The organism is Streptomyces sp. NPDC127119, from assembly GCF_042677425.1.
Taxonomy (GTDB): domain Bacteria; phylum Actinomycetota; class Actinomycetes; order Streptomycetales; family Streptomycetaceae; genus Streptomyces.
Genome location: NZ_JBHXTO010000019.1, coordinates 56,941 through 103,274, shown reverse-complemented (window position 1 = coordinate 103,274; position 46,334 = coordinate 56,941). Strand labels below are relative to the sequence as shown.

Genomic DNA, 46,334 nt, shown 5'->3' with positions numbered 1-46,334 from the left:
GGGCCTGGCCGCGCTGTTCCCAGCGCCCCTGAACAGCGGGGCTGCGCCCCTGCTGTTCTCAGCCCGTCCGGCGTTTGAGGACCGGGGGTTCGGGGGCGGAGCCCCTGAGTTCGTGACGGGACGGGTAGGGGCGGCGGGGGCGAGAAAAGCCCGATCGGCGGCAACTGTGACGGTTGCCACCCGGCCCCCGTTCCGGCGCGTCGCCGGACACAGGGCGCAGGCCCGCCTCTAGGGTGGCGGCCATGACTCGGTCCCTGCGGGCCCGCCAGGGCCTCACCGGGCCTGCGGTCCGCTGCCGGGAGCGGACGGAGCGTCACCATTTCGAGGCCGTGGCGCTTTTCGTGTGACTCCCAGGGGTGCCGGATTGGCTTTCCCGCCGCAGGTGGGGGCAGGATGCGTCTTCGGGCGCGAGGGTCCGGCCACGGACCCGGGTCCGGGGACCGCCGAGGACCCTGGCAGCATCGGCTTCGACGTGCCCGATATGCGGCTCCGCCGCGTGGCACGCCTCAACGGCAAGAAGAACACGGGAGTAACAACATGAACCGCAGTGAGCTGGTGGCCGCGCTGGCCGACCGTGCCGAGGTGACCCGCAAGGACGCCGACGCCGTTCTGGCCGCCTTTGCCGAGACCGTCGGTGAGATCGTCGCCAAGGGCGACGAGAAGGTCACCATCCCCGGCTTCCTGACCTTCGAGCGCACCCACCGTGCCGCTCGTACCGCTCGCAACCCGCAGACCGGTGACCCGATCCAGATCCCGGCCGGCTACAGCGTCAAGGTCTCCGCGGGCAGCAAGCTCAAGGAAGCCGCCAAGGGCAAGTAAGCGCTTAGCGCTTAGCGCTTAGCGCTTCGCTGAGAACGCTGATGGGGCGGCACCCGGACTCCGGGTGCCGCCCCATCGTGGTGCGCTGAAAGACGGCCTCGAACGCCGGCCGGGCTGATCGTCAGCCGAGTGCCTTGCCCGGCAGTTCCACCTTCGCGCCCAGCTCGATCAGCTTCTCCATGAAGTTCTCGTAGCCGCGGTTGATCAGGTCGATGCCGTGCACCCGGGACGTGCCCTGGGCCGCCAGCGCCGCGATGAGGTACGAGAAGCCGCCGCGCAGGTCGGGGATGACCAGGTCGGCGCCCTGGAGCTTCGTGGGGCCGGACACGACCGCCGAGTGCAGGAAGTTGCGCTGGCCGAAGCGGCAGCGCGAGCCGCCCAGGCATTCGCGGTAGAGCTGGATGTGCGCGCCCATCTGGTTCAGCGCGGACGTGAAGCCGAGGCGGGACTCGTACACCGTCTCGTGGACGATCGAGAGGCCGGTGGCCTGTGTGAGGGCGACCACGAGGGGCTGCTGCCAGTCGGTCTGGAAGCCCGGGTGGACGTCCGTCTCCAGCGCGATCGACTTGAGCTGGCCGCCGGGGTGCCAGAAGCGGATGCCCTCGTCGTCGATCTCGAAGGCGCCGCCGACCTTCCGGTACGTGTTGAGGAACGTCATCATCGAGCGCTGCTGGGCGCCGCGGACGTAGATGTTGCCTTCGGTCGCCAGAGCCGCGGAAGCCCACGAGGCGGCCTCCAGGCGGTCCGGCAGGGCCGCGTGGGTGTAACCGCCGAGCTTGTCGACGCCCGTGACGCGGATGGTGCGGTCGGTGTCCATCGCGATGATGGCGCCCATTTTCTGCAGGACGCAGATCAGGTCCTCGATCTCCGGCTCGACCGCCGCGTTCGAGAGTTCCGTGACGCCCTCCGCGAGGACGGCCGTCAGGAGCACCTGCTCGGTCGCGCCGACGGACGGGTACGGCAGCTCGATCTTCGTGCCGCGCAGGCGCTGCGGAGCCTCCAGGTACTGGCCGTCCGCGCGCTTCTCGATCGTCGCGCCGAACTGCCGCAGCACCTCGAAGTGGAAGTCGATCGGCCGGCCGCCGATGTCGCAGCCGCCGAGGCCCGGGATGAACGCGTGGCCGAGGCGGTGCAGCAGCGGGCCGCACAGGAGGATCGGGATGCGCGACGAACCCGCGTGGGCGTCGATGTCCGCGACGTTGGCGCTCTCCACGTGCGACGGGTCCATGATGAGCTCGCCCGGCTCCTCACCCGGACGGACCGTCACCCCGTGCAGCTGCAGCAGTCCGCGTACGACCCGCACGTCGCGGATGTCCGGGACATTGCGCAGCCGGCTCGGAGCACTGCCGAGCAGTGCGGCAACCATGGCCTTCGGTACGAGGTTCTTCGCACCGCGGACACGGATCTCACCCTCCAGCGGGGTTCCGCCGTGGACAAGGAGTACGTCGTCTGAGCCGTTGACGGTCATGTATCTCGCGTTCCGATTGGTGGGACAGAGGCGAAGAAGCAAGGGTAATGGCCCCCCACCCCCCTTCAGTAAGCCCGAGGGGCTCTCAGGCACGTCATAGCTTTGCCACAACACGAACCGTGCCTAATCGGACACGTGGGGTCACCGGCGCCCCTGTGCGCTCCACCTGCACCAGTACGCCCTGAGCTGCATTCACGTGGTTACGGGTATTGCCTCCCCGTCCGCGGGGAAGATGCGGGATCATGTCACGCATGACGGAGGTGTCCTCGCTCACAGGGCGGCTGCTCGTGGCCACACCCGCCCTTGCGGACCCCAACTTCGACCGCGCGGTGGTGCTGCTCCTCGACCACGACGAGGAGGGCTCGCTGGGTGTCGTCCTCAACCGCCCGACCCCCGTGGACGTGGGTGACATCCTCGCGGGCTGGGCGGAACTCGCGGGGGAGCCCGGGGTCGTGTTCCAGGGCGGCCCGGTCTCCCTGGACTCGGCGCTCGGGGTGGCGGTGATCCCGGGGGGCGCCTCCGGGGAGCGCGCGCCGCTCGGCTGGCGCCGGGTGCACGGGGCGATCGGACTCGTGGACCTGGAGGCCCCGCCGGAGCTGCTCGCCTCGGCGCTCGGCTCCCTGCGGATCTTCGCGGGGTACGCGGGCTGGGGGCCGGGGCAACTGGAGGGCGAACTGGGCGAGGGTGCCTGGTACGTCGTCGAGTCCGAGCCCGGTGACGTCTCCTCGCCCGCTCCGGAACGGCTGTGGCGCGAGGTGCTGCGCCGTCAGCGCAACGAACTGGCGATGGTGGCCACGTACCCGGACGACCCTTCGCTCAACTGATGTCCCCCGCCTTCAGTACTCTTGCGTTTATGAGCACTCTTGAGCCTGAGACCCAGCCCCAGCGAGGCACTGGGACGGGAACCCTCGTAGAGCCGACGCCGCAGACGTCGCACGGCGACGGGGACCACGAGCGCTTCGCCCACTACGTCCAGAAGGACAAGATCATGGCGAGCGCGCTCGACGGTACGCCCGTCGTCGCACTCTGCGGCAAGGTGTGGGTCCCGGGCCGGGACCCGAAGAAGTACCCCGTGTGTCCCATGTGCAAGGAGATCTACGAGTCCATGGGTGCCGGCGGCGACGACGGCAAGGGCGGCGGCGGTAAGGGCAAGGACGGCGGCAAGTAGCGCACCCGTGGCCTTAGCGGTCTCCCGCGCACCCCTGTACCCCCGTCACCCACGACGCCGTGGGGCCGCGGGGTGCTCTCCCGTGGCGCGCGGTGCGCCGCGTGGCTCGAATGCGACGGAGTACGGCCGCGGCGCCCCGGTGCGGGGTGCCGCGGCTCTGTCGTGTCCGGCTGACCGTCGTGTCCGGCTGATCGGCGGGGCTCGCGGCGCGGTCGGCGTATGCGGCGTATCCGGGGCCTTTGTCCGGGGAGCCCGTTGCACGGAGTGCTTCTGCCGGTCACAGAGTGGTTGAGACCTCTTGTGGGCATGTTCATGTACTCCATAGCCTCCCGGGTGTTGTGCAGCGCAAAACCACCATTGCAGATGCTGCAACGCGCCCCCGGAGGACGCCCCCATGAAGCTCGCACCCCTCTCCGCCCGTATGGCCGCCCCGATCGCCGCCCTCGTCGTCGCCGGGCTCACGGCGACCGCCTGCGCCCCTGAGTCGTCCGACAACTCCGGTGGCAAGGACGAGAAGAGCGGCACCCTGCGGGTGTGGCTCTTCCAGGAGGTCACCAACACGCCGAAGGAGAAGGTGGTCGACGGGGTCGTCACCGCCTTCGAGAAGGCCCACAAGGGCACGAAGGTCGACGTCCAGTACATCCCCGTCGAGACCCGCGCCGAGAAGATCAAGGCCGCCTTCAACGACCCCAAGAGCGCGCCCGACCTCATCGAGTACGGCAACACGGACACCGCCGGGTACGTCAAGGACGGCGGACTCGCGGACGTCAGCGAGGAGTTCACGGACTGGAGCGAGTCCAAGGACACCGACCCGACCGCCAAGCAGTCCGTCACGGTCGACGGCAAGATCTACGGAGCCCCGTACTTCGTCGGGGTGCGCGCCCTTTACTACCGCACCGACATCTTCGAGGACCTGGACCTCGAAGTCCCCAGGACGCAGGCCGAGATGATCAGCACGGCCAAGAAGATCCGGCAGGCGAAGCCGGACCTGTACGGTCTCGCGGTCGGCGGCGCCTACACGTACGGCGCGATGCCGTTCATCTGGTCCAACGGCGGTGAGCTGGCCGAGGGCAAGGGCGGCTCGTACGCCTCGACCATCGACAGCGCCGAGGCCCAGAAGGGCATCAAGGCGTACACCTCGCTCTTCGGCGACGACAACTGTCCGGCCGCCAAGTGCGCGGGCATGGGCGGCAACGACACCGTCACGGCGTTCGCCTCCGGCAAGGCCGGCATGGCCATCGGCGGCGACTTCAGCCACGCGGCGATCGAGGCGGGCAAGGTCAAGGGCAAGTACAAGGTCGTCCCGCTGCCCGGGGTGAAGTCCGGTGAGGTCGCCCCCGCCTTCGCGGGCGGCAACAACCTCGGCGTGCTCAACAGCACCAGCCACCGCACCCTCGCCGTCGACCTGATGGAACAGCTCGCGTCGAAGAAGACGCAGGGCGCGCTCTTCGACGCGATGGGCTTCCTGCCGACGTTCACGGACGTGCGCCAGGACGTCGCGAAGCGCGAGCCGTTCGTCGAGCCCTTCGTGAAGACCCTCGGCTCCGGCGCCAAGTTCGTCCCGGCCTCGCCCGCCTGGTCGCAGATCGACGCGTCCCTGGTCCTGCCGACGATGTTCCAGGAGGTCGTCAGCGGACGTAAGGGCGTGGAGGCCGCCTCCAAGGACGCGGCGAAGAAGATGAACGACGCGTTCAGCTCCGCCGGATGAGCCGGATGACCGACCGGCCGCTCGCGGTGTCCGCCCCGGGGCCGGCCCCGGCGGCCGGACCCGTCGCGCGGGGCTCGTCGGCCGGGACCGCCGTGAAGGCGCCCCGGCCGGGCCGCGGCCCCGCGACGGGCCGCAGATCCCCGCTCGCCCGCGGCGGCTGGACGCCCTGGCTCTACCTCGCCCCCGCGCTCGTCGTCATCGGCGGCCTGCTCGTCTACCCCGTCTACCAGCTCGGCCTGATCTCGTTCCTGGAGTACACCCAGGCCCAGGTCAGCGGCGGGGAACCGACGTCCTTCCAGGGCTTCGGGAACTACGCGACGCTCTTCCGCGACGAGCAGTTCTGGCAGGTCCTGCTCGCCACCGTGGTGTTCGCGTCGGCGTGCGTCGTGTCGACCCTGGCGGTCGGCTGCGCGCTCGCCGTCCTCCTGACACGTGTCCGTGCCGTCCCCCGGCTCGCCCTGATGCTCGCCGCCCTCGGCGCCTGGGCGACCCCCGCGGTCACCGGGTCCACGGTATGGCTGCTCCTGTTCGACCCCGACTTCGGCCCGGTCAACCGGGTCCTGGGACTCGGCGACCACTCCTGGACGTACGGCCGGTACAGCGCCTTCGCCCTCGTCCTGCTCGAAGTCGTCTGGTGCTCCTTCCCGTTCGTGATGGTCACCGTGTACGCCGGAATCCGCGCCGTGCCCTCCGAGGTCCTGGAGGCCGCCTCCCTGGACGGCGCCTCCCAGTGGCGGATCTGGCGCTCGGTGCTCGCGCCGATGCTCCGCCCGATCCTCGTGGTCGTCACCATCCAGTCCGTCATCTGGGACTTCAAGGTCTTCACCCAGATCTACGTCATGACGAACGGCGGCGGCATCGCGGGCCAGAACCTCGTCCTGAACGTGTACGCGTATCAAAAGGCCTTCGCGTCCTCCCAGTACGGCCTCGGGTCGGCGATCGGAGTGGTGATGCTGCTGATTCTGCTGGCGGTCACGCTCGTCTATCTGAGGCTGCTGCGAAGGCAGGGGGAAGAGCTGTGAGTTCCGTGACGTCCGGCGATTCCGTGCGGACCGGATTCGTGCGAAACCTCGTACGCCGTTCCGTGCGACGGCCGTGGCGGCTGGCCGCCGAGGTCTCGGCGCTGCTGATCGCGGCGGTGGTCGCATTCCCCCTCTACTGGATGGTGCTCAGTGCCTTCAAACCGGCCGGGGAGATCGAGTCGAGCGAGCCCCGGCCCTGGACGCTCTCCCCGTCGCTGGATTCCTTCCGGCGGGTCTTCGGGCAGCAGGAATTCGGCCGTTACTTCCTCAACAGTCTTGTCGTGGCGGTCACCGTCGTCGCCGTCTCGGCACTCATCGCGTTTCTCGCCGCGACCGCCGTGACACGATTCCGCTTCCGCTTCCGGACCACCCTGCTGATCATGTTCCTGGTCGCCCAGATGGTGCCCGTCGAGGCACTGACGATCCCCCTCTTCTTCCAGATGCGGGACTTCGGTCAGCTCAACACCCTGGGCGCGCTGATCCTGCCGCACATCGCCTTCTCCCTGCCCTTCGCGATCTGGATGCTGCGAGGCTTCGTGAAGGCCGTCCCCGAGGCGCTGGAGGAGGCCGCACACATCGACGGGGCGAGCCGGACGCGGTTCCTGTGGCAGATCCTTTTCCCGCTGGTCTTTCCGGGTCTCGTCGCCACCAGCGTGTTCTCGTTCATCTCCGCCTGGAACGACTTCCTGTTCGCCAAATCCTTCATCATCAGCGACACCTCGCAGTCCACGCTGCCGATGGCCCTCCTCGTCTTCTACAAGCCCGACGACCCGGACTGGGGCGGCGTGATGGCCGGTTCCACGGTGATGACGATTCCCGTGCTGATCTTCTTCGTACTCGTACAGCGGCGCCTGGTCTCCGGACTCGGCGGCGCGGTGAAGGACTGACGTGAACGACACGACACCCGTGGCCCCGACCCCCGACGCCCCGGCCGGGGTGATCCCGGCGCCCCGCTCCGTGCGGGAGTCCGCCCGCCCGGGGGTGCCGCTCGACGCGGCCACCACCCTGTCGGCGGGCCCCGGCACGGGCACCACCGAACGCTGGCTGCGCCTCACCCTCGGCGCCGCCCTCGGGCTTTCGCTGCCGCCCGCCCCCGAAAGCGCAGGCGGCCCCGAAAACACGTCCGGCACCGAAAGCGCGACCGGTGCGGAAAACGCCCCGAACACCGTGCGGTTGCGTATCGACGAGTCCCTCCCGCCGGAGGCCTACGTACTCGACGCCGATTCCGGACGGGGCATCGAGATCCGCGGCGGAAGCGGCGCCGGAGTGTTCTGGGGAGCCCAGACACTGCGTCAGCTCATCGGCCCCGAAGCCTTCCGGCGGGCACCAGTCCGGCCGGGCGTCACCCACGTCGTCCCGAACCGGACCATCGAGGACGCACCGCGATTCGGCTGGCGCGGTCTGATGCTCGACGTCTCGCGGCACTTCATGCCGAAGGACGGCGTCCTGCGCCAACTCGACCTGATGGCCGCGCACAAGCTCAACGTCTTCCACTTCCACCTCACGGACGACCAGGGCTGGCGTATCGAGATCAAGCGGTATCCGAAGCTCACGGAGACCGGATCATGGAGGGCACGCACCAAATTCGGTCATCGCGCCTCGCCCGACTGGGAGGAGAAGCCGCACGGGGGCTTCTACACCCAGGACGACATCCGCGAGATCGTCGCGTACGCCGCCGAACGGCATATCGCCGTCGTCCCCGAAATCGACATCCCGGGGCACTCGCAGGCCGCCATCGCCGCATATCCGGAACTCGGCAACACCGATGTCATCGACACGCACTCCCTCTCCGTCTGGGACACCTGGGGCGTCTCCAAAAACGTACTCGCACCCACTGACAACGCCCTTCGCTTCTACGAGGGCGTCTTCGAGGAACTCCTCGGCCTGTTCCCCTCGGAGTTCATCCACGTCGGCGGCGACGAGTGCGCCAAGGACCAGTGGAAGGCGTCCCCCGCCGCACAGGCGCGGATCACCGAACTGGGCCTCGCGGACGAGGACGAACTGCAGTCCTGGTTCATCCGCCACTTCGACGACTGGCTGAGCGCGCGAGGACGCCGGCTGATCGGCTGGGACGAGATCCTGGAGGGCGGACTCGCCCCGGGCGCCGCCGTCTCCTCGTGGCGCGGATACCGGGGCGGCATCACGGCCGCACGGGCCGGGCACGACGTCGTCATGTGCCCCGAGCAGCAGGTGTACCTCGACCACCGGCAGGCCGAAGGACCCGACGAGCCCGTGCCCATCGGCTTCGTGCGCACCCTGGAGGACGTCTACCGCTTCGAGCCCGTTCCGCCGGAGCTGACCCCCGCTCAGGCGCGGCACGTGCTGGGCACTCAGGCCAACCTGTGGACCGAGGTGATGGAGGACCGGGCCCGCGTGGACTACCAGGCGTTCCCGCGGCTCGTGGCCTTCGCGGAGGTCGCCTGGAGCGCCCTGCCCCCGCCCGCGGAACGCGACTTCGCGGATTTCGAGGAGCGAATGACCGCGCACTACGCGCGACTTGACGCCCTGGGAGTCGCCTACCGGCCGCCCGCCGGGCCGTTGCCCTGGCAGCGGCGCCCCGGGGTCCTCGGACGCCCGATCGAGGGGCCGCCCCCGAACGTGTGAGGCGGCTCCCGGAGGGTGTCGTCCGGCGCGGCACCCCGGGACGGCGGCCCCCGCGGAGAAAGGCACCCAAGAGGCTACGAAAACCGCCAATTGGCTCCGGTGGGCGATGTGGTGCGAAAACGGACCATCCGCTGGTGGCGGGTAGGAATGCCTCCTAGCGGACCCCCGCGTCGGGGAACCGGGAAGATGTGCCAGAGTTGCCACGTCCGCCCTGTCAGCACGTACCGTACGGCAACACAGGTGGGACCAGGTGGGGCAGCGGGAAGGGGCAGCCGGTTTGACCACGCACGCACCGCAGGCGGCGCACGCCGTGACGCTGCCCGCCTCACTCGACGAGGCCGTGGCGGCGCTCGCAGCCATGCCCGCCGCCGTTCCCGTGGCCGGCGGCACCGACCTCATGGCCGCCGTCAACTCCGGCCAGCTGAGGCCCGCCGCACTCGTCGGCCTCGGCCGCATCAGCGAGATCCGCGGCTGGCAGTACCAGGACGGCCACGCGCTCCTCGGCGCGGGCCTCACCCACGCCCGTATGGGGCGCCCCGACTTCGCCGCCCTCATCCCGGCCCTCGCGGCCGCCGCGCGGGCCGCCGGACCCCCGCAGATCCGCAACGCGGGCACCCTGGGCGGCAACATCGCCTCGGCGTCGCCCACCGGGGACGCGCTCCCGGTGCTGGCCGCGCTGGAAGCGACCCTCATCATCGCCTGCCCGGGCGGCGCCCGCCGTGAGATCCCCGTGTCGCACCTGCTCGCGGGCATGGAGATGCTCCGCGGCGGCGAACTCATCGGGTACGTGCGCGTGCCGCTGCTGCACGCGCCCCAGGTCTTCCTGAAGGCGACCGGACGCACCGGCCCGGGGCGCGCCATCGCCTCCGTGTCGCTCGTCCTCGACCCCGCCAGGCGCGGAGTGCGGTGCGCCGTCGGTGCCATAGCGCCGATGCCGCTGCGCCCCCTGGACGCCGAACAGTGGGTCGCCTCGCTGATCGACTGGGACAACAACCGCGCGATCGTGCCCGAGGCGCTGGCCGCCTTCGGCGAGTACGTCGCCGCGGCCTGCATCCCCGACGCGGCCCCCGAGGAGGACGGTTCCGTCCCGCCGCTGCCGCCCGCCGTACTGCACCTGCGGCGCACCGTCGCCGCGCTGGCCCGACGAGCACTGGGGAGGGCACTGTCGTGACCGACGACCAGCACGGAGATCAGCACGGTGAGGGCGGGCCCCGCGCGGGCAGCCGCTGGGACCCGCTGCCCCAGGGCGACTACGACGACGGCGCCACCGCCTTCGTCAAGCTCCCCGAAGGGGGCATCGACGCCCTCCTCGCGGACTCGCCGCTCGCCGCGCCCGGCCACGGCTACGTACCGCCGCCGATAACGGTCGCGCCCGGCACGGGTGCCGAGAACGACCCCGGGTCCGCCGGCTCCTGGGGCGCACCGCCCGAGGCGGCCGGCCACGGCCAGCGGCAGGACGTACGGTGGCCCGACCCGAACGCCCTCCCCGAAGAGCACCTGCAGCCCCCCCAGGACCAGTTCGCGTACAACCCCGGGGCCACCGGCCAGTGGGACTTCGACCAGCCCGCACAGGGCGGCCAGGGCCCGCAGGGACACGACGGGACGGGACACGACGGGACGGGACACGACGGGACGGGGCACGACCCCTCGGGTCAGGACGTCACCGGACAGTGGTCCATCCCGCTCGCCGACGGTGATCTGACGGACGAGTCCGGCGAGTTCACCACGTCCTCGCTCGTCGAGCAGTGGGGCGGCAGTCCGCCCGCCACGCTGCCGGGCGGAGCGGCCGCTCCCTGGGCCAACGAGCCCTGGGCCCAGCAGCCGCCCGAGCAGCAGCAGCCCGCCGACGGGACCGGTCCGCACGCCCCCGCCGAGCACGGCGCCGCCGAGATCATCGACGTCTCCGGAGCGCACGCCGACGAGATCGCCGTCTCCGTGGAGCGCGACCAGGGCCGCGACGACGGACGCGACGAACCCTCCGGGGCCGCGTCCCGGCACGACCACCAGGAGTTCGCGGACGACCCCGCGGGCGACCCGGAGGCGGCCTCCACGGAGGAGCCGGGCGAAGAGACTCCCGACGCCCCGTCCGACGCGTCGGACGCGTCCTTCACGGACACCGGGGCCGCCGAGGAGTCCGGGTCCGACGACCCCCAGGGCATCGCCCCGCACAACGACCACCCCCTCGCCTCGTACGTCCTGCGGGTGAACGGCGTCGAGCGGCCCGTGACGGACGCCTGGATCGGCGAATCGCTGCTGTACGTACTGCGTGAGCGCCTCGGCCTCGCGGGCGCCAAGGACGGCTGCTCGCAGGGCGAGTGCGGCGCCTGCAACGTCCAGGTGGACGGCCGGCTCGTCGCGTCCTGCCTGGTGCCCGCCGTGACCGCCGCCGGGAGCGAGGTGCGCACCGTCGAGGGCCTCGCCGCCGACGGGCAGCCCTCGGACGTCCAGCGGGCCCTCGCCAGGTGCGGTGCCGTGCAGTGCGGATTCTGCATCCCGGGCATGGCGATGACCGTGCACGACCTCCTTGAGGGCAACCCGGCGCCGACCGACCTGGAGACCCGCCAGGCCCTGTGCGGCAACCTGTGCCGCTGCTCCGGCTACCGGGGCGTCCTGGACGCCGTACGCGACGTCGTGGCCGAGCGAGAGGCCCACACGGCCGCCGAGCACGCCGGGGACGGCGACGAGGCCCGTATCCCGCACCAGGCGGGCCCCGGCGGCGGAGGCGTCAACCCGTCCGCGTTCGAGCCCCACCAGTCCAACCAGCCCCACGAGCAGCCCTACGGTCAGGACGGAGGCCAGGCGTGAGCAACGACACCGCCACCGCGACCACCGCGCAGCCCGGCACCGCACCGGAACCGCCGCCGCACGGTCTCGGCGTGTCCCTGCCGTCCGCGGAGGCCCGCGCCAAGACGGAGGGCACCTTCCCGTACGCGGCGGACCTGTGGGCCGAGGGCCTCCTGTGGGCCGCCGTCCTGAGATCACCGCACCCGCACGCGCGCATCCTGTCCGTCGACACCACCCACGCGCGCGAGATGCCCGGCGTCCAGGCCGTCATCACCCACGAGGACGTGCCCGGCACCGCGCTGCTCGGCCGCGGCAGGGCCGACCGCCCGGTCTTCGCCTCCGACGTCGTGCGCCACCACGGAGAGGCCATCGCGGCCGTCGCCGCCGACCACCCCGACACCGCGCGCATGGCCGCCGCGGCCGTCATCGTCGAGTACGAGATCCTCGACCCGGTGACCGACCCGGAGCAGGCCTTCGAAGCCGAGCCCCTGCACCCCGACGGCAACCTCATCCGCCACATCCCGCTGCGCCACGGCGACCCGGACGCGGCCGGAGACGTCGTCGTCGAGGGCCTCTACCGCATCGGCCGCCAGGACCCCGCCCCGATCGGCGCGGAGGCCGGCCTCGCCGTGCCCCGCCCCGACGGCGGGGTCGAGCTCTACGTGGCCTCCACCGACCCGCACACCGACCGCGACACGGCCGCCGCCTGCTACGGCCTGGAGCCGGAGCGCGTGAAGGTCGTCGTCACCGGCGTGCCCGGCGCCACCGCGGACCGCGAGGACCAGGGTTTCCAGCTCCCCCTGGGGCTGCTCGCGCTCAAGACCGGATGCCCGGTCAAGCTGACCGCGACCCGCGAAGAATCCTTCCTCGGGCACGTCCACCGGCACCCCACCCTGCTGCGCTACCGCCACCACGCGGACGCCGAGGGCAGGCTGATCAAGGTCGAGGCGCAGATCCTCCTCGACGCGGGCGCGTACGCGGACACCTCCTCGGAGGCCCTGGCCGCCGCCGTCTCCTTCGCCTGCGGCCCCTACGTCGTCCCGAACGCCTTCATCGAGGGCTGGGCCGTACGCACCAACAACCCGCCCTCCGGACACGTACGCGGCGAGGGCGCCATGCAGGTGTGCGCCGCCTACGAGGCCCAGATGGACAAGCTGGCCAAGAAGCTCGGCGTCGACCCCGCCGAGCTGCGCCTGCGCAACGTACTGGCCACCGGGGACGTCCTGCCGACCGGCCAGACGGTCACCTGCCCGGCCCCCGTGGCCGAACTGCTCCAGGCCGTCCAGGACCACCCGCTGCCCGCCCTCCCCAAGGACACCCCCGAGGACGAGTGGCTGCTCCCCGGCGGCCCCGAGGGCGCCGGGGAACCCGGCGCCGTACGGCGGGGCGTCGGCTACGCCCTGGGGATGGTCCACATGCTCGGCGCCGAGGGCACCGACGAGGTCTCGACGGCCACCGTGAAGGTCCACGACGGCATCGCCACCGTGCTCTGCGCGGCCGTGGAGACCGGCCAGGGCTTCACCACGCTGGCCCGGCAGATCGTCCAGGAGACGCTCGGCATCGAAGAGGTCCATGTGGCCTCCGTGGACACCGACCAGCCCCCGGCGGGCCCCAGCGCCCGCGGCCGGCACACCTGGGTGTCCGGCGGCGCCGTCGAACGGGCCGCCAAGATGGTCCGTACGCAGCTGCTGCAGCCCCTGGCCCACAAGTTCGGCATGTCCACCGAACTGCTCCAGATCACCGACGGCAAGATCACCTCGTACGACGGCGTGCTGTCGACGACCGTCGCCGAGGCGATGGACGGCAAGGAGCTGTGGGCGACCGCGCAGTGCCGCCCGCACCCCACCGAGCCGCTGGACGGCGCGGGCCAGGGCGACGCCTTCGTGGGCCTCGCCTTCTGCGCGATCCGCGCGGTGGTGGACGTGGACATCGAGCTGGGCTCGGTGCGCGTGGTCGAACTGGCGCTCGCCCAGGACGTGGGCCGCATCCTGAACCCCGCGCAGCTCACCGCCCGTATCGAGGCCGGCGTCACCCAGGGCATCGGCGCCGCCCTCACGGAGAACCTGCGCACCGCGCGCGGGCTCGTCCGCCATCCCGACCTCACCGGGTACTCGCTGCCGACCGCCCTCGACGCCCCCGACATCCGCATCGTCAAGCTCGTCGAGGAGCGTGACGTGGTCGCGCCCTTCGGAGCGAAGGCCGTCAGCGCGGTACCGGTCGTCACGTCCCCCGCGGCGGTCGCGTCCGCGGTCCGGGCGGCCACGGGACGCCCCGTGAACCGGCTGCCGATAAGGCCCCAGGCGGCCGTGGTGACGGCGACGCAGTGAGGTACGTGCCGGACGCCGGATGAGCGGTGGACGGCGGTGCGGTCCTACACGCGCGTCTGTCTGACGGGGACGCGATCCCGGCGGGCCCGGAGCGGGCCCGGAGTCGGCCCGCGTCCGCTGAGTCGGCTCGCGGGACTTGGCGGGACTTGGCGGGACTCGGGCGGAACTGACGGTGAGTCAGCGGGAGATCGGTGAGAAGCCGCTGGTCAGCGCGATCCAGGGGCGTTGTCAGTGGTGCCGGGTAGTGTTCTGGTCTGTGGGGGAGGACCGCTGGGCGGCGGGCCGTTTCCGGGTGTTTCGAGGCGCATCCGGATGCCTCGGCGTGCGTGGCGGCGCGCCTGGGCGCATGGCTGCGTGCCGCCCGGCCCGGTCCTGCCGGGGGGACTGCGAACAACGATCCGCGGGGGAACGATGGGCACGACGGACACCGGCATCGGCACCAACAGCGGCACCGACATCAACACCGACACCGACATCGGCATCGGCACCGAGAAGATCACTCTGCACGAGGACGCACTGGACCCGTACGTCACGCACCCACCGACGCGCCGCTGGCTGACGGGACCCGGACTGCCGGGCGACAGCGGCCTGTTGACCTTCGAGGCCCTGCGCGGGGACGGACTGCGCACGGTGGGGGACTCGACGGGAGACCCGGCCGCCCTTCCGCCCGAGCTGCGCGAGCAGTTGGTGATCGGCGCGCTGCGGGACCCCGCCGGCCCGGAGACGGAGTCGGTGCTGCTCGACGGAGCGACGGGCGAGGTGTCCACCACGTTCTTCCTCCACGACCGCCCCGACCTGATGGACCGCGTCCCGCTCGCCCCCTCCCTCCGGACGCTCACGGACTTCGTGACGGCGACGGACGAGATGTCCGCGAGGAGAGGCCAGTTCGCGTCCTACGAGGGCCGGTTCGGCCCGAAGGCCGTCACCGCGATGTCGCGGCAGCTGCTGGCGCTGTTCGAGGAGGGCGTCGACGGCGAGGTCCCGCCGTTCTGGAAGATGGCCGCGCTGATCCGCCCGATGGCCCTGGTCGCGGGCGCACCGGCCGACTCCGCACTGACCCTCGACCTCCCGGCCCGCCTGCTGGACCAGGAGTTCGGGCACGGCCGGGTGGTGCGCTTCGAGGACGTCGACTTCCCCGCGGCCCTCGCGCACGAGCCGACGCGGCACTTCCTGCGCGAGACGGGCCTGCCCGAGGACGGCTTCCTGTTCCAGCTGGACACGGACGTACCGCTGCCGACGCTCGCCGAGTACTACGAGGACGAGCGCCCGGACGTGTTCACCCCCGACCAACTCCCGCGCGACGCGCACCAGTTGATCCGCCTGGGTCACCTGATCGAGGACAACAGCCTGATCGTGGACGGCGAGACGGGCGCGATCCTCGACTGGAGCGAGCCCGACGCCACGCTGTACGCCCTGAACACGGACGTCTCGACCCTGGCCTTCACCCTGTGGCTGCTCCACCGCGAGCGGACGATCGACGAGTCCCTCTCCCACGAACTGACGGAGGAGGCCTACGACCAGCTCGCCACGACGATGACGCAGACCCTGTCGACGGTCGACCCCACAGGCGCCGCCCCGGGGTCGGAGTGGCACTACTGGACGGAGATGTTCCAGGACGAGGCGGGAGGGGTCCTCTGAGGCGCCCAGGGCCGCGCTGACCGCCCGCACACGACGCAGGGCCGACCACCCGAAGGCAGCCGGCCCCGACACCGGACCAGAGGCCGTGGCGGGAATTGAACCCACGTGCCTCGCTTTGCAGGCGAGTCCCTAAGCCACTCGGGCACACGGCCAAGCTCGAGTCCGTCGTTCCGGACTCGTTGTGTCGACCGTACGGGCCGGGGTGGGCGTGGCCAAGGGTGTCGTGGGCGCTGCAACGGGACTGCCATGCCGCGTTCACAAAGGGCGGGGCGGGGTCGTACGACCAAGGTCTCAGGTCGGGGCCGTCTTCCGACAGGGGTCAAGGTCGGTCTTGCCCCTTACCCTGGCGAACATGACCTCCCTGGAACCGGGCGACACCGGCGTCGCCGCCACCCCGAGCGCACCGATCGAAGACGTCTCCCCGGACGGCGTGCTCAGCCGTCCGTACCGGGCGCTGAGCATCGGGATCGTGTCCGTCGTGCTGCTGATCGCCTTCGAGGCGACGGCCGTCGGGACGGCCATGCCGGTGGCGGCGCGGGAGCTGGACGGGATCTCGCTGTACGCGTTCGCGTTCTCCGGGTACTTCACGACGAGCCTGTTCGGCATGGTGCTCGCCGGGCAGTGGTCCGACCGGGCCGGCCCGCTGGGGTCCCTCACCGCGGGGATAGGCGCCTTCGCGGCGGGGCTGCTGCTGTCCGGGACGGCCGGGGCCATGTGGCTGTTCATCCTCGGCCGGGCCGTACAGGGCTTGGGCGGGGGGCTGGTGATCGTCGCGCTGTACGTGGTGGTGGGGCGGGCGTATCCGGCCCGGCTGCGCCCGTCGATCATGGCGGCGTTCGCGGCGAGCTGGGTGGTTCCGTCCATCGTCGGCCCCCTCGCCTCCGGCGCGGTCACCGAGCACCTCGGCTGGCGCTGGGTCTTCGTCGGCGTACCGGTGCTGGTCCTCCTGCCGCTGGCGCTCGCGCTGCCGCAGATACGCAGGCGGGCGTCCGGACCGGAGGAAGGGACCCTTCCGGCCCCCTTCGACCGGCGGCGCATCCGGCTGGCGCTGGGTATCTCCGCGGGCGCGGGACTGCTGCAGTACGCCGCCCAGGACCTGCGGTGGCTGTCCCTGGTCCCGGGTGCGGCGGGGGCCGCGCTGCTCGTCCCGGCGGTCCTCGGGCTGCTGCCGCGAGGCACCTACCTGGCGGCGCGCGGGCTGCCGTCCGTGGTGCTGCTGCGCGGCGTGGCCGCCGGTTCCTTCATCGCGGCGGAGTCCTTCGTGCCGCTGATGCTGGTCACCGAGCGGGGCCTGTCGCCGACACTCGCCGGGTTCTCCCTCGCGGCCGGCGGCGGCACCTGGGCGCTGGGTTCCTTCGTGCAGGCGAGGGCGCGCGTGGAGCCGTACCGGGAGCGGCTGATGATGCTGGGCATGGTGCTGACCGCGGCCGCCATAGCCGCCGCGCCGGCCGTGCTGATCGACGGCGTGCCGGTGTGGACGGTGGCGGTGGCCTGGGCGTTCGGCTGCTTCGGGATGGGCCTGGTGATCTCCTCCACCAGCGTTCTGCTGCTCCACCTCTCCGCCCCCGGCCAGGCCGGCAACAACTCCGCCGCCCTCCAGATGTCCGACGGCCTCGCCAACGTCGTCCTCCTCGCCGCGGGCGGCGCGGCCTTCGCGGCACTCGGCGGCGGCACGGTCACCCATGCGGCCACCCAGGCCTCCGGCGGTCACCCGGCGGCGTTCGTGGCGGTGTTCCTGCCGATGGCGGCGGTGGCACTGGTGGGAGCGTGGGTGACGACGCGGCTGCGGGTCCCTTCGGCGGGCTGAGTCGGGCTGAGTCGGGCTGAAGTGAGCCGGGGCGGGCCGATGTGAGCTGAGTCCCATCCCGGAGGGTCCCCGCGTCGTCCGCGCGTTGACGTTCATGAGCCGCCGGTAGGGTGGCCCGGTTGTCATACGCAGCCGTCGTCATACGTGGCCGAGCGGCTCGACCACCCCACGGAGACCGTGACTACCGCCCGCCCGTCGTCCCCCGACACCCTCACTGGAGGGCCCTTCGTGCCCGCCTCTTCCGTCGCCAGCGCCGCGTCCTCGCACCATCTGTCGCCCGCGTTCCCCGGCCGGGCCCCCTGGGGCACCGCCAACAAGCTGCGCGCCTGGCAGCAGGGGGCGATGGAGCGGTACCTCCAGGAGCAGCCGCGTGACTTTCTCGCCGTCGCCACGCCCGGCGCCGGCAAGACGACCTTCGCGCTGACCCTCGCGTCATGGCTGCTGCACCACCATGTCGTGCAGCAGGTGACCGTGGTCGCGCCGACCGAGCATCTGAAGAAGCAGTGGGCGGACGCGGCCGCGCGCATAGGGATCAAGCTGGATCCCGAGTACAGCGCGGGCCCGCTCAGCAAGGAGTACCAGGGCGTCGCCGTGACCTACGCCGGTGTCGGCGTGCGGCCCATGCTCCACCGCAACCGCTGCGAGCAGCGCAAGACCCTCGTCATCCTCGACGAGATCCACCACGCCGGTGACTCCAAGTCCTGGGGCGAGGCGTGCCTGGAGGCCTTCGAGCCCGCCACCCGCCGGCTCGCCCTCACCGGTACGCCGTTCCGCTCCGACACGAACCCCATCCCCTTCGTCGCGTACGAGGAGGGCAACGACGGGATCCGCCGCTCCTCCGCCGACTACACCTACGGCTACGGCTCGGCCCTCGGCGACGGCGTCGTGCGGCCCGTCATCTTCCTCTCCTACAGCGGCAACATGCGCTGGCGTACGAAGGCCGGGGACGAGATCGCCGCCCGGCTCGGCGAGCCGATGACCAAGGACGCCGTCAGCCAGGCCTGGCGCACGGCCCTCGACGCGCGCGGCGAGTGGATGCCCAGCGTGCTGCGCGCCGCCGACCAGCGGCTGACCGAGGTGCGCAAGGGCATTCCGGACGCCGGCGCCCTCGTCATCGCCTCCGACCAGGACTCCGCCCGCGCCTACGCCAAGCTCATCCGTGAGATCACCGGCAACAAGGCCACCCTCGTCCTCTCCGACGACACGGGCGCCTCCAACCGGATCGACGAGTTCAGCCAGAGCGAGGACCGCTGGATGGTCGCCGTCCGGATGGTGTCCGAGGGCGTCGACGTACCGCGCCTGGCCGTCGGCGTGTACGCGACCACGATCTCGACCCCGCTCTTCTTCGCCCAGGCCGTTGGCCGCTTCGTACGGTCCCGGCGGCGCGGCGAGACCGCCTCCGTCTTCCTGCCGACCGTCCCCGACCTCCTCACCTTCGCCAACGAGATGGAGGTCGAGCGCGACCACGCCCTCGACAAGCCGAAGAAGGAGACCGAGGAGGACCCGTACGCCGAATCCGAGAAGGAGATGGAGGAGGCGAACAAGGAGCAGGACGAGGACACCGGCGAGCAGGAGCAGTTCTCCTTCGAGGCGCTGGAGTCCGAGGCCGTCTTCGACCGGGTCCTCTACGACGGCGCCGAGTTCGGTATGCAGGCCCACCCGGGAAGCGCGGAGGAGCAGGACTACCTCGGCATCCCCGGGCTCCTCGAACCCGACCAGGTCCAGCTCCTCCTCCAGAAGCGCCAGGCCCGGCAGATCGCGCACAGCCGCAAGAAGCCCGACGACGAGGCCGACCTCCTCGAACTGCCCGCCGAGCGCCGCCCCGTGGTCTCCCACAAGGAGATGCTGGAGCTGCGCAAGAAGCTCAACACCATGGTCGGCGCGTACGTCCACCAGAGCGGCAAGCCCCACGGCGTGATCCACACCGAGCTGCGCCGCGTCTGCGGCGGCCCGCCGAGCGCGGAGGCGACCGCCGGGCAGCTGCGCCAGCGGATCGAGAAGGTGCAGGAATGGGCGACCCGCATGCGGTGACCGCCCACCCCTGACGCGCTTCGGGGCCTCACGCGTCCGCATGCTGGAACCCGCACGGCCGTACACGTCCGTACGCGTCCGAACACGCCTGTACGTCGACACGAGCGCTGGTGCCCTGATGGCACCGGCGCTCGCGCGTGTGTGCGCCCCCTCGGAAGGCGTGCGCGCTCTGTGCGGAGGTGGTGCACGCCGCGTTGCCCGCGGCGCCCACATCCGGCCAGAACGGGAGCAAACCGTGGGTAACCAGGAACGGTCCGTACCTGCGCATGACCGGATTCTGGACGGAGCCTTCCGCTGAGCGAACCAGCTCGCTACTGTCCCCGCTACGCACACGCCCCGTGGCAGCGCCGCCGCGGAGCGCAGCCGGTGCCCGCCCGGGAGTACCCGGGCCGCAGCCGACCGGCGGCCTCTGACGCGCGTCGCCGATGGGACCGGTGACGCATCCGCCACGTAGGGGGTCGCCGACTCTCACCACTAAGGAGTGGGCGTCGTGACCGCGGAAACCTCCCAGACGCTCGACCGGGGACTGCGCGTCCTCAAGCTGCTCGCCGACACCGACCACGGTCTGACCGTCACCGAGCTGTCCAACAAACTCGGAGTCAACCGGACCGTTGTGTACCGGTTGCTCGCCACGCTCGAACAGCACGCCCTCGTACGCCGTGACCTGGGCGGCCGAGCCCGGGTCGGGCTCGGGGTGCTGCGGCTCGGCCGCCAGGTGCATCCGCTGGTCCGTGAGGCCGCGCTGCCCGCGCTGCGGTCGCTGGCCGAGGACATCGGGGCGACCGCCCATCTCACGCTGGTCGACGGTACGGAGGCGCTCGCCGTCGCCGTGGTCGAACCGACGTGGACCGACTATCACGTGGCCTACCGCGCCGGGTTCCGTCATCCGCTGGAGCGGGGGGCCGCCGGGAAGGCGATCCTCGCCGCGCGGGCCGGGGGTGTGGACGGTGAGCTCGGCTACACGCTCACGCACGGCGAGCTGGAGGCCGGGGCGAGTGGGGCCGCGGCGGCGCTGATCGGTGTGACGGGGGTGGAGGGGAGTGTGGGGGTGGTGATGCTGGCCGACGCGGTGCCTGAGCGGGTGGGGCCGCGGGTCGTCGACGCTGCGCGGGAAGTGGCTGACGCGCTTCGTTGACCTGGGCCGGGTCCCTGCCGGGGTGTGGGGGCGTGGGTTGGCTGCGGGTCCGCTGTGGCTGGTCGCGCAGTTCCCCGCGCCCCTAAAAGATTGCGCCGTTCCCCGCGCCCCTAAAGCCGAAAGACTGCGCCGTTGCCCGCGCCCCTGGAGGCAGAGGACGGCGGCGTTGCCCGTGCCCCTAAAGCCGAAAGATTGCGCCGTTCCCCGCGCCCCTAAAGACAAAAGATTGCGGCGGTGCCCGTGCCCCTGGAGCCGTGCCCCTGAGAGTGATCGATTGCTCTCCGTTAGATTGATCCCGTGGCTTCTCGTCTCTCCGGTCTCCCTCGTCTCTCCCGTCTCTCCCGCCTTCAGGCCGTCGCCTTGTGCGGTCTGCCTGTCGTGGGGTTGTTCGCCGTCGCCGTGTTCGCGCCCCTGCCGTTCTCGTTGGCGCAGCCCGGGATGACGGCCGATGTGCTCGGCGAGAACAAGGGTGACCCGGTCATCACGATCTCCGGTGCGAAGGCCCGTGACACGAGCGGGCAGCTGCGGATGACGACCATCGAGGCGACGGGCCCGGACACGAGCATCGGCCTGGGCGACGTGCTCGACGGCTGGTTCCGTACGGACCGTGCGGTGATGCCGCGCGACTCGGTCTACCCGAGCGGCGACAACGTCGAGGAGATCGAGGAGTACAACGCCGAGGAGATGAAGAAGTCCCAGGACACCGCCACCGAGGCGGCCCTGAACCAGCTCGGCGAGCGGTCGGACGACATCGAGGTCACGCTGAAGCTCGCCGACGTGGGCGGCCCGAGCGCGGGACTCCTCTTCTCCCTCGGCATCGTCGACAAGCTGGACGGCGACGGCAGCGGCGGCGATCTCACGGGCGGCCGGGTCATCGCGGGTACGGGAACGATCGACGCCGGCGGGAAGGTCGGCGCGGTCGGGGGAGTGGCCCTCAAGACGCAGGCGGCCCGCCGCGACGGCGCCACGGTCTTCCTGGTCCCGAAGGCGGAGTGCTCGGACGCGAGGTCGGAGCTGCCGAAGGGGCTGCGCCTCATCCCGGTGACGACCCTCGAGGGCGCCGTCGACTCCCTGGTGGCGCTGGAGAAGGGCAAGGGCTCCGTCCCCTCCTGCTGAGCCCCGCCCGCGAACAGCGCGCCCGCCGCTCACCCGCCGCTCAGCCGTCCTTCACGAACCCTTCCTTCTTCATCCAGTCCAGTGCCACCGCGTGCGGATCCTCGCCGTCGACGTCCACCTTGGCGTTCAGCTCCTGCGCCACGTCGTTGTCGAGCCGCTTCGTGATCGGGGCCAGGACCTCGGCGATCGCCGGGTACTTCTTCAGGGCCTTCGTGTTGATCTGCGGAGCCACGTTGTAGTTGGGGAAGAACTTCTTGTCGTCCGCCATCACGGCGAGGTTCATGGACTTGATGCGCCCGTCGGTGGTGAAGACCTCCCCGTAGGTGCAACTGCCCTTCCGCACCTGGGTGTAGATGATCCCGGTGTCCATCTGCGTGATGTTCCCGCTCGGCACCTTCATGCCGTAGGCCTTCTCCATGCCCGGCAGCCCGTCCGCCCGGTTGGCGAACTCGCTCTCCACGCAGAGCGTGACGGCCTTGGGGTCCTTCTTGGAGAGGGCGGCCACCTCGGAGAGCGTCTTCGTGCCGTACTTCTTGTAGTTGGCCTGGTTCATGGCGAGCGCGTACGTGTTGTTCAGCTTCGAAGGGGGCAGCCAGGTCAGCCCGTTCTTCAGGTCGGCCTCGCGCACGGCCTCCCACTGCTTCTGCGGATCCGCGATGGGGTCGCTGTTGCCCAGGTAGGTGATCCAGGCGGTGCCCGTGTACTCGTAACCGGCGTCCGCGTCCCCGTTCTTGACCGCCTCCCGGGAGCCGATGGACCCCTGGATGCCCGTGCGGTCGAGCACGTCGGCGCCGGCCGCCTGGAAGGCGATGCCCATGATCGCGCCGAGGATGAGCTGCTCGGTGAACTCCTTGGACGTCACGGTGAGATCGGCGCCCTTGAGCGGCTGCCCCTTCCCGACCGACCCCGGCTTCACATCGTCGACCATGGGCGAACCACTGGTCAGCCCGCACCCGGACACCGCCACCAGCAGGGCCAACGCCGCCACCGGACCCGTAACCGACGTAACCCGCCTCATGAGCCCGCCTCCAGGCCGCGTGGACTGAGCAGGAGCTCGGCCAGGGACGCCAGCCAGTCGACCAGCAGCGCCAGCGCGACGGTCAGGATCGAGCCGAGGACCAGCACCGGCATCCGCTGATTGGTGATCCCGGTCGTGATCAGCACGCCCAGACCGCCGCCTCCGCCGAACGTGGCGAGCGTCGCCGTGCCCACGTTCAGGACGAGCGCGGTCCGCACACCGGCGAGGATCAGCGGTACGGCCAACGGGAGTTCGATGCGGCTCAGCACGCCCAGCGGGGACATGCCGATGCCCCGGGCGGCCTCCAGGAGCGTCGGGTCGTTGGCCTTCAGCCCGGCGATCGTGTTCGACAGGACGGGCAGGACGGCGTACGCGATGATGCCGATCAGGGCCGCCTTCCGGCCGATGCCCAGCCAGATCACCAGCAGGGCGAGCAGCCCGATCGCGGGCGTCGCCTGTCCCATGTTGGCGAAGGTCATGAACACCGGGGTCGCCTTGCGGAAGGCGCCGCGCGTCAGCAGGATGCCCAGCGGGATCGCGATGATCAGCACGAAGAAGGTGGAGATCACGGTCAGCTCGATGTGCTGGCGCAGGGCTTTCCACACCTGCCCGTTGCTGAGCGCGTTCTCGGAGAGCGGGTCGAGATCCGCCTGGCGGAACCAGAGCCAGGTGCAGAGCAGCCCGACGACGAGCACGGTCGGCAGGAGGGTCAGCTTCAGCCAACTGATCCTGGGTGCGCGGGACGTGGCGGCCACCGCGGAGAGGTCCTCGTCGAAGGCGGCCTCCCGCCCGGCCTCAGGACCGGCGTCCCCGAAGCCGGAACGTTCGTTCCCGGGTCCCGTACGGACGTTCCCGGGCCCCGTACGGACATCCTCGGACCCCGTACGAGAGTCCCGGGGCCCCGAGCCGCCGTCGCGACCGCTTTCGGGGGTGCTCACGCCTGCCCCTCCCCGTCCCCGCCGCCACCCACGCCCTCCTGCTCGTGACGGGTCTGCTCGGTGCGGGCCTCCTCCAGGTCGTGCTGGTGCTCCATCGCGTCGAGCCGGTCGGCCTCCAGCATCTCCTGCACGGAGTTCATCAGCGTCTCCATGTCCACCACGCCGGTGTACTCGCCGCGCCGCCCGGTCACCACGACCCGCCCCGCGTTGTCCGTGAGCACGGCCTCCAGCGCGTCCCGCAGCGTCGCGTCCCGGGTCACGGTGTCGTTCACCAGCGTGCCGGCCCTGGCCAGCGAGCCCCGCGCCCGCATGAGATCCCCGCGCCGCAGCCACTTGTAGGGCCGCCCCCGCCGGTCGAGCAGCAGGATCTCGTTCGTACCGCTCGCCCGGATCTTGTTGAAGATGTCCTGCAGCGGGTCGTCGACGGTCACCGTCGGATAGTCGGTGATCTCCACATCCCGTACGCGCGTCAGGTTCAGCCGCTTCAGAGCGGCCCCCGCGCCCACGAACCCGGACACGAAGTCGTCGGCGGGGTTGGTGAGGATCGCCTCCGGGGTGTCGAACTGCGCGATGTGCGACTGCTCCCGCAGCACCGCGATCCGGTCCCCGAGCTTGATGGCCTCGTCGAAGTCGTGCGTGACGAAGACGATCGTCTTGTGCAGCTCGTGCTGCAGCCGGATCAATTCGTCCTGCAGATGATCACGAGTGATGGGATCGACGGCACCGAACGGCTCGTCCATCAGCAGAACAGGCGGATCGGCGGCCAACGCCCGCGCCACGCCCACCCGCTGCTGCTGCCCACCGGACAACTGCCGCGGGTAACGCCCGTGGAACTCACCGGGATCGAGCCCCACCAGATCGAGCATCTCCTCGATCCGCTCGGCGACCCGCGTCTTCGACCAGCCGACCATCTTCGGTACGAGGCCGATGTTCTGGGCGACGGTCATGTGCGGGAAGAGCCCCGAGGACTGGATGGCGTACCCGATCTTGCGCCGCAGCTTCACCGGATCCATGTGGGTGACGTCCTCGCCACCGATGCGGATGCGCCCGCCCGTGGGCTCGATCAGCCGGTTGATCATCTTCAGCGTGGTGGACTTGCCGCACCCGGAGGGCCCGACCAGCACCACCAGCTCACCGGCGTTGATCTCCATGTTGACGCTGTCCACAGCGGGATCGGCACTCCCCGGATACCGCTTGCTCAGACTCTCCAGCCGAATGGTGGCCCCGGTGGCGTCATGCCCACCCCCACCCTCCCGAGCCCCCTCCACGGTCTCTGCTGCTGTCTCAGACACGAATCCCCCTAGGGATGGTCAGCCGCCCGACGAGGACGTACGCGGCATCGAACAGCAGCGCCAGGACGATGATCCCGAGCGTGCCCGCGAGGACTTGGTTGAGCGCGTTCTTGCTGCCCAGGGAGGCGATACCGCGGAAGATCTCGTTGCCGAGCCCGGGCCCGGAGGCATACGCGGCGATGGCGGCGATGCCCATCAGCATCTGCGTGGAGACCCGGATCCCGGTCAGGATCGGCGGCCAGGCCAACGGCAGCTCGACGCGTACGAGCCGGGCGAGCCGCGACATCCCGATCCCGGTCGCGGCGTCCACCAGCGACGGGTCGACGCCGCGCAGTCCGACGATCGAGTTCCGCACGATGGGCAGCAACCCGTACAGGGTCAGCGCGATGACCGTGGGCGGAACACCCAGCCCCACCACCGGGATCAGCAGACCGATCATGGCGAGCGAGGGAATGGTCAGCAGGGTCGCCGTGGTGATCGTGGCGAGGTTCCCGGCCCAGTCGCTGCGATAGGTGACGACCCCGATCACCACCCCCACGACGGTGGCGACGACCATGCACTGGAAGACGGCGCTGGCGTGCTGGAAAGCGTCGGCGAGGAGCTGTTGATGACGGCTGCCGAGGTACTCCCAGAAGTTCATCGCTGTCACCTCACTCGGTAGCCCGGTCGTTCAGCCGTCGTCGTCCCTGGCCGCCTGCTCCACCAGCGGGATGATCCGCAGAGGAACGGGGTTCTCCATGACGATCGCCGTGGAGGCCCGGACAATGCCATCAAAACCGACAACCCGGTCGATCACCCGTTGAAGATCGGCGTTGGACCGGGCCACGAGCCGGCACAGCATGTCCCCGCCGCCCGTGGTCGTGTGCAGCTCCAGCACCTCGGGCACGGTCGCCAAGTGCGCCCGTACGTCCGCCCCTTGCCCCTGCCGGATCTGCAGGGTCGCGAAGGCGGTGACGGGATATCCGAGGGCCGTGGGATCCACCTGCGGACCGAATCCGCGGATGACTCCATTCGACTGAAGCCGGTCCAGCCGCGCCTGCACGGTCCCGCGCGCGACACCGAGCCGGCGGGACATCTCCAGTACCCCGATCCGGGGCTCCTCGGCGAGCAGCACAAGAAGCCGCCCGTCCAAACGATCGATCCCCACAAGCACCTCCGAGGTGGTCACCCTGTACAAGAAGTAGAGGGGCGGCGGCCCTCCACTGAACATATTGCCCAGCCGAATCGCAAACGATTGCGCACCTTGCTAAAGGGCGAGAGCCTGCGCCCATGACTCAGACCACGCACCACACCCCTCATACCGCGCGGCAGGCAGATCCCTTCCCGGTCAAGGGAATGGACGCGGTCGTCTTCGCCGTGGGCAACGCCAAGCAGGCGGCGCACTACTACTCCACGGCCTTCGGCATGAAGCTCGTCGCGTACTCCGGACCGGAGAACGGCAGCCGGGAGACCGCGAGCTACGTCCTGGAGAACGGCTCCGCCCGTTTCGTGTTCACCTCGGTCATCAGGCCCGCCACCCCCTGGGGCACCTTCCTCGCCGAGCACGTGGCGGAGCACGGCGACGGAGTCGTCGACCTCGCCATCGAGGTCCCGGACGCACGCGCGGCGTTCGCGTACGCCGTCGAGCACGGCGCGACCCCCCTCACCGAGCCGCACGACGTGAAAGACGAACACGGCACGGTGGTCCTGGCCGCGATCGCCACGTACGGCAAGACCCGCCACACCCTGGTGGAGCGCACGGGCTACGACGGCCCGTACCTCCCCGGCTACACAGCCGCCGCCCCGATCGTCGAACCCCCCACCCAGCGCACCTTCCAGGCCATCGACCACTGCGTGGGCAACGTGGAACTCGGCCGGATGAACGAATGGGTCGGCTTCTACAACAAGGTCATGGGCTTCACGAACATGAAGGAGTTCGTGGGCGACGACATCGCGACCGAGTACAGCGCCCTGATGTCCAAGGTCGTGGCCGACGGCACGCTCAAGGTCAAGTTCCCGATCAACGAGCCCGCCATCGCCAAGAAGAAGTCCCAGATCGACGAGTACCTGGAGTTCTACGGCGGCGCGGGCGTCCAGCACATCGCCCTGAACACCAACGACATCGTCAACACGGTCCGCACGATGCGCGCGGCGGGCGTCCAGTTCCTCGACACCCCGGACTCGTACTACGACACCCTCGGCGAATGGGCGGGCGAGACGAGGGTCCCCGTGGAGACACTGCGCGAACTGAAGATCCTCGTGGACCGCGACGAGGACGGCTACTTGCTCCAGATCTTCACGAAGCCGGTCCAGGACAGGCCGACGGTCTTCTTCGAGATGATCGAACGCCACGGCTCCATGGGCTTCGGCAAGGGCAACTTCAAGGCCCTCTTCGAGGCAATAGAACGAGAGCAGGACCGCCGAGGCAACCTCTGATCCAGAGCCCTCCACCACGCACGGCCCGCACCCGGCAGACAACGGGAGCGGGCCGTGCCGGTACGTCGAAGTCCGCCGCATAGGGCTCCTGCAAACGACGGTCGCTCTCCTTCTCGGGGCGGTACACCCGGGAGGCGGCGGACTCGACGTACCGGCACGGCCCCGACCCCACCGCCGACCGCCGCGGCCCCACCGCCGACCGCCCCCGACCCACCGCCGCGGCCCACCCCCTACCGCAACGCGCCCGCAGGCCGAGGCTCGGCCTCCCCCAACTCCTCCAGCGCCCGCAGAGCCACAGGCACCAACAACGGCGAGAACACCGGACTGATCCGCAGCGCTTCGCCAAGATGCCGCCGCGCCCCCGAGTCGTTCCCCACCCCCCGCTCGATCACCCCCCGGTGGAACGAGTACAGAGCGACCCGAGCCCCACCCCCACGCACCCGATCCGTCGCCCGGGTGGCGAAACCGACCGCCTCCTTGTCCTTCCCGTCCCGATGCAACGCCCACCCCAGCGCATCGGCCACAGCCACCGAAGGATGCCGGGCCCACTCACCCCGCAACCGCCGCACCGCACCCCCCGCGTCCCCGTGATCGGCCTCGAAGAGCCCGAGCACCAGCTCCTCGTTCACCCCGGCCGCGTCCCCCTCCCGCACCCGCGCCCGCAACACGTCGTACTGGGCCCGCGCGGCCCCACCGAGCCCCAGCGACTCGTACAACTCGCCCAGCTCCAGCGCGTACCGCGGCAACGGCTGCTTCGCCAGCGCGGACTGATACGCGAGCAGCGCCTCCGAGTCCCGCCCCAGCGCGGCCAGCGCCCGCCCCTGCCCGGCCAGCGCCGCATGCTCCCCGGGATCGGCCCGCAACGCGGCCTCGAACGCGCGCAGCGACTCGGCAGCCTCCCCGCGCTCCCAGGCCGACTCCCCGACCCGCACCAGACAGTCGGCCTGCTCGGCAGGGGTGGCGGCGAGCGCCGCGGCATCGGACAAGGCGGCGGCGGAATCCTCCCGCCACCCCCGATCCCGGTAGACGAGCCCGGCCCGCACCAACACCTGCACTCCCGGTCGGCCCCCCGACACCCCACTCCCCGAGGGGAGTTCGACAAGCTTGGCCAGCACCCGCCGAGCGCCCTTGTAGTCCCCGAGCCCCCGATACGCGTCGATCAGCGCCGGATATACGGACCACCGCTTCGGCGAGGAGGCCACCGCCGCCTCCCCCCACCCCCGCGCGGCCCGGAAGTCGTGCCGCGCGTTGGCGAGCGCGGCCATCCCGCGGAACGCCTCGGTGTTCCCCTTCGGCCGCCCGTTCAGCGACGTACGCAACGCGGCGTCGGCCTTCGGATAGAACCCCGGCTCGGCGGTCCGCTCGCCCCGCTCCACATACGCGGTGCCCAGCTCGGCCCACGAGCGCACATCACCCGGATGGGCCCGCAGATGCGCCTCGCGGTCACTGATCAGCGCGACCAGATCGGGCAGCGAGGCGGGCGCCCCCGACCCGACCGCGGTCACGGCCCGCGCCACGGGCCCGGGGGAGGGCGGCGGCCGGCGATCCCCGTCGGGCATGACGACCAGCACACCCCCCAGCACGAAGCACCCCACGACGGCCCCGGCCAGCACGCGCCGGATCAGAACCTCACGCTTCACACCGCTGTCCATGCCGATCACTGTGCGTCAATACGAAGAGCACACCCGGCCACCACCCCGGCACGGAAAGCCTCGCGCGGGCGGGGTTCACACCGATGGCCCCGAGTGCGACGCTGTGATCATGAGCCGTATCGAAGCCCGACCCGATGAAGACACCGTGGCGGTGGGCAGCACCCCCGAACGTCTCACCGAAAACCTCACGGAACGTCTCTCCGAACGCCTCACCGAACGTCTCCTCACGGGCCTGCCGGCCGAGGCGGTCCTCACCGACCCGGACGTCACCGGCTCGTACGCCAACGACATGGCCAGCTTCTGTGAGGCGGGCACCCCTGCCGTCGTCGTGCTGCCGCGCACGGTCGAACAGGTCCAGCACGTCATGCGCACGGCGACCGACCTCCGTGTCCCGGTGGTCCCGCAGGGCGCCCGCACGGGCCTCTCCGGGGCGGCCAACGCCTCCGAGGGCTGCATCGTGCTGTCCCTGATCAAGATGGACCGCATCCTGGAGATCAGCCCCGTGGACCGGATCGCGGTGGTCGAGCCGGGCGTCATCAACGCCACGCTCTCCCGCGCCGTCAACGAACACGGCCTCTACTACCCGCCGGACCCCTCCAGCTGGGAGATGTGCACCATCGGCGGCAACATCGGCACGGCCTCGGGCGGCCTGTGCTGCGTGAAGTACGGAGTGACGGCGGAGTACGTCCTCGGCCTGGACGTCGTCCTGGCGGACGGCCGCCTGATGTCGACGGGCCGCCGTACGGCGAAGGGTGTGGCCGGATACGACCTGACGCGCCTGTTCGTCGGCTCGGAGGGCTCACTCGGCATCGTCGTACAGGCCACGCTCGCCCTGAAACCCCAACCGCCCCAACAGCTCGTCCTGGCGGCGGAGTTCCCCTCCGGGGCGGCGGCCTGCGACGCGGTCTGCCGGATCATGGAGGGCGGCCATGTGCCCTCCCTCCTCGAACTGATGGACCGCACCACGGTGAAGGCCGTCAACGACATGGCGCACATGGGCCTCCCGGAGAGCACCGAGGCCCTGCTCCTCGCCGCCTTCGACACGCTCGACCCCGCCGCGGACCTCGCCGCGGTCGGCGCGCTGTGCGAGGCGGCGGGCGCCACCCAGGTCGTACCGGCGGAGGACGCGGCCGAGTCGGAACTGCTGCTCCAGGCCCGCCGGCTGTCCCTCACGGGCCTTGAGGCGGTCAAGGGCACGACGATGATCGACGACGTGTGCGTACCGCGCTCCAGGCTCGCCGAGATGCTCGAAGGGGTCGACCGGATCGCCGAGAAGTACCGGCTGACCATCGGCGTCGTGGCCCACGCGGGCGACGGCAACACCCACCCGACCGTCTGCTTCGACGCGAGCGACCCCGACGAGTCCCGGCGCGCCCGTGAGTCCTTCGACGAGATCATGGCCCTCGGCCTGGAACTCGGCGGCACGATCACCGGCGAGCACGGTGTGGGCGTCCTCAAGAAGGAGTGGCTGGCCCGTGAGATCGGCCCGGTCGGCATCGAGATGCAACGGGCGGTGAAAACGGCCTTCGACCCCCTGGGCATCCTCAACCCGGGAAAACTCTTCTGACAGCCCCTTCCACCTCCACCTCCAGCTCCCCCTCTCTCTCCTCTCCCTCACTCCTCCTCCCTCCTCCCTCTCACTCCCCGTCCTTGGACTCGTCGGAGGGCCACGGGTCGCTCAGCCACAGATCGTCGGCGGGAGTCGGCGCGAGCAGCTCGTCGAGACCGTCGTCGAGACCGAGCCGCCCGGCCTCCGTGCCCGGCGGGACCGCCCGCAGCGTGCGCTCCAGCCACGCCGACACCTGCGCGGCGGGCGCTTCCAGCAGCGCGTCCCCGTCGGGCGAACTCAGCGCCATCAGGACGACGCCGCGCCCGCCGACCTTGGTCGGCCACGCCCGTACATCCCCGTGCCCGCACGGCCGGAACACCCCCTCGACGAGCAGTTCCCGCGCGAAGGTCCAGCTCACGGGGTGGTCGGTGCCGATGTGGAAGGTGACGTGGACGGCGTACGGATCGTCGCTGCGGTAACTCAGCAGAGCCGGCACGGGGATGCTCCGCTCGGGGGACAGCACCAGCTTGAGCTCCAGCTCCCGTTCCACCACGACGGTGTCGCTGTCCCGCCCGCTGCCCCTGCCGCTGTTCCTGTCGTCGTTCCTGCCGCCGTTCCGGCCGTCGTTGAGATCGTTGTTCACGTCGTTGCTCATGCGGTCCGCTTCCTCTCGTGGCCGGGACCCGAGGAGCGGGCCCGTACGAGTGGAGAGGCCGCGGAGGCCGCAGCATTACGCCGGTTCGGAGAACTTTTTTCGCAGGGCCCCGGACCGTCGCGCCTATACCGTGCCGAGGCCGGAAATGGTGGGGGAACCGCGCTCGAAGGGGGTAGGTACACCAGGAGCGGCAGTGGCGGTTGCGCCCGTCTGATAGATGTGGACGCTCAACACGACCCCCGAGCAGATACGGGACGACGGACATGAGCGCCCCAACCCCGGCCCCCGGCGACGACAGGCCCCGCGAGGGGTACTACCCGGACCCGTCCATTCCTGGATATGTCCGGTACTGGAACGGTGCCGCATGGGTGCCGGGCACCAGCCGGCCGGCGCCCGGCGGCGACCCGGCCGCCTCACCCGCTTCGGCCCCCTCGGCCGCGAACGCGCAGCCCGCACCCGTGTCCACGGAGGAGACGGGCCCGCACTTCTTCGACGAGGACCCGCCCGCCGCGGGCCCGTCGCCCGCCGAGGCCCAGCACGGCAGCCGCCCCGAACCGGCCACCGCGTGGGGCGCCGACCGCTCCCGGCAGACCGGCTTCGGCGGCGATCCGGACCGCCGGGTCCGCTGGGGTTCACCGGACCCGCGGGTACCGGCGGAGTCCGCGCAACCGGCACAGCCGGCCCAGCCCGCGCCGCAGGCGCAGGCCGCCGTACCGCAGCCCCAGTCCGCATCCCCGGTCCAGTCGGCCGCGCAGCCCGACGGCAGGTCGGACCACACGGACGGCACGGCCACGTTCCAGGGGGCCGACTCCGAGCGGGACCCGGGGGCGCCCATGCCTCCTCCCTCCGGCGGCACGGTGGTCTTCCGCAGGCCCACGGGCCCCACGGGTTCGCCCGGCGCCACGGGTTCGGCCGGTGCCATGGGTGCCGGGCGCGCGCATGTCGCGGGCGCGTCCGGCGCGGCGCGCGCGCAGACCCCGGGCACGGGAGCCGCCGCCTCCGGCAGCCCCGCCTCCGGCGTCCCCGGTTCCCGCGAACCCCTCGTCGCCGAGGGCACGATGAGCTTCAGGCGGACGCCGCAGCGGTCGGGACAGCAGCGCGGTACGCAGTCGGTCGCGGCCCAGCAGCCCACGGGCGCGGCCCAGCCCACGGCCCCGGCACAGCCGTCCCCCGCAGCCCCGGCCCCGCAGCAGCAGTCCACCCCCACCGTCCCCCCGCAGGCGGTCCCTCCGCAGGCCGTCACTCCGCAGGCGCAGGCGCCGATGAGCGCGGGTCCCGGTGGCGGACAGCCGTCCTGGGCCCAGCAGGTGCACCGGCTGGCCGGGGCGGACGAGGACCAGCCCGTCGTGCCGTGGAAGCCGGTGCGGGAGGACCCGTTCCAGTCGGTCGTCCGCTCCCAGGCCGAGGCGCGTCCGGCGGGGCTCGGGAAGCGGTTCGCCGCCCGGCTCGTGGACACGCTCGTGCTGGCCGCGGTCACCGGCGCGGCCGCGGTTCCGCTGGGCACCAGGGCGCTGGACCACGTCAACGAGAAGATCGACGCGGCCAAGCTCTCCGGCGAGACGGTCACGGTGTGGCTGCTGGACGGCACGACCGCCCTCTACCTCGGCATCGTCCTCGCCGTCCTGATCGTCTTCGGCGTCCTCTACGAGGCCCTGCCCAACGCCAAGTGGGGCCGCACCCTCGGCAAGAAACTGTTCGGCCTCCAGGTGCGGGACATCGAGGGAGGCGACCCGCCGTCGTTCGGCCTGGCCCTGCGGCGCTGGCTCGTCTACAGCGTCCCGTGCCTTCTCGGCATCGGTGTCGTGGGTGTCGTGTGGGGCCTGTTCGACCGCCCGTGGCGGCAGTGCTGGCACGACAAGGCGGCCCATACGTTCGTCGCGGGCTGACGGCACCCGGCGGCCGTACCGGAGGACTGTTCCGGACGGCCGCTCCGGCCGATACCCCGTACGGCCGTCCCCCGTTGGCGCGGCCGTGGGGTTCGCGGTCGACTCGGGACATGACCACCGAGCCGCCGCCGCCCCCTCCGGACGACGATCCGTTCCAGAAGCCGCCGGACGAGGACCCGTTCAAGAAGCAGCAGCCGCCGCCCCAGCAGTCGCAGCCGCCGCAGCCGCCACCCGGCCAGGGCGGCGGCTCCCCGTACGGCGCCGCACCCCCGCCTCCCGGCGCCGCACCACCGCCCTACGGTGGCGGCGCCGGCCACCCCTACGGCGGTGGCGGTGCCCCTTACGGCGGTGGCGGCCAGGACCCCTACGGCGGAGGCCCGTACAGCAACGATCCGCTCGCCGGGATGCCGCCGCTCGCCGACAGCGGCAAACGCGTCCTCGCGCGGATCATCGACATGGTCCTCGTCCTCATCGTGGTGTGGCTGCTGACATGGGGCTTCGGCGTCAACGAGTACGACGTGGACACGGACAAGATCCAGTACGGCAAGTCCTTCGGGCAGTCCCTGATCGCCCTGCTGCTCTACGTCGGGTACGACACCTTCCTGACCACCAGGTCGGGACAGACCCTCGGCAAGAAGTGGCTGCATCTGCGGGTGGCGAACCTCGACAACGGTTCCACGCCGTCCGTGCAGACCTCACTGGTCCGCGCGCTGGTGCTGTGGGTGCCGTTCGCGTTCTGCTGCGCGTGCATCTGGACCGCGATCGCCGGCGGCTGGAGCTTCTTCGACAAGCCGTACAAGCAGGGGCTGCACGACAAGGCGGCCAAGACCGTGGTGGTCAGCACCGGCTGAACCGCCCGACGGCGGGCGGCGGGCGGTTCAGGAGCCGGACGTCAGGAGCCGGACGGCAGGGGTCGGGCGGCAAGCGGCCGACGGTGAGCGGTGAAAGCCGCTGTCCGGACAGCCGGGTCCGTTCGGACGGGCCGTGTGAACCGGGCCCGTCCGGACCGAACCGGACTGCGGACTCAGGCGCGTTCGCGTATCGGCTCGGACGCGCTCGCGGCGGCGACGGTCTCGCGCCGGGCCGAGAGCCGCGGTTCCGGAAGACGCTGATCCGGAACGCGCTGGTCCGCGACGGCGACGCGCGAGGGAGTGGTGGCCACGGCCGCGGTGGGCTTCGGCGTGGGAACCGTCATGGCCACGAGGAGACCGAGCACGAGGGCGGAGAGCGCGATGATCACGACTCCCAGGCCCGAACTCGTCTGTGACAGCAGCAGCATGGCGAGCGTGGAGAAGAGCACGGTGCAGGAACCGTAGGCGAGCTGTGCGGCGGTCGGACGAGGCATGGCAGTTCCGTCCTCGGGGTGGGGGTCTCCCCCCGGTGCCTCTCGCGATGGGGGAGGTGCGAATAAGAAGCAAGGCTGCGACAACGGTGTCGCTTGGCAAATCACCGGAAATCCGGCGCGCCGCCAACCGACTCTATTCGCCTGTCTGCCCGAGGGGAACGAGCAGTAAGCGTGACCTAACCCACGGTGCCGGAGCACAGGGGGCGCACGGAATCATGGCTTCTGCCAACCCGTCTTTTGAACGCGCCTGTTGAGCGGTACACGGATCTCCGTGAGCGGGCCGGTACCGGAACCCGGTGCCGGACAGCGAGCACATAGCTCACTTGACCTGTTCAAGTCAAGGTCTGTCTTTTCTCCTTCAACTCCGATCGAATGTCGTCACTTGTGACGCGCATAGAGCGCGCGCGGACTCCATAACCTGGACACCCTCCTTCCGCGCGCCCGGGCGTGAGGGAGGACTGCATCAAGTGACCAGCAGACCATGGACGTTCAGAGCAGCCGCAGTGGGTGTCGCGCTCACCGCGGCAGCCGCCACGTTCTCGACCTTCGCGGTGGCGCAGGCCGCCGACGCCGGCGACCAGCCGGCCGCGGCCGCGAACCGGCAGGACCCGGCCCGTGCCGGGGACGACGCCGAGCACGAGCACGACCTGAAGGGACCCCTGACCGACCGTCAGGAGGCCCAGCGCGAGGAGGCCCTCAAGAGGGTCATCTCCGGCGACGCCAAGCCCGTCAAGCGCGGCGGTTCGCAGGTCGTGAAGCTCCAGAACGGCAAGTACGTGGAGCTCGGCCGTGAGAAGACCGACGAGATCTTCACGATCCTCGTCGAGTTCGGCGACAAGGTGGACAGCCGCTACGGCGGCACCCCCGGGCCGCTGCACAACCAGATAGCCGAGCCGGACCGTGCCGAGGACAACAGCACGGACTGGAAGGCGGACTACAACACCAAGCACTACAAGGACCTCTACTTCGGCACCGGCAACGGTGTCGAGTCGATGAAGAAGTACTACGAGAAGCAGTCCTCGGGCCGCTACTCCATCGACGGCACGGTCTCCGACTGGGTCAAGGTGCCCTACAACGAGGCCCGCTACGGCTCCAACAAGTGCGACCCCGACACCTGCGCGTGGAACGCCGTCGCCGACGGTGTCACCGCCTGGGTCGACGCCCAGAAGGCGGCCGGCAAGTCCGACGCCGACATCAAGACCGCGCTGTCCGCCTACGACAAGTGGGACCGCAACGACTTCGACGGCGACGGCAACTTCAACGAGCCCGACGGCTACATCGACCACTTCCAGATCGTGCACGCCGGTGAGGACGAGTCCGCGGGCGGCGGCGCCCAGGGCGACGACGCGATCTGGGCCCACCGCTGGTACGCGTTCGGCACCGACGCAGGCGCCACCGGCCCCACGGGCAACAAGATGGGCGGCGCGCAGATCGGCGACTCCGGCATCTGGGTCGGCGACTACACGATCCAGCCGGAGAACGGCGGACTCGGCGTCTTCGCCCACGAGTACGGCCACGACCTCGGTCTGCCGGACCACTACGACACGACCAACACGGCGGAGAACTCCACCGCGTTCTGGACGCTGATGTCCTCCGGTTCGTGGCTCGGCACCGGCAAGAACGCCATCGGTGACCTGCCCGGCGACATGACCGCCTGGGACAAGCTGCAGCTCGGCTGGCTGAAGTACGACACGGCGAAGGCCGCGAAGCGCTCCACCCACACGCTGGGCGTGGCCGAGTACAACACCAAGAAGGCCCAGGCGCTGGTGGTCGAACTGCCGAAGAAGGCGGTCACCACCGAGGTCGTCCCCCCGGCGCAGGGCGCCACCCAGTGGTGGAGCGGCAGCGCGAACAACCTCAAGAACACGCTGACCCGTTCCGTGGACCTCACGGGCAAGTCGGCGGCGACGCTGACCCTCGACGGGTACTACGACATCGAGACGGACTTCGACTACCTCTACACCGAGGTCTCCACCGACGGCGGCGCCAAGTGGACGGCCATCGACGGAACGGTCGACGGCCAGGCGATCCCGCGTGACGCCAGCGGCAGCCCCGCGCTGACCGGCACGTCGGCCGCGTACACGAAGCTGTCGTACCCGCTCGACGCCTACGCGGGCCAGAAGTTCGACCTGCGCTTCCGCTACTCCACCGACGGCGGCGTGGCCCAGAAGGGCTTCGCGGCGGACCGCATCACCGTCACCGCCGACGGCTCCGCGGTCTTCTCGGACGACGCCGAGACCGCCGACGCGGCGTGGAAGTCCAACGGCTTCTCCCGTATCGGCGCGTCCTTCACCAACGACTACGCGCAGTACTACATCGCGGAGAACCGTCAGTACGTGTCGTACGACAAGACCCTGAAGGTCGGCCCGTACAACTTCGGTTTCGCGTCCACGCGTCCGTCCTGGGTGGAGCACTTCCCCTACCAGAACGGTCTGTTGATCTGGAAGTGGGACACCTCCCAGCGTGACAACAACGTCAGCCAGCACAAGGGCACCGGCCTGCTGCTGCCGGTGGACGCCCACCCGACGGCGCTGAAGTGGTCCGACGGCACGCTGATGCGCAACCGCATCCAGTCCTACGACTCGCCGTTCAGCTCGTACCGGACGGACGGTCTCACGCTCCACAAGGCGGACGTCGCGACGAAGATCAAGTCGCAGCCGGGGAACCGGATCTTCAACGACCGCACGAACACGTACTACGACCCGGCCAACCCGACCGGGGGTGTCAAGATCACTGACACCAACACGAAGATCGCGATCGTCAAGGAGCCCCGCGACGGCTCGACGATCACCGTGAAGGTCTCCGCCGCGAAGTAATAGGAGACGTTTTCGCAGGTCAAACCATGATCGGCCGCGACCCCCTGGCGGGTCGCGGCCGATCGTGTTTAGGTGCGTCCTGTGACTCTCTTATTGACACCGGATCTCGCGGGGGTATGACCGAATGGCCGCAGGAGGCTTCTGCAAGCTGCCGAACGGCACTGTCGTGGTGGCGTTGAACCTGCCCCGGCCGCTTGCCGCGGGCACCGGTTCGGTGCGGGTGCTGGTGCATGCGCACAACCGCGCCCGCGCGCTGACGCGGCTGCGCAACCTGGGGTTGCGGGCGGTGTATCTGCGCGGCAACGGGCAGCCTCCTACGCCGGACGAGGTCACGGCCGTCCTGCACCATCCCGACGGCCTCATATGGCGCACGGCGCCGGGTGTGGACGCGCTGGCGTCGGAGCTCTGGCACCCGATCCGCACGCTGATGCGACAGCCGGCGACGCCGACGCCGTAAGGGGCGCGCGCTTTTAGGGGCGCGGCCGGCCACGAGGCGCCTGCGGCGGGCCGAGGGCGTGCTGTTGCGGGCGTACGTGTCGGCTGCGTCGGCCTGGGCCCCGTAAGGGGCGCGGGGAACTGCGCGGCCAGCCACGACGGATCTGCAGCGGGACGACAACGCGCTTCGGGCCTGCGTGTCGGCTGCGGGCCGGTGGGGGCTTGTCGCGCCGTTCCTCGCGCCCCTGACGGGGCCGGGCGGGGTCAGACCACTGGTTTGCCGGTGAGTTCTACGCCTGCTTCTCGGAGGGCGTCCAGGGCCTGGGTCGTCGTGTCCGGGGCCACGCCCGCCGTGAGGTCGAGCAGGACCTGCGTGCGGAAACCCTCCCGCGCCGCGTCCAGGGCCGTCGCCTTCACGCAGTGGTCCGTGGCGATGCCCACCACGTCGACCTCGGTGATCTCCCGCGTACGCAGCCAGTCGCCCAGCGAGACGCCGTTCTCGTCGGCGCCCTCGAAGCCGCTGTACGCGGCCGAGTACGCGCCCTTGTCGAAGACCGCGTCGATCGCGCCGGAGGCGACCGCCGGAGCGAAGTTCGGGTGGAAGCCCACCCCCTCCGTGCCGGCCACGCAGTGCGCGGGCCAGGAGTGGACGTAGTCGGGGTTGTCCGCGAAGTGACCCCCGGGAGCGATGTGGTGGTCGCGGGTCGCGACCACGTGGCGGTAGCCGGCGGGGGCCTGCCCGATCAGTTCCGTGATCGCGGCGGCCACGTCCGCCCCGCCGGGCACCGCGAGGCTGCCTCCCTCGCAGAAGTCGTTCTGGACGTCTACGACGATCAGGGCGCGGCGCATGGGCGGTGTCCTTCGGCTCGGCACCGGCGCTCCGCGGGGGAGGCCGGTGGTGTCGTGCGGGTTGTCGGGCCCCTTCAGGGCGCGGGCGTTGCCGTGCCCTTTCCCGGCTTGTCGCCCGTTCACTCCCGTACGGGCCCGGGCCGTCGGCCGGCCGGGCCCGCGGGTCTCACACGTACTCGGTCGGAATGACGGCGTCGCCCCGCGACAGCTGTGTCGCGGACAGGGGCAGGTTCGCGCGGGCCGCCGCGTGCCGGTCGCGTACGACGTCCAGCGGTTCGCGGGCGACGACCTGGCCGCCCTTGACGAGCTGCACCAGGAGCTGGTTGTCGGCGAGCTCGGCGGGAACCGCCCCCGTGCCGATCACCTCGGCCTCGGCGACCCCGTGCTCGTCGAGCCGCCGCGCGGCCCACTTGCGGCCGCCGATGGACGTCTTGCCGCCCGAGGACTTCTTGGCGACCGGCAGGAGCGGAGCCTTCGGGTCCGCCGACTCGGCACGCGCGACGATCTTGTAGACCATCGAGCACGTCGGATGCCCGGAACCCGTCACCAGCTGGGTGCCCACCCCGTACGCGTCCACGGGCGCCGCGGCCAGCGAGGCGATCGCGTACTCGTCGAGGTCCGAGGTCACGGTGATCCGGGTCTTCGTGGCGCCCAGCTCGTCCAGCTGCTGCCGTACCCGGTGCGCCACGAGCAGCAGGTCACCGGAGTCGATGCGGACGGCGCCCAGCTCGGGCCCGGCCACCTCGACGGCCAGCCGCACGGCCTCGGCGACGTCGTACGTGTCCACGAGGAGCGTGGTGCCCCGGCCGAGCGAGTCCACCTGGGCGCGGAAGGCGTCCCGCTCGGTGTCGTGCACGAGGGTGAAGGCGTGGGCGGACGTGCCGACCGTGGGGATGCCGTAGCGGAACCCCGCGGCCAGGTCGGAGGTGGTGGTGAAGCCGCCGACGTACGCCGCGCGGGACGCCGCCACCGCGGCCAGTTCGTGGGTGCGCCGGGCGCCCATCTCGATCAGCGGGCGCCCGCCGGCCGCCGAGGCCATCCGGGAGGCGGCGGCCGCGATGGCCGAGTCGTGGTTGAGGATGGAGAGGATGACGGTCTCCAGGAGCACGCACTCCGCGAAGGAGCCCTCGACCCGCAGGACCGGTGACCCGGCGAAGTACACCTCGCCCTCCGGGTAGCCCCAGATGTCCCCGCCGAAGCGGTACGAGGACAGCCACTCGAGCGTCGGCTCGTCCACGACGTTCCGCTCGCGCAGGAAGCCGATGACGTCCGCGTCGAAGCGGAAGTTCTCCACCGCGTCCAGGACCCGCCCGGTGCCGGCGACGACTCCGTAGCGGCGGCCCTCGGGCAGACGGCGGGTGAAGACCTCGAAGACCGAACGCCGGTCGGCCGTGCCGCCCTGGAGAGCGGCCTGCAGCATGGTCAGCTCGTAATGGTCCGTGAAGAGAGCTGTCGACGGCACATCCACCGGCAGTCCCAGGTCCGCAGTGTTCATGACCGGGATGCTACCCCTATCTCGTCACTCTGACGATTTCTAGGCCGTGTGATGTGCGGCTCGCCCGCGATGCGCATGATTTGCGGGCCTCGTTTGGCCGGGCAGCCGTCTGTGGTGGCAGCATGGGCCGTGTGACGGCTCCCGCACCCCTAGAGACCGAAAAGACCGAGTCGGCTGAGGAGGTCTTCGCCGTAACCGAGCCCGACGTTCCCTGGGTGACCATCGTCCACAACGATCCGGTCAACCTGATGAGCTACGTGACCTACGTCTTCCAGTCGTACTTCGGGTACTCGAAGGACAAGGCCACCAAGCTGATGATGGACGTACACCACAAGGGCCGGGCCGTTGTCTCCAGCGGCACCCGTGAGGAGATGGAACGCGATGTGCAGGCCATGCACGGCTACGGTCTGTGGGCCACCCTCCAGCACGACCGGAAATGACCCGGCCGAGGACCGCGAGACCGCAGACCGTGAGACCGGACATCGCAGGACCGGAGACCGCAGGACCGGAGACCGCGGGACCGGCCACGGCAGGACCGGCACCCGCCCGACGCCGGCGCAGCACCCGACGCCCGCGCAGCACTGGAAGTAGCGACGCAACCTGATGCCAGGACACTTCGAACCGCTCCCCGGCGGCGGCGCGGCCGTCGCGCTCGACGAGGTCGAGATCTCCATCATCCGCTCCCTCGCCGTACAGCTCCTGGAGCTCATCGGACCGGGCCCCGGCGGGGACGTCTCCGACGACCCGCTCGCCGAACTGTTCGCGGAGGGGCCGAGCGAGCCGCCCTCGGACCCCGTGCTGAAGCGCCTCTTCCCGGACGCGTACAGCGGCCCCGACGTCGAGGCCACCTCGCCCGAGCAGGCCGAGGAGCAGCGCGCGTACTCCTCGGAGTTCCGCCGCTTCACCGAGAACGACCTGCGCGCCGGCAAGCGGGACAACGCCCTCGTGGTGATCCGCTCCCTGGACGGCGTCGCGGCCGTGGGGGAGGGGGGAGCGGTCCTGAAGCTGACCTCCGAGGAATCGAAGCAGTGGCTCAGCTGCCTCAACGACCTGCGCCTCGCGATCGGCTCCCGGCTGGACGTCGTCGACGAGGAGGACACGGACCTTCTCTACCGGCTCCCCGACGAGGACCCGCGCAAGCCGATGGTGATGGCGTACCTGTGGCTCGGCGGACTGCAGGAGACGCTGGTCGAGACCTTGATGCCGTGACGCGAAGCCGTCGGTGGATCCGGCGGCGGATCCGTCGGTGAAGCCGCGGGCGAAGCCGTCGGTGACGGTGTATCGAACGTTCGCTCAGCGGACGCTCAAATCCGGATAACGATCACATCACCACCCGGGCCTGCAATGTGGGCCCGGGTGTCGTATGTCCGCTTCTTCCTGTGGCATGCGCTACAAGCGGCCCGAACGACGAATGTTGCGGCCGTGATAAATCTTCTCGATCGCTCGGCGGGACACCACCCATGTCCTGCCGGGTGCGCCACTGATCCGGCCACAGCCGGCCAGGCGCGCGCGGCCTCGGGAAGGCCGTGCGGCGGGCTCGGGGAGCCCGCTCGACTCCAGTGATCCGGGGGGATTCGGAAACCGGACCGAAGCCGACGAAGGCTCGGACCGGTATGGAGAAAGGCGCATCAGACATGACCTCGGTGCAGGTCGGTAAGCACGACGACGAGCGGGGCGGCAACGGCGCCGCCGACGGCGACGCCCCCGGAGAAGGCTACGAACGCGGGCTCGGCAGCCGTCAGGTCCAGATGATCGCGATCGGCGGCGCGATCGGCGTCGGCCTCTTCCTGGGCGCCGGGGCGAACATCGCCAAGGCGGGCCCCAGCCTCATCCTCATGTACGCCCTCGCGGGCGTCATCATCTTCTTCATCATGCGGGCCCTCGGTGAGCTGCTGCTCTACCGCCCGGTCTCGGGCTCCTTCGCGGAGTACTCCCGTGAGTTCCTCGGTCCGTTCTTCGGCTACTTCACCGGCTGGACGTACTGGCTGATGTGGGTCGTCACCGGCATGGCGGAACTCACCGCCGCCGCGATCTACGTCAACTACTGGTTCCCGCAGATCCCGCAGTGGGTCACGGCTCTGGTCTTCCTGGTCGTGCTCTTCGTGGCGAACCTGATCTCCGTCAAGCTCTTCGGCGAGATCGAGTTCTGGTTCTCGATGGTCAAGGTCACCGCGCTCATCGGCATGATCGTGATCGGCCTCGGCGTGCTCACCTTCGGCTTCAGCTCCGCGGGCGACACCGCCGCCGTGTCCAACCTCTGGGCCGTCGACGGCTTCTTCCCCAAGGGCATCGGCTCGTCCCTGATGACCCTCCAGGGCGTGATGTTCGCCTACCTGGCCGTCGAACTCGTCGGCGTCACCGCGGGCGAGTCCGAGAACCCGGAGAAGACCCTCCCCAAGGCGATCAACACCCTGCCCTGGCGCATCGCCCTCTTCTACGTCGGCGCGCTCACGGTCATCCTCTGTGTCGTGAAGTGGACGGAGTTCGCGCCGGGCGTGAGCCCCTTCGTCGCGGCCTTCGCGAAGATCGGTATCCCGGCGGGCGCCGGCATCGTCAACTTCGTCGTGCTGACGGCGGCCCTGTCCTCCTGCAACTCCGGCATGTACTCCACGGGCCGCATGCTGCGCACCCTGGCCGACAACGGCGAGGCCCCGAGGATCTTCAACAAGCTGTCCTCCACCAGGACGCCCGCGTTCGGTATCACCCTCTCCGTGCTCTTCATGGGCGTCGGCGTGATCCTGAACTACATCGTCCCGGAGAAGGCCTTCGGTTACGTCGTCTCGGTGGCCACCGCGGCCGGCATCTGGACCTGGCTCATGATCCTGATCAGCCACATCCTGTACCGCCGCGCCGTCGACGCGGGCCGCCTGCCCGCCTCGCCCTTCCCGGCCCCGGGCGGCTCGAAGTTCAGCTGGGTCGCCGTCGTGTTCCTGCTCTTCGTGACCTGCCTCATCGCGTACGACGCCGAGTCCCGTGTCTGCCTGTACGTGATGGCCGGCTGGGCCGCGGCGCTGGGCATCGGCTGGGCCGTGCTGAAGTCCCGCAACCCGGAGGTCACCGAGCGCCGCGAGCCGGAGTTCGAGAAGGCCAACTGACGGCAATCCGCGGGTTGCCGTCTCGGACGGGGCACTCCTCGTCGCCCCGGACGCCCAGCATGTGGGCAGCCCCGTACCACTCTCCGGTACGGGGCTGCCGTCTGCCTATCCTGGCCCCATGCTGACCATCACCCAGGCCCTCGTCGACCAGATCGTCGCGCACGCGCGCCAGGACCATCCCGACGAGGCGTGCGGCGTGATCGCGGGCCCGGAGGGCACCGGCCGCCCCGAGCGCTTCATCCCCATGCTGAACGCGGCGATGTCGCCCACGTTCTACGAGTTCGACTCGGGGGACCTGCTCAAGCTGTACCGCGAGATGGACGACCGCGACGAGGAACCGGTCGTCGTCTACCACTCGCACACGTCCACCGAGGCCCACCCCTCCCGCACGGACATCAACCTCGCGAGCGAGCCGAACGCCCACTACGTCCTCGTCTCGACCGCCGACACCGACGGGCTCGGGGACTTCCAGTTCCGCTCGTTCCGGATCGTGGACGGCGAGGTCACGGAGGAGGAGGTCACGGTGGTGGAGGCGTACTGAGCCCCCTCACGGACCCCCCAGTTCACGTCCGGTCCGCGCCCGACTCCGCCTGATCCCATACTTCGGGCAGAATTCATCCACTATCTGAGATCACATTCCGGGACCCGGACCGGGAATCGATACGATGAGCCCATGGTTTCCCACGACGTGAGCGACAAGACGCCGGGCATGCTGCTCGTGGCGCGGCTGCACGTCGACCTGTGCAGGCTGCAGAGCGCCATCTGTACGCGCTGAACCCTGCCGCCGTACGGCCGTGAGAGCCTCGGCTCCGCGCGGGGCCGCGACCGGCGTCCCCCGCCCGCCCCGGCACGGTTTCCGCACGCACCGCCTAGCGCGACCCCGTGCAAGCCCACCCAGACCCGACTCGCCTTCCGACTTCCGCTTTCCGACAGGAGCCCGCAACCATGGCCATCGAGGTCCGCATCCCCACCATCCTCCGCACCTACACCGACGGCCAGAAGGCCGTCGAGGGCGGCGGGGAGACCCTTGCCGCGCTCTTCGCCGACCTCGAAAGCCGTCACACGGGCATCCAGGCCCGGATCGTGGACGGGGGCGAACTGCGCCGCTTCGTGAACGTGTACCTGAACGACGAGGACGTCCGCTTCCTCGACGGCATCAACACCAAGCTCACCGACGGCGACAGCGTCACCATCCTGCCGGCCGTCGCCGGCGGCATGGTCTGACCGGGCTGCCGGGCTCTGATCGCTGATGCGCTACGACTCCCCGCTGGCCGCGGTGGGCAACACCCCTCTGGTGCGCCTGCCGCGGCTCTCGCCGTCCGCCGACGTCCGTATCTGGGCGAAGCTCGAGGACCGCAACCCGACCGGCTCGGTCAAGGACCGCCCCGCGCTCCACATGGTCGAACAGGCCGAGAAGGACGGCCGGCTGACACCCGGCTGCACGATCCTCGAACCGACGTCCGGCAACACCGGCATCTCGCTCGCCATGGCCGCGAAGCTCAAGGGCTACCGCATGGTGTGCGTCATGCCCGAGAACACCTCGCAGGAGCGGCGGGACCTGCTCGGCATGTGGGGCGCCGAGATCATCCCCTCGCCCGCGGCGGGCGGCTCCAACACGGCGGTGCGCGTGGCGAAGGAGCTGGCCGCCGAGCACCCCGACTGGGTGATGCTCTACCAGTACGGCAACCCTGACAACGCGGGCGCGCACTACGCGACCACGGGCCCCGAGATCCTCGCCGACCTGCCGTCCGTCACGCACTTCGTCGCCGGACTCGGCACCACCGGGACGCTGATGGGCGTGGGCCGGTTCCTGCGCGAGCACAAGCCCGACGTGAAGATCGTCGCGGCCGAGCCGCGCTACGACGACCTCGTCTACGGTCTGCGCAACCTCGACGAGGGCTTCGTACCGGAGCTGTACGACGCGTCCGTGCTGACCACCCGCTTCTCGGTCGGCTCGGCCGACGCGGTGACCCGTACGCGGGAGCTCCTCCAGCAGGAGGGCATCTTCGCCGGGGTGTCCACGGGGGCCGCGCTCCACGCCGCGATCGGAGTCGGCCGCAAGGCCGTGACGGCGGGCGAGCCCGCCGACATCGTCTTCGTGGTGGCCGACGGCGGCTGGAAGTACCTGTCGACGGGCGTCTACACGGCGGAGACGACGGAGGAAGCGATCGCGACGCTCCAGGGGCAGCTCTGGGCGTAGGGGTTTTCTCGCCCCCGCCGCCCCTACCCTTCCCGTCACTGTGTCCTCGAACGCCGGACGGGCTGAATACGTTTCAGCCCGTCCGGCGTCTGAGGACGAGCGCGCAGCGCGATCAGGGGGCGAGGGGCGCAGCCCCATGCGTGGACGGGAACGGGTAGGGGCGGCGGGGGCGGAAAACGCCCTACCGCGCAAGGTGCCGCACCCGGTCCCAGACCCGCGCGTCCACTTCCCCCACTCGCCGCCGGAACTCCCGCACGGGCACTCCCCGCAACTCACCCGTCTCAAGAAAACTCGTGCGCCCCCGCGCATCCCCCACCGACCCCGCGGGCAGCGCGATGACCCCGTCCCGCCCGTCGTCGTGGTACTTCGTCGTGATCTTCGCGACCACGGCCTTGCGTCCGCGTACCGACAGGACCAGGCAGGGCCGGTCCTTCGCGCCGGGCCCGTCCTCGAACGGCACGTTCGCCCACCAGATCTCGGCGGGCTGAGGCCGCGACGGACGCCGTACACCGTCGGCGCGTCCGGGCGGACGGTGAGTGGGGCGCTGCCCGGGGCGCTGCGCGGGACGCCGTCGGGCGGACGGCTTGCGCCCCCGTCCCCACCCGTCCACGAACGTCGCCACGGCCGCGAGCAGCACCACGGCCGCCAGCGCGAGCCACCACGACATGTTCATGCGTACGACGGTACCCGGGATGCCCGAGCCCACGCCCGCACGCCCCCGAACCGGTGACAGCGCAGGTGAGTTCCCCCACAACAGCCCTCGACGGAGGAGCGACCCGCCCTTTCGCGCCTTACGCTCGACGGACCGTAAGACCCCTGTCACGACCCCCGTCTTCACTCCCCGCCCGCGGAGGTTTCCGCTCTATGAAGCTCACCGTCGTCGGCTGCTCGGGGTCGTTCCCGTCCGCGGAATCGGCCTGTTCGAGCTACCTCGTCGAGGCCGACGGCTTCCGGCTGCTTCTCGACATGGGCAACGGTGCCCTTGGCGAGCTGCAGCGCCACTGCGGTCTCTACGACCTCGATGCGATCTTCCTCAGCCATCTGCACGCCGACCACTGCATCGACAT

The 46,334-nt window shown here is 70.7% G+C and carries 41 protein-coding genes and 1 tRNA gene (1 of these 42 running past the window's edge); 29 read left to right on the top strand and 13 right to left on the bottom strand.

Annotated elements, in window-relative coordinates; translation table 11 throughout:
- Positions 1 to 537: 537 nt before the first annotated feature.
- Positions 538 to 819, top strand: a complete 282-nt coding sequence (locus ACFVH5_RS12175) for an HU family DNA-binding protein (protein WP_007382399.1) — start codon at positions 538 to 540, stop codon at positions 817 to 819.
- A 121-nt stretch (positions 820 to 940) separates the two neighbouring features.
- Here the strand turns inward: ACFVH5_RS12175 and murA are convergent, their stop codons facing one another.
- The gene (murA, locus tag ACFVH5_RS12170) at positions 941 to 2,287 is read right to left on the bottom strand and encodes a UDP-N-acetylglucosamine 1-carboxyvinyltransferase (RefSeq protein WP_210882209.1); all 1,347 of its coding nucleotides are present in this window, start codon (positions 2,285 to 2,287) and stop codon (positions 941 to 943) included.
- A 251-nt stretch (positions 2,288 to 2,538) separates the two neighbouring features.
- On the opposite strand from murA, the gene ACFVH5_RS12165 reads away from it, so the two are divergent.
- From ACFVH5_RS12165 to ACFVH5_RS12120, 10 genes are all read left to right on the top strand, one after another.
- Positions 2,539 to 3,111: a YqgE/AlgH family protein gene (locus tag ACFVH5_RS12165; RefSeq protein WP_385833448.1), complete on the top strand. Its 573-nt coding sequence runs from the start codon at positions 2,539 to 2,541 to the stop codon at positions 3,109 to 3,111.
- A 29-nt stretch (positions 3,112 to 3,140) separates the two neighbouring features.
- Positions 3,141 to 3,455 carry a DUF3039 domain-containing protein gene (locus ACFVH5_RS12160; RefSeq protein WP_314411964.1) on the top strand — a complete coding sequence of 105 codons (315 nt, stop codon included), beginning with the start codon at positions 3,141 to 3,143 and terminating at the stop codon, positions 3,453 to 3,455.
- 394 nt (positions 3,456 to 3,849) lie between these two features.
- Positions 3,850 to 5,163, top strand: a complete 1,314-nt coding sequence (locus tag ACFVH5_RS12155; RefSeq protein WP_385833440.1) for an extracellular solute-binding protein — start codon at positions 3,850 to 3,852, stop codon at positions 5,161 to 5,163.
- Positions 5,164 to 5,168: 5 nt separating this feature from the next.
- On the top strand, positions 5,169 to 6,185 hold the full coding sequence (locus ACFVH5_RS12150; RefSeq protein ID WP_385833447.1) for a carbohydrate ABC transporter permease: 1,017 nt from the start codon (positions 5,169 to 5,171) through the stop codon (positions 6,183 to 6,185).
- Positions 6,186 to 6,190: 5 nt separating this feature from the next.
- Positions 6,191 to 7,072: a carbohydrate ABC transporter permease gene (locus tag ACFVH5_RS12145; protein WP_384805306.1), complete on the top strand. Its 882-nt coding sequence runs from the start codon at positions 6,191 to 6,193 to the stop codon at positions 7,070 to 7,072.
- A gap of 1 nt (position 7,073) precedes the next feature.
- Positions 7,074 to 8,789: a beta-N-acetylhexosaminidase gene (locus tag ACFVH5_RS12140; protein ID WP_385833439.1), complete on the top strand. Its 1,716-nt coding sequence runs from the start codon at positions 7,074 to 7,076 to the stop codon at positions 8,787 to 8,789.
- A 277-nt stretch (positions 8,790 to 9,066) separates the two neighbouring features.
- The gene (locus ACFVH5_RS12135; protein ID WP_107015942.1) at positions 9,067 to 9,960 is read left to right on the top strand and encodes a xanthine dehydrogenase family protein subunit M; all 894 of its coding nucleotides are present in this window, start codon (positions 9,067 to 9,069) and stop codon (positions 9,958 to 9,960) included.
- Positions 9,957 to 11,594: a 2Fe-2S iron-sulfur cluster-binding protein gene (locus tag ACFVH5_RS12130; protein ID WP_385833438.1), complete on the top strand. Its 1,638-nt coding sequence runs from the start codon at positions 9,957 to 9,959 to the stop codon at positions 11,592 to 11,594. The genes ACFVH5_RS12135 and ACFVH5_RS12130 overlap by 4 nt, the downstream gene beginning before the upstream one ends.
- Positions 11,591 to 13,900, top strand: a complete 2,310-nt coding sequence (locus ACFVH5_RS12125; protein ID WP_385833437.1) for a xanthine dehydrogenase family protein molybdopterin-binding subunit — start codon at positions 11,591 to 11,593, stop codon at positions 13,898 to 13,900. The genes ACFVH5_RS12130 and ACFVH5_RS12125 overlap by 4 nt, the downstream gene beginning before the upstream one ends.
- 411 nt (positions 13,901 to 14,311) lie before the next feature.
- The gene (locus tag ACFVH5_RS12120; protein WP_385833436.1) at positions 14,312 to 15,538 is read left to right on the top strand and encodes an SUKH-4 family immunity protein; all 1,227 of its coding nucleotides are present in this window, start codon (positions 14,312 to 14,314) and stop codon (positions 15,536 to 15,538) included.
- Positions 15,539 to 15,618: 80 nt separating this feature from the next.
- On the opposite strand, the gene ACFVH5_RS12115 is transcribed toward ACFVH5_RS12120, so the two are convergent.
- Positions 15,619 to 15,690, bottom strand: a tRNA-Cys gene (locus ACFVH5_RS12115).
- A gap of 200 nt (positions 15,691 to 15,890) precedes the next feature.
- Here ACFVH5_RS12115 and ACFVH5_RS12110 point away from each other — a divergent pair.
- The 4 genes from ACFVH5_RS12110 to ACFVH5_RS12095 all read left to right on the top strand — a co-directional run bounded on the left by ACFVH5_RS12110 (position 15,891) and on the right by ACFVH5_RS12095 (position 21,627).
- Positions 15,891 to 17,345, top strand: a complete 1,455-nt coding sequence (locus ACFVH5_RS12110) for an MFS transporter (protein WP_385833435.1) — start codon at positions 15,891 to 15,893, stop codon at positions 17,343 to 17,345.
- Positions 17,346 to 17,573: 228 nt separating this feature from the next.
- Positions 17,574 to 19,376: a DEAD/DEAH box helicase gene (locus ACFVH5_RS12105; protein ID WP_385833434.1), complete on the top strand. Its 1,803-nt coding sequence runs from the start codon at positions 17,574 to 17,576 to the stop codon at positions 19,374 to 19,376.
- Between the two features lie 490 nt (positions 19,377 to 19,866).
- On the top strand, positions 19,867 to 20,511 hold the full coding sequence (locus tag ACFVH5_RS12100) for an IclR family transcriptional regulator (protein ID WP_381833505.1): 645 nt from the start codon (positions 19,867 to 19,869) through the stop codon (positions 20,509 to 20,511).
- A gap of 297 nt (positions 20,512 to 20,808) precedes the next feature.
- Positions 20,809 to 21,627, top strand: a complete 819-nt coding sequence (locus ACFVH5_RS12095) for a S16 family serine protease (protein ID WP_385833433.1) — start codon at positions 20,809 to 20,811, stop codon at positions 21,625 to 21,627.
- Positions 21,628 to 21,667: 40 nt separating this feature from the next.
- Here the strand turns inward: ACFVH5_RS12095 and ACFVH5_RS12090 are convergent, their stop codons facing one another.
- The 5 genes from ACFVH5_RS12090 to ACFVH5_RS12070 form a co-directional block, all read right to left on the bottom strand.
- Complete coding sequence (locus ACFVH5_RS12090; RefSeq protein WP_385833432.1) at positions 21,668 to 22,645, bottom strand: glycine betaine ABC transporter substrate-binding protein; 978 nt, start codon at positions 22,643 to 22,645, stop codon at positions 21,668 to 21,670.
- Positions 22,642 to 23,400 (bottom strand): ABC transporter permease, encoded by a 759-nt coding sequence (locus tag ACFVH5_RS12085; RefSeq protein WP_385833446.1) that lies wholly within the window; start codon positions 23,398 to 23,400, stop codon positions 22,642 to 22,644. The genes ACFVH5_RS12090 and ACFVH5_RS12085 overlap by 4 nt, the downstream gene beginning before the upstream one ends.
- Positions 23,401 to 23,579: 179 nt before the next feature.
- On the bottom strand, positions 23,580 to 24,851 hold the full coding sequence (locus tag ACFVH5_RS12080; protein ID WP_385833444.1) for a betaine/proline/choline family ABC transporter ATP-binding protein: 1,272 nt from the start codon (positions 24,849 to 24,851) through the stop codon (positions 23,580 to 23,582).
- A 16-nt stretch (positions 24,852 to 24,867) separates the two neighbouring features.
- Positions 24,868 to 25,515, bottom strand: coding sequence for an ABC transporter permease (locus tag ACFVH5_RS12075; RefSeq protein ID WP_385833431.1), 648 nt, complete (start codon positions 25,513 to 25,515; stop codon positions 24,868 to 24,870).
- 30 nt (positions 25,516 to 25,545) lie between these two features.
- A complete protein-coding gene (locus tag ACFVH5_RS12070; RefSeq protein WP_107016413.1) occupies positions 25,546 to 26,022 on the bottom strand; it encodes an Lrp/AsnC family transcriptional regulator in 477 nt (158 codons plus the stop codon).
- Positions 26,023 to 26,144: 122 nt separating this feature from the next.
- Here ACFVH5_RS12070 and hppD point away from each other — a divergent pair, with 122 nt between their 5' ends.
- A complete protein-coding gene (hppD, locus tag ACFVH5_RS12065) occupies positions 26,145 to 27,290 on the top strand; it encodes a 4-hydroxyphenylpyruvate dioxygenase (RefSeq protein ID WP_385833430.1) in 1,146 nt (381 codons plus the stop codon).
- Between the two features lie 230 nt (positions 27,291 to 27,520).
- On the opposite strand, the gene ACFVH5_RS12060 is transcribed toward hppD, so the two are convergent.
- Positions 27,521 to 28,942: a hypothetical protein gene (locus tag ACFVH5_RS12060; RefSeq protein WP_385833428.1), complete on the bottom strand. Its 1,422-nt coding sequence runs from the start codon at positions 28,940 to 28,942 to the stop codon at positions 27,521 to 27,523.
- A gap of 109 nt (positions 28,943 to 29,051) precedes the next feature.
- Between ACFVH5_RS12060 and ACFVH5_RS12055 the strand changes: the two genes are divergently transcribed.
- Positions 29,052 to 30,509, top strand: coding sequence for an FAD-binding oxidoreductase (locus tag ACFVH5_RS12055; RefSeq protein WP_385833427.1), 1,458 nt, complete (start codon positions 29,052 to 29,054; stop codon positions 30,507 to 30,509).
- A 70-nt stretch (positions 30,510 to 30,579) separates the two neighbouring features.
- Here ACFVH5_RS12055 and ACFVH5_RS12050 read toward each other — a convergent pair whose 3' ends face one another.
- On the bottom strand, positions 30,580 to 31,146 hold the full coding sequence (locus ACFVH5_RS12050) for an SsgA family sporulation/cell division regulator (protein ID WP_385833426.1): 567 nt from the start codon (positions 31,144 to 31,146) through the stop codon (positions 30,580 to 30,582).
- A gap of 263 nt (positions 31,147 to 31,409) precedes the next feature.
- On the opposite strand from ACFVH5_RS12050, the gene ACFVH5_RS12045 reads away from it, so the two are divergent.
- Positions 31,410 to 33,032 carry an RDD family protein gene (locus ACFVH5_RS12045; protein WP_385833425.1) on the top strand — a complete coding sequence of 541 codons (1,623 nt, stop codon included), beginning with the start codon at positions 31,410 to 31,412 and terminating at the stop codon, positions 33,030 to 33,032.
- 110 nt (positions 33,033 to 33,142) lie between these two features.
- On the top strand, positions 33,143 to 33,883 hold the full coding sequence (locus ACFVH5_RS12040) for an RDD family protein (protein WP_385833424.1): 741 nt from the start codon (positions 33,143 to 33,145) through the stop codon (positions 33,881 to 33,883).
- 173 nt (positions 33,884 to 34,056) lie between these two features.
- Here the strand turns inward: ACFVH5_RS12040 and ACFVH5_RS12035 are convergent, their stop codons facing one another.
- The gene (locus ACFVH5_RS12035) at positions 34,057 to 34,377 is read right to left on the bottom strand and encodes a hypothetical protein (RefSeq protein WP_385833423.1); all 321 of its coding nucleotides are present in this window, start codon (positions 34,375 to 34,377) and stop codon (positions 34,057 to 34,059) included.
- A 467-nt stretch (positions 34,378 to 34,844) separates the two neighbouring features.
- Between ACFVH5_RS12035 and ACFVH5_RS12030 the strand changes: the two genes are divergently transcribed.
- The gene (locus tag ACFVH5_RS12030) at positions 34,845 to 37,193 is read left to right on the top strand and encodes an immune inhibitor A domain-containing protein (RefSeq protein WP_384805210.1); all 2,349 of its coding nucleotides are present in this window, start codon (positions 34,845 to 34,847) and stop codon (positions 37,191 to 37,193) included.
- Positions 37,194 to 37,317: 124 nt separating this feature from the next.
- Entirely contained in the window at positions 37,318 to 37,650 is a 333-nt protein-coding gene (locus tag ACFVH5_RS12025) for a hypothetical protein (RefSeq protein ID WP_385833422.1), read from the top strand.
- Positions 37,651 to 37,892: 242 nt separating this feature from the next.
- Here the strand turns inward: ACFVH5_RS12025 and ACFVH5_RS12020 are convergent, their stop codons facing one another.
- A complete protein-coding gene (locus ACFVH5_RS12020; RefSeq protein WP_385833420.1) occupies positions 37,893 to 38,477 on the bottom strand; it encodes a nicotinamidase in 585 nt (194 codons plus the stop codon).
- A 166-nt stretch (positions 38,478 to 38,643) separates the two neighbouring features.
- A complete protein-coding gene (locus tag ACFVH5_RS12015) occupies positions 38,644 to 39,972 on the bottom strand; it encodes a nicotinate phosphoribosyltransferase (RefSeq protein WP_385833419.1) in 1,329 nt (442 codons plus the stop codon).
- Between the two features lie 122 nt (positions 39,973 to 40,094).
- On the opposite strand from ACFVH5_RS12015, the gene clpS reads away from it, so the two are divergent.
- The 7 genes from clpS to ACFVH5_RS11980 all read left to right on the top strand — a co-directional run bounded on the left by clpS (position 40,095) and on the right by ACFVH5_RS11980 (position 45,267).
- Positions 40,095 to 40,412 (top strand): ATP-dependent Clp protease adapter ClpS, encoded by a 318-nt coding sequence (clpS, locus tag ACFVH5_RS12010; RefSeq protein WP_107015978.1) that lies wholly within the window; start codon positions 40,095 to 40,097, stop codon positions 40,410 to 40,412.
- A gap of 163 nt (positions 40,413 to 40,575) precedes the next feature.
- Entirely contained in the window at positions 40,576 to 41,181 is a 606-nt protein-coding gene (locus tag ACFVH5_RS12005; protein ID WP_107015979.1) for a DUF2017 domain-containing protein, read from the top strand.
- 425 nt (positions 41,182 to 41,606) lie between these two features.
- Positions 41,607 to 43,067 (top strand): amino acid permease, encoded by a 1,461-nt coding sequence (locus ACFVH5_RS12000; RefSeq protein ID WP_385833418.1) that lies wholly within the window; start codon positions 41,607 to 41,609, stop codon positions 43,065 to 43,067.
- 118 nt (positions 43,068 to 43,185) lie between these two features.
- Positions 43,186 to 43,608, top strand: a complete 423-nt coding sequence (locus ACFVH5_RS11995; protein WP_210882244.1) for a Mov34/MPN/PAD-1 family protein — start codon at positions 43,186 to 43,188, stop codon at positions 43,606 to 43,608.
- A 132-nt stretch (positions 43,609 to 43,740) separates the two neighbouring features.
- Complete coding sequence (locus ACFVH5_RS11990; RefSeq protein ID WP_313904860.1) at positions 43,741 to 43,842, top strand: putative leader peptide; 102 nt, start codon at positions 43,741 to 43,743, stop codon at positions 43,840 to 43,842.
- Positions 43,843 to 44,012: 170 nt separating this feature from the next.
- Entirely contained in the window at positions 44,013 to 44,291 is a 279-nt protein-coding gene (locus ACFVH5_RS11985) for a MoaD/ThiS family protein (RefSeq protein ID WP_189775146.1), read from the top strand.
- Positions 44,292 to 44,316: 25 nt separating this feature from the next.
- On the top strand, positions 44,317 to 45,267 hold the full coding sequence (locus tag ACFVH5_RS11980; protein ID WP_385833417.1) for a PLP-dependent cysteine synthase family protein: 951 nt from the start codon (positions 44,317 to 44,319) through the stop codon (positions 45,265 to 45,267).
- A gap of 181 nt (positions 45,268 to 45,448) precedes the next feature.
- Here the strand turns inward: ACFVH5_RS11980 and ACFVH5_RS11975 are convergent, their stop codons facing one another.
- Positions 45,449 to 45,940 carry a type II toxin-antitoxin system PemK/MazF family toxin gene (locus tag ACFVH5_RS11975; RefSeq protein ID WP_385833416.1) on the bottom strand — a complete coding sequence of 164 codons (492 nt, stop codon included), beginning with the start codon at positions 45,938 to 45,940 and terminating at the stop codon, positions 45,449 to 45,451.
- Positions 45,941 to 46,131: 191 nt separating this feature from the next.
- Here ACFVH5_RS11975 and ACFVH5_RS11970 point away from each other — a divergent pair, with 191 nt between their 5' ends.
- Positions 46,132 to 46,334 carry the start of an MBL fold metallo-hydrolase gene (locus ACFVH5_RS11970; protein WP_385833415.1) on the top strand. It continues 550 nt past the right edge of the window, so the window shows 203 of its 753 coding nt (coding positions 1–203); it begins with the start codon at positions 46,132 to 46,134; its stop codon lies off the right edge, out of view.

What these genes read in the sequence shown, in the direction of transcription:
- ACFVH5_RS12175 (WP_007382399.1), top strand. Translation starts at nt 538, where the DNA reads ATGAACCGCAGTGAGCTGGTGGCCGCGCTGGCCGACCGTGCCGAGGTG.
- murA (WP_210882209.1), bottom strand. Translation starts at nt 2,287, where the DNA reads ATGACCGTCAACGGCTCAGACGACGTACTCCTTGTCCACGGCGGAACC.
- ACFVH5_RS12165 (WP_385833448.1), top strand. Translation starts at nt 2,539, where the DNA reads ATGACGGAGGTGTCCTCGCTCACAGGGCGGCTGCTCGTGGCCACACCC.
- ACFVH5_RS12160 (WP_314411964.1), top strand. Translation starts at nt 3,141, where the DNA reads ATGAGCACTCTTGAGCCTGAGACCCAGCCCCAGCGAGGCACTGGGACG.
- ACFVH5_RS12155 (WP_385833440.1), top strand. Translation starts at nt 3,850, where the DNA reads ATGAAGCTCGCACCCCTCTCCGCCCGTATGGCCGCCCCGATCGCCGCC.
- ACFVH5_RS12150 (WP_385833447.1), top strand. Translation starts at nt 5,169, where the DNA reads ATGACCGACCGGCCGCTCGCGGTGTCCGCCCCGGGGCCGGCCCCGGCG.
- ACFVH5_RS12120 (WP_385833436.1), top strand. Translation starts at nt 14,312, where the DNA reads ATGGGCACGACGGACACCGGCATCGGCACCAACAGCGGCACCGACATC.
- ACFVH5_RS12110 (WP_385833435.1), top strand. Translation starts at nt 15,891, where the DNA reads ATGACCTCCCTGGAACCGGGCGACACCGGCGTCGCCGCCACCCCGAGC.
- ACFVH5_RS12090 (WP_385833432.1), bottom strand. Translation starts at nt 22,645, where the DNA reads ATGAGGCGGGTTACGTCGGTTACGGGTCCGGTGGCGGCGTTGGCCCTG.
- ACFVH5_RS12075 (WP_385833431.1), bottom strand. Translation starts at nt 25,515, where the DNA reads ATGAACTTCTGGGAGTACCTCGGCAGCCGTCATCAACAGCTCCTCGCC.
- hppD (WP_385833430.1), top strand. Translation starts at nt 26,145, where the DNA reads ATGACTCAGACCACGCACCACACCCCTCATACCGCGCGGCAGGCAGAT.
- ACFVH5_RS12060 (WP_385833428.1), bottom strand. Translation starts at nt 28,942, where the DNA reads ATGGACAGCGGTGTGAAGCGTGAGGTTCTGATCCGGCGCGTGCTGGCC.
- ACFVH5_RS12055 (WP_385833427.1), top strand. Translation starts at nt 29,052, where the DNA reads ATGAGCCGTATCGAAGCCCGACCCGATGAAGACACCGTGGCGGTGGGC.
- ACFVH5_RS12050 (WP_385833426.1), bottom strand. Translation starts at nt 31,146, where the DNA reads ATGAGCAACGACGTGAACAACGATCTCAACGACGGCCGGAACGGCGGC.
- ACFVH5_RS12045 (WP_385833425.1), top strand. Translation starts at nt 31,410, where the DNA reads ATGAGCGCCCCAACCCCGGCCCCCGGCGACGACAGGCCCCGCGAGGGG.
- ACFVH5_RS12040 (WP_385833424.1), top strand. Translation starts at nt 33,143, where the DNA reads ATGACCACCGAGCCGCCGCCGCCCCCTCCGGACGACGATCCGTTCCAG.
- ACFVH5_RS12035 (WP_385833423.1), bottom strand. Translation starts at nt 34,377, where the DNA reads ATGCCTCGTCCGACCGCCGCACAGCTCGCCTACGGTTCCTGCACCGTG.
- ACFVH5_RS12025 (WP_385833422.1), top strand. Translation starts at nt 37,318, where the DNA reads ATGGCCGCAGGAGGCTTCTGCAAGCTGCCGAACGGCACTGTCGTGGTG.
- ACFVH5_RS12020 (WP_385833420.1), bottom strand. Translation starts at nt 38,477, where the DNA reads ATGCGCCGCGCCCTGATCGTCGTAGACGTCCAGAACGACTTCTGCGAG.
- ACFVH5_RS12015 (WP_385833419.1), bottom strand. Translation starts at nt 39,972, where the DNA reads ATGAACACTGCGGACCTGGGACTGCCGGTGGATGTGCCGTCGACAGCT.
- clpS (WP_107015978.1), top strand. Translation starts at nt 40,095, where the DNA reads ATGGGCCGTGTGACGGCTCCCGCACCCCTAGAGACCGAAAAGACCGAG.
- ACFVH5_RS12005 (WP_107015979.1), top strand. Translation starts at nt 40,576, where the DNA reads ATGCCAGGACACTTCGAACCGCTCCCCGGCGGCGGCGCGGCCGTCGCG.
- ACFVH5_RS12000 (WP_385833418.1), top strand. Translation starts at nt 41,607, where the DNA reads ATGACCTCGGTGCAGGTCGGTAAGCACGACGACGAGCGGGGCGGCAAC.
- ACFVH5_RS11995 (WP_210882244.1), top strand. Translation starts at nt 43,186, where the DNA reads ATGCTGACCATCACCCAGGCCCTCGTCGACCAGATCGTCGCGCACGCG.
- ACFVH5_RS11990 (WP_313904860.1), top strand. Translation starts at nt 43,741, where the DNA reads ATGGTTTCCCACGACGTGAGCGACAAGACGCCGGGCATGCTGCTCGTG.
- ACFVH5_RS11985 (WP_189775146.1), top strand. Translation starts at nt 44,013, where the DNA reads ATGGCCATCGAGGTCCGCATCCCCACCATCCTCCGCACCTACACCGAC.
- ACFVH5_RS11980 (WP_385833417.1), top strand. Translation starts at nt 44,317, where the DNA reads ATGCGCTACGACTCCCCGCTGGCCGCGGTGGGCAACACCCCTCTGGTG.
- ACFVH5_RS11975 (WP_385833416.1), bottom strand. Translation starts at nt 45,940, where the DNA reads ATGAACATGTCGTGGTGGCTCGCGCTGGCGGCCGTGGTGCTGCTCGCG.